We start from the raw sequence: 53,191 nt of genomic DNA on the forward strand, positions 1-53,191 counted from the left end.
CGTCTCTGCGCCCGCTGTGCGCGCCAGCTCTGCCAGCTCCTGCAGGGACTCTTCCGTATCTTCCCCATTGTTTTCCTGGACTCCCACCAGGATAACTCGCTCTTCTATCTCTTTCAGCTCAAATGCTTCCATCTGCGCCTCCTTCCTGTTAACGGTTCAAAAGAAACTCATACTCTTTCCGTCCCGCCTCGTCCGCAGGATATTTTTCCATATAAATCTCAGCCTTCATCTTCGCTGCCGTAAATTCTCCTTTGTGTTCATAGGCCACAATCTCATTATAGAGCAAAGATTGTTTTCCCTGTTCCGTATCCATCGCCAATCCCTTTGCCACAGCGGCAAGCGCTGCGTCATAGTCCTGCTGCGCCATTTTTGCCAGGACAATCCCATTGTACGCTTCGATACTCTCGCCGATTTCCGCAAGATACTGCTCATACATCTTGACCGAACGCGCAGGGTCTTCTACTGCCAGATAAATCTTCCCCATCAGGAGCAGCGCCTCCCCATTCTTTTCTTCCAAAAGCCCGGCAAGCTGCGCGCCCGCCTCCTCATAGTTTTCCAGATTGTAATAAATCCTGGCTTTATAATAAGCATCCTCCTGCTTTCCGCTCTCAGCCTGAAGCGCCTGCTGAAGATACTCCGCCCCCTTCGCCGACTGCTTCTTTTCTTTATAACTCTCGTAAATATTCAGATATATATCATAATCTTCAGGCGCGGCCTGCACCGCCAGATCAAAGTTCATCTGCGCCGCCTCTTCATCGCCCTTCTCCAGATAGCATGTTCCTGTCAGATAAAGCGCATCCCCCTCCTGGGCAATGTCCAGAATTTCCTTGCACACCCCAATCGTCCCGTCATAATCCTGCTGCCGGTACAGCGCCGCCGCCTTATAATACAAAATATCCTTTCTGTTGTCCTCCTGCTTCTCATCCGTCTCATGGAGCGCCGCGTCAAAGCTCCGGACTGCCTGTTCATATTCGCCCATCCCCATATACGCCATACCCGCACCCCTGTACGCCCGGAGCAAATCTCCTTCTTCGGCAATCTCCGCTTCAAAAGACGCCAGCGCGCCCTTATAATCACCTTTTTCAACAGCCTCCATCCCAATTTCCACCTCGGTAAGCTCTCTCTCGCCTTTCTGGCATCCTGCCAGCAAAAAAGCCATAAGGAATACTGCCGCTGTCTTTCTGTATCTTCTTCTATTCCCATATCCATTCCTGATACTGCTTTCCATGTCATCCCCCCTTTTCATACCGCGGGCTTAGCCCATTTAGGCTTAGTATAGCGAATCCCCGCAGAAAATACAATCTTTACATTCGTCAAACAGAATCTCCTTTTCCTTCTACTGAAACTCCGCCCGGCATCTTTTTAAAAATCCGCGCAAGCGCCAAAACTGCCACGGCAGCTAAAATTAACTCTGCCGTAAACTGGGCATACGTAAGCCCGTAGAGCGGAAACAGCATGTCCAGAATATACAGCGCCGGGATTTCAAAAACGATTTTCCGCAAAATGGCAAAAACAAACGCCCAGCTCCCCATACCGCACGCCTGGAAAACTCCCACTGCCAGAAAATCAATAGCCAGGAACGGAAGCGATAAAGAAAGACCCTGCAGGAAGCGTCCCCCATATGCGACAATCTCTTCATTTTTCATAAACAGCGACGTCCAAAAGTCCGCCCCCATATAATAAACTAGCGTGGTAGCCGCCATAAAAACGGCCGATATCTTCACTGAAAACAGCACCGCCTCTTTCATCCGCCTGCCATTTCCGCTGGCGTAATTGTAACTCACCAGAGGCATGATTCCCTGTGACAGACCCAGTGCAATATAAAGCGGCACCATGTTGATTTTCTGTGCGATTCCCATCGCCGCCACCACGTCCGAGCCATAGCCGGAAGTAAAATTATTCAGAATCGTCATTCCCGTTACATTCAGGATATTCTGTATCGCCGCGGGGATACCCACGCCGCACACCCCCAGCAGAATTTTCTTCCGGAACCCGAACATAGACGGACGGATACAGACGCTGGTACTTTTCTTCTTTACAAACAAAAACACAAAGAAATAGAGGCAGGCGAAACAGTTCGAAAGGAACGTCGCAAATCCCGCTCCCGCCGCTCCCATATCCAGTCCCCACGGAAGGATAAAAATGGGATCCAGCACAATATTCAGCAGACACCCGCTCATCGTGCCGATGCTGGCATGAAGAGTAGCCCCCTCAGAACGCACCAGATACGCCATCACTACATTTAAGATTGCCGGGACTGCCCCGAAGCTGACCGTCCACTTTAAGTATTCCACAGTCGCGGCTACTGTCTCCGCATCTGTACCCAGCAGTTTTAGGAACAGGCTGCTGCCCCCCGTATAAACTGCCGAAAACAAAATCCCGCACAGCAGGGCGCAGTAGAACCCGAACGCCGAGCTGCGTGCAACCGTATCATAATCTTTCTTTCCCAGAGCGCGGCTCATCATACTTGAGCTTCCCACCCCGAACAGATTGTTTACCGCATTAAATGCCAGCAGTACGGGAGCCGCGAGCGTGACTGCTGCATTTTGTATCGGGTCGTTTACCATCCCCACAAAAAAAGTGTCCGAAAGATTGTAAATCACCATCACCAGGGAGCTGATAACCGTAGGAACCGCCAGTTTCACAACCGCCGCCGGGACAGGTTTCTGCTCAAAAAGCTGTATTTTCGTCTCATCTGCCATATGCTGCATACATCCTTCCTTTATATTGAAAATCTCAAATTTTTTTAAGTATAGCATATCTGCATACTATTTTATATACTTTTCTTGGATACGCGTAACAGTTCAGCCTTCGGCTTTACTGTTACGGATACGCACATAGATTAAATTTAAATATTGACAAAGCAAACCGAAACGTGTAGATTAGATATAGATATCGTAAACAATATCGTTGATTCGGTAGGTGAGGCTACCGCAGGGATATGGACTGCTGCCGCGAAGCTGTGGAGACACAACGAGAAGGTCAGCAGGTGACGTCGTAGAAGGCGTTACCTAATGCAGTTTCACGCCCTGTGATGCTAAAGCTTGAACGGTCTGCGGATTTTTTTATGCGCACCACTGTTCAGGCAGTGGTTTTTTATTTGACTTTTTAAAAATTCTTTGAAAGGAGGCAGTTTTATGGACGCAGACAGTTGCAGTAGCGGCACGGCAAAGGTTCCTTTATGCGGCAGATGTACACCTATGTGTCCGTTTGGCTGCTGATTTCTCTATACGGTTCTTTTGTTGTGTCTTTACTCACTATCTGTACTTTTCCGTTTTTCCGGTAAAGTATATACAGAAAATATAAATAGGAGGAAAGACCAATGACCGATGCTTTTGAAACCCTCAAAAAAAGTATCAAATCGCTGGCAGAGGAGAAGAAGTATGCAACGCTCCGTGATATCCTCACTACAATGAACGCCGCTGATGTGGCTTCTCTGTTTGAAGATATTCCCGAGGAAACAGTTCCTCTTCTATACCGCCTGCTCCCTAAGGAGCTTGCTGCCGATACTTTTGTTGAAATGGAACCCGACACACAGCATATGCTGATTAAAGGGTTCTCCGATAACGAACTGAAAGAAGTCGTAGATGAGCTCTACGTCGATGATGCCGTTGACCTCGTAGAAGAAATGCCTGCCAATGTAGTAAAGCGCATTCTTATCCAGGCAGACGCAGAAAAGCGCAAGATGATTAATACCATCCTGCAGTACCCTGACGACTCTGCCGGCAGCATCATGACTACAGAGTTTGTAGAACTGCGCCCAAAAATGACCGCGGAAGAAGCCATCCTGCATCTCCGCCGCAGCGGCATTAATAAGGAGACGATTAACAACTGCTATATCTGCGCAAAAGGCAGGCAGCTTATGGGCGTCGTGACTATCCGCGACTTGATTATGGCAAGTTCTGAAGAAACGATGGAAGATTTGATGGAAGAAAATATCATTTCCGTATCTACCCTGGAGGATCAGGAGACCGTTGCCCGGCAGTTCTCCAAGTATGGATTCCTGGCTATGCCCGTGGTTGACCGTGAAGAACGTCTGGTGGGCATTGTCACTATTGACGATGTGCTGGACGTCATGGAAGAGGAAACCACCGAAGATATTGAAAAGATGGCGGCTATCGTCCCGGCAGATAAACCATACCTGAAACAGACCACCTTCGACCTCTGGAAAAGCCGTATGCCCTGGCTGCTGCTCCTGATGATTTCCGCGACTTTTACCGGATTTATCATTACCAGCTTCGAAGACGCCCTGTCAAAATATGTTGTCCTGACTGCCTACATCCCCATGCTGATGGATACCGGGGGAAACTCAGGAAGCCAGGCATCCGTAACCGTAATCCGCGGAATTTCTTTGAAAGAAGTAGAGTTCCGTGATATTTTCCGCGTCATCTGGAAGGAAGTCCGTGTAGCCTTACTCTGTGGGCTTACCCTCGCTGTGTGCAATTTCGGAAAACTGCTGCTGGTCGACCACCTGACGATACTGGTGGCATTCACCATCTGCCTGACGCTGTTTGTCACAATCTTCTGTGCAAAGGTTGTAGGCTGTACCCTGCCGCTGATTGCATCCCGGCTCGGATTCGACCCGGCTGTTATGGCAAGCCCGTTTATCACCACGATTGTAGATGCGATCTCACTGCTGGTTTACTTCCAGTTTGCCACACGCCTGCTGGGATTGGGGTAAATGCCTCTGGACAGCAGACCTCCAAAGTGTTATGATAGGCTGACCCTGGACACTCTCTTAAAAGGAGGTACAAATTTATGATTCGAAGTTTATTAAAGCCGTTGTCGTTTCTTCCGGCGCTGCTGCTTATGTATATGATTTTCTCCTTTTCCGCCCAGCCGGGGGAGGTTTCCTCACAGATAAGCTACAAAGCCAGCTACAAAATCATCGAGGCTGCCGACTACATTTTCGATGCGAACCTAGAAGAATGGCAGATTGCAGAATGGGCAGATAAAATCCATTTCATCACACGGAAACTGGCACATATGGCTGAATACTTTGCCCTTGCCGTGGCTGTGGCTTTCCCACTTTATGTATACGGCCTGCATGGCTTTCTGCTGATGCTGACGGCAGGTTTCATCTGCGTAGCTTTTGCCTGCGGAGACGAATATCATCAGTCCCTGGTAGCAGGGCGCAGCCCTTCCGCAAAAGATGTATGCATCGACAGCATAGGAATCTTCTTTGGAATCCTTCTGGTGCGCATCGTCGGATGGACAGGACGGAAAACCATTTTCCGCCCGAAAAAGAATCAGAAAATGCGCGGAAAGAAAAAGCGGTTTAAAGATACTCCCGGATACGATGACGAATATCCTGACGCACCATATCCACCCCGGCCTTACAGACAGGGTGGATATCCAGCGCCTCCTTACCGGGAACCGGAAGGATATCGGCAGCCGCCTTATGCCCCGGATGGTTATGCGGACACTCCCTGGCGGCAGCCAGAGACTTATCGCGAACCGCCTTATCAGCCGCATGATAGCTGCCGTAAGCCTTCTTCTTACCGACAGCAGGAGAGCTATCATGAATCGCCCTATTCGCCGCAGAATGACTATCATGACTTACCCCGCCGGCAGCAAAACGGCTACTCATCATCACATGGTACACAGGATGATTACTGGCAGCGTCCGGAACGGACTTATCAGGAATCAGAAGAGGAATGGCTTGACGAAGAAGCCATCGATATCGACAGCCCCCGGGATGAAACCTATTCCCCAAACTGGCAGGACCCTACACGGGCAAATGACTGGGGAATCGACGAGCAGCCGCCCCGTTCTCCACAGCCGCCGCAGACAGCGCCCCCCAAAAGGCGCAGGCGGGTTAAGAGAGAAAAGGACTGGTTTTTTGATATGTAGAGAAAATCCCCTGCATTTTCGCCTTAAACAACGAAAATGCAGGGGATTATTTATGAAAACACCTGCTCTAACCCCATTTTGCGGACATAATCTATCCATTCATAAATATCCTCAATATCATACAGCAGTTTACCGCCCTTATCTTTTGCTTTTCTCAATGCCAGAGTCATAAGCGCATATTCATTTTCCAGTGAAGTATCAAATACTCCCTGGTCGTCTGTATTAATTGATACGTTCAAGGACTCATTCGGCTGAACTGGCTTCAGCTTTCTTGAATTAAACCGCAGGATTGGATGTTCCTCATATTTTGTGATAGTTCCTATCAAATAGTTTGATGAAGGGTTTGTTTCAATTCCAATCCCTCTGTGTACCAATTGCTGAATCATTTTATCCTGGATCTGACATATAAGCGCCTCATACCGCTGGTCTACCTTTAATTCTATCCTCTCATCTCCAATCTCCCGCACCTTCTGATGGTAATGATAGGCAAAATACAGTTCCCTGCAGGATTCTATTTTTCTGATATGGTTACTGACCCTGTCATTGAACTCATATCTGTCAAACCTGAGCAGCGGCGTTTGTTCTAGCCTTTTTAAAAACTCCTGTTTCTCCAGACGATATACCTGCGGATTGTCCCCTCTAAGTTTCCAGCTCTGATAATATTCTGCCACAGACGCCTTAAACTTACCCCTCACATGTTCCCGGTAAATCTCATCGTACAAACTGCAATACTTTTCTTTAAGCTCTGCCTTCAGACGGTTCTCTATGATGCAGCCCGTCTCTTCCGCTTTGCTTAACAGCCAGGCAATGTCATCCAGCAAAAGCTGTTTCGGCATTACCAGCTTATGCCCTTTATCTTTATAGTACTCGCCGGGATTTATCCCCATGGCAAGGCCGTGCCCAATCCTGCTTCCCCTTTTTAAGCCACAAAACAAAAGGGTTTCATCTATTGCCCGCAGTCCATCTACAATATCAAAAAAATCCTCTCCCGCATGATACGTAGCATGCAGCTTCGTTCTCACTTCCTCCCTGTCATGCCGCCGGCGCGTTCCTTTCCCGCGCGAAAATTCCAAATCCAATAGATACCGGAATGCCTGGGCAAATACCTCTGGCCTGCAATGGATTTCACTGGAACACGTATCAATTCCCCTGATTTTTCCATTCACATCTGTTTCTTTTTCCAACAGTGATGCAATACTCCTGGCTTTTTTTCTGGTATCCGCCCTCACATTATGGTTTCTAGGCAAACCTGCACAGAATTCTTTGTCTCTTTGTTTGGGAAAATGCAATACATAGATAACCTTTTCTGCCTGCTTTTCATCTAATCGTTTTTCCTTCTCTTTACTTCTGTCAGAATTCCCGTTCACAATTCCCTGATTCTTCTTAATAGCATCATACAGCTTTAAAGCGCTCTTTTTGGGACATATACGCGCCTCCAGGGAAACTATATTCTGGCTTCCCAGCGTTCCATTTAAAGCCAGCCGGATCAGCTCATCCTCATATTCCTTCTGCCCTTCAATAAAAATCTCCTTTCTGTCCTGATATCTGCTGAAATTCTCAAATCCCACCTGCCTGTTTACCTGAATCAATTCCCCCCGAAAATGGGTACGAATAGAGAGATACACATAAAACAGATTTTTTTCATAAGCACAAAAATCCCCGGAAACACACGCCTTGTAACATTCATACAAAAATCGGCGTTCGCCTGCCAACAAATAATTCTCTCTCTGATTGCAGTCTATCATATCCTTTTCAAACGCATAGTCCAAAATATATTTGTCCTCCACCCGCGCGCCATAAGCATGTTTTGCCAGGACTATAGCATCCTGGATCTCTCCCACCAACAGCTCTGTCGGGATATTGCCATTTGTCTTTTCTATAATTTTTAAAACTATCTTTTTTAATCCTTCATTCCCTTTTACGACTGCAAACAGATATACCCTGTAAAGCGCTGCTCTCTGGCACTCCGCATAAAAGTTCTCCTGTTTCCCTTCCTTCCTGACCCTGTCCGCCTGATGAATCTGCAGAGCGCCGGGAATCTTCCTGAAATCATGCCATCTCCCATCAATCAGATTCATCACACATATCCAATTCAGCTCAAACACCTTTGTAGAACCCGTTAGATGAAAATGGTTTTCTGCCATCCCCTGTTCCAAAATATTATGTAACCGGCTGTTATCGCTGCGTATAATTGGCTGCCATGAAAAACTTTTGCAACGATATCCCCACTCTAAATCATGCGCTGCCAAAAATGCACAGGTAAAAAAGTCCTGCCCCAATTGAAAGGATATCTCCCTCCACCGCAGCATCTCGTCAAATTTACATGCAATCTCACTCCCGTCATATGTGAGCACCCTCTTTGCAATTCCCATAATAAACCAGAAAACATTCGGCTTCCCTTCTGGATTTTGCTTCATATCCTGGACTAATTTCAGATAATGATTCCGTCTTTCGTCTTCCGAATAGTTCGAAAAGACACTTTGGGCATACTGCATGTACAGTTCTTCCGAAACTTTGCCATAATCGTGCCGTCCCCCGCCTATGGATTGCCTGGCTGAAATTTTATTATATGGAATTTTCAAAAATAATATCTCCAAGCTCCCTTTTTCGATATCCATATATGCTCCTCTTTTCGTGCGCTGTTTTAATTCTCATCTGCCTCTGTTTTCATGTTATCCAAAACTGCCGCAAGCCTTTCATACTCTTCTTTCACTTCTTCCGGCAATTGTCTCCTTTTACCTTTCAGATAACCCTCCATAACCCTTTCATATAATTGGCATAGTCCTTCTACTTCCAAGCCTTCTGGCTGCTTTTTATTTTCCCACATATAATTCCTCACGGCAGTAGCCAGATTATCCATGTTTCTCTTAACCGATTCTGCTCCTGTGCTAGTTATCCTCCTGACTACCCTAACTGATTTCGGGCTCCAAATCTCCGGGATTTCTTCCAGATTCCTTCTGAACTCTGCCAGAGCTTTTTCCATTTGCTCACTTTCTTCCTGCTGGTTCTTTAACTCCCTATCTTGTATACTCAAATCCAAAAGCTCCGCATACAATTCGCTGATATAAATTCCATTCTCCGTTGCGCCTACTGAAAAAGTATCCAAATCATACGACTTATACTTCATTCCCTGCTGCTCCATATAGTCCGCCACATTTTTAAAGAAAAGTTCTGCCAGCCTCCGGCTGCGCTCTGTTTCATCTTTTGTCCTTTCCTTGTAATTCCGGTTTTTCATGCAGTAGCCCCTGACTCCCAGCGCCACGTCCACATTTGAAGCAATTGTTCTTGCGCATTGAATACCCGCCTGATTTTTATCCGCCAAAACCGCAGTTACCTCTTGAAATTCTTCATCCTCTATACCAAGCAGACTCATCCCCATCTTTTCATACATGAAATCCAGGCTGCATAAGCCTGCCAGATAATTTTCCAGGCTAATTTGAATATGATTAGATGGCTGCCTGTTTCCCGATATAAGTGCGCCATCCGTCAAAGATTGGGGTTCCCCTTTATCATTTTGCGGGTTTGAAAGCAGTCCCAAAAGCGTCCACGCTTTTATATAAGACTCCCGGTTCTGCCCTGGAATATTAGACAGCGTATACCGTTTCACATCCTCAGGAATCTCCAAGCCTTCTGCATTTTTATCTACTTTTTCCAAGATTTTATTAAAAGCTTTGACCATCCCTATAGAAAATCGGGAGCGGTCGATCTTCGTGTTCCCATACGCCGGAATCAAACCTGAAAACCCTTTTCCCCAGATATATCCGCCCAGAAACTTTACTATTTCATCACTCTGGCTATTTCTCAAAAATTTATTCAGCTTTATCGTATACAACGTGCGCAGCTGACAAATACTTGCCCCTTTATGCATATCCATCAGCCTGTTTTTTAAATTCTCAAGACAACTCATGATCTGGGAAAAACCAGCCGGCTGATTCGTTATAAATGTTTCGGATTGTTCCGCAAATTTCCTGTCAATATCCTGCCGCATTTCTTCCAATATACACCGCGCCGCCCTATGCAAATGAAACGCTTTCATATTTCCTATATCCTGCAAAGTCAATCCATTATATAGCTCCAGGCTATCTTCTGTCCATTCGTGAAAATATTTTTCAAACCTTTTTATATTCTGGAGATAAACAGCATCCTTGCCTTCCGGATTTTCCATTTCCGCGATTACCGCCATCCAGCTAATCATATCCCTCAGGTTATTTGGCAGCAGATAGCTGCTCCCACCCTCTTCCGGCAAAAAGCGCATTCCTGTCCTGTCATAAATCAAATCCAGCACTGCACAAATAAAGCCCTTCTTTTCATTAGAATCCCATAGCTTTTCCCCTTCCTGCGTTTCTTTGTAGACAATATGTACTTCCTCAAAATTCTGTACTTTAGGAAGATAAATCCTCCTTTTTTTGGGAATCAGCTTTGCCACATACCGCTCAGCCATCACCTCTACTTCCCTGTTTAACTGCCCATATATATTCTCTTCTTTATTTTTATAAATTTCCTGAAAATCTTTCAGGTTCTTCTCCCGGATACACAGCTCCAACTGCTCAATCTTCACACTTATAACAATAAATACGTGGGGAATAATTAAATACTTCCGAATCTGTTCCGTCATCCTGTAAGCGTTTGCACTGCACAAGTCCAAGTCATCAATTGCAAGCAGAAGCTGACTCTCTTTTTCATATCCGCCCATAACTTTCAGATACTCTTCCACCAATTTCCCCAATTCCTCTTTCAGTGCAGAGCTTTCTCCCAGCTTCTTCAATTTGGTGATATTTCCTTCATAATCAAATTCATCGTCCAGCATTTGTTTCTGGTTATTAATCAGCGAAACATAACGGTAAACTGTCTGAAACCGATTGAGCAAACGCTCCCTTGCCTGTTCGCCCATACTCTGGTTATCTTTTTCATAATATGCACAAAAGCGCCTAAAAAGCTTTGCCAATACAATATCCAGCACATTATGTACATCATCAAACAAAGACGGATCTATCAAAATCGGCTCTGCAAATTTCAGATTCTTTAAGTTTTTACATTCTTCAAAAATAATATTTTTTTTGTTTTTATCCTCATACACCGCATTGGCAAAGCTCATCATCACACTGCTTTTTCCTTCTCCCCGCTCCCCGCAAAATGCAATAATATTATTTTCAAAATCACTCTCCTTCCATGAACAAACTTCTTTTTCTTTTTCGGTCTCCTTCAAGGCCCCAGCAATCTCATCCAACATAACTGCCGCCCGCCTGTATTCGCTTATAAAAATATCATCCCGCTTAATTTCTTTTTTTACCGCTATCTTAAATTCTTCACCCTTTATAATTGTAATCTCCGACATTTTATCATCCTCCCCTCTCATTTATAGCGTCAAAAAACTTTTTCTTTGTTTACAATCAAAACTTAAAGTCATTTTATCATATATTTTGTCTATAATCCATTATAATCTTATTCAATAAACCAGTAACCGTCTTACTGTTCTATATCCTTTTAAGAATTAAATAGCACCTCATTTCCTATATACTTTATAAAACAAATAAGAGCAGAAGAATTTAAAGCTCCTCTGCTCTTAACTGCAAATCTACTTCATATTTATCAGTCTTGTATTATCCTTGTTCTCAGCATTTCATTTTTACAGCTATGTTTTAAACAAAACTCTCTATAATTCTCTCTGCTCATAGAACTTCACAGACAGCATCCACGAAATCCCAAAAAGCAGCAGCATCCCTGCAATCGCTATGGGTACTATCAGGCTTCCAAAATACGCAAGCCACCGTGCAAGTTCCGCCTGGAACTCTGAAAAAATACCAAAAATCAAGGCTATTGCAAAAATCTCGACATAGTAAACAATACGTCCCTTCTCAGCGCCCATTTTAAACACTGGGGGCAGCATAATACTTGGTATAAAAAGACCAGCTAACGGAACCGTACTAACAACGAAAAGATATTCTTTTATGCTCATTTCTCCGCCTGGAAACAGAACACTTTTTATCACTCCTGCCGCTGCAAGTATAACAACTGCTGCCAACAGATAGAACAGCGTAATTAAATATTTTGCCGAAACAATCTGCTTCCGGCTATAAGGAAACGCTTCTGCATATACGTACCATTTGCTTCTTTCGTCATAGGAAATCAGGCTCATTGGTATGATTCCCGTAAGCACCACCGGGTAAAACATCATAAATTCATTTCCCGATATTACAAAAACCGCTCCAAATATACATACCAGCACCAAGTACATACGGCAATATTTATTTATCATATAAGACTCTTTCAAAAGCAGCCCTTTCATAATTATTTCCCCTCCTTTACCATAAACACAAACAATTCTTCTATGCCTATCGGACTAACATCCATTCCCACAGGAACCGCATTACGCTTCACAATCGCCTCTGCCCCATATGCCGTCTCTTTCTTTCCTTTCACCGCAGATGCGTCCAGCTCCCTCAAAGTCTCCGGAGCACAATGGATAATCCCGAATTCTTCTAAAAGAGCATCCTTTTCTTCACAGAGCAGCAGCTTCCCCTTATGTAAAAATGCAATGTAGTCGCAAAGCTTCTCCAAATCACTTACAATATGGGAAGAAATCAAAATAGAATGTCCCTCATCCCTGGTGAATTCATTCAACATCTCCACCACCTCGTCGCGCACTACCGGGTCGAGTCCGCTGGTCGCCTCATCCAAAATCAGCAGCTTCGGATCATGGGACATAGCCACTGCTATCCCAAGTTTCATCTTCATTCCCCTCGAAAAATCCTTAAACTCTTTATCCATCGGAACAGAAAATTTCCTAAGATAATCTTCATATGCCTTATTGTCCCAGTTCCTATAAGTATTCCGCATGATTTTTCCCACCTGTTTCCCGGTCAGGCACTCAGGAAATCCCACGTCATCCAATACAATGCCCACATCTTCTTTCATCAATTGTACATTTTTCCTATTGTCCTTTCCCATAATGGTAATCGTACCCGCATCTCTTCGGATTATATTTAAAATCAATTTAATCGTCGTACTCTTTCCTGCCCCATTTTCCCCAATAAGCCCCATAATGCACCCGCTCGGCAATACTAAATCCAAAGAATCCAGGCGAAAATCCCTGTACGCTTTCGTCAGTCCCTTGATTTCTAATGCATTCATCCTTTATTCCTCCCAGTTCATCATAAACATTTCAACAACTTCTTCTTTGCTCAGACCGCAGGATACCGCAAGCTGCGCAATCTTCTGCATATATTCCTCTATCTTTTTCAGGCTCTCCTCACGAAGCAATTCCACATTTTTCGGTGCTACAAAACACCCTTTCGCCGGAAGCGTATAGATAAATCCTTCTCTTTCCAGCTCATCATACGCCCGCTTCGTAGTAATCACGCTGATGCGCAAATCTTTCGCCAGATTTCGAATAGATGGCAGCGCCTCATCTTCCTTAAGTTCCCCATTTATTATCTGTGCTTTAATCTGGGAATAAATCTGATCATAAATCGGCGCGCCCCGCTTATTATCAATAAAAACGTTCATCTACTCTCTCCTTTTCTATCTGTATATTAACAATATATACAGCAGATACAGTTTTGTCAATTACTTTTTGAAAATTCTTTACACACACCTGTATGAATGCCTTTTTTCTATAAGCAGCTGATATTCGATTGACACATTTGGCTCTATTTCGTATATTAAATTTGACATCATATGATAAACATAATACTACACGACGTCGGACGTTATGCCGGAGTGAGTTCAGAAAAACATCTGATAGACGGTTATCGTTATTGCATAGAGCGAGGATGGGAAAAAGCAGCGCAGATATGTATTTCTCATGCGTTTATGATTCAGGGTATTAACACTTCTATTGGTGAATTTGACATAAGCGACGATGCTTACCTGTTTATGGAGGAATTTATTGCAAATGCCGTTTATGACGATTATGACCGCTTAGTACAGCTGTGTGACGCTCTGGCTATGCCAACAGGCTTTTGCCTTTTAGAAAAAAGATTTGTAGACGTAACTATCCGGTATGGCATCCATCCTGCTACGGTAGAGAGAAGGGAGACAGTTTCCTTGCGGACTGTCTCCCCCGTTTAATTTTTATAATCTCTTTAACAGCTCTTCTCTCTCTGCTTCGTAGCCCGGCTTTCCAAGCAGGGCAAACATATTTTTCTTATAACTCTCAACTCCCGGCTGATTGAACGGATTCACACCCAGGAGATAGCCGCTGACGCCGCAGGCAAACTCGAAGAAATAGAACAGCTCACCTAAATAGTACTCATTCTGTTCCGGGATGTTTACGACCAGGTTCGGCACGTTTCCATCCGTATGTGCAAGAATGGTTCCGTTCATAGCACTCTTGTTTACAAAATCAACCGTTTTTCCTGCCAGATAATTCAGGCCATCCAAATCTGACGGCTCCTCACCGATAACCAGCTCACACCGTGGTTTTTCCACGTTCATTACGGTCTCAAACATGATACGGCTTCCGTCCTGAATGAACTGTCCCATAGAATGAAGGTCTGTAGTAAGGTCTACAGATGCAGGGAAAATACCCTTCTGATCTTTTCCTTCGGACTCACCGTATAACTGTTTCCACCACTCGGATACATAGTGCAGGCTCGGCTCATAGTTCGCCAATATCTCAACTAATTTGCCTTTTCTGAGCAGGATATTACGGACTGCCGCATATTTTAATGCGTCGTTTTCTGCAAAGTCAGCTTCCATAGCACGTTTTCTTCCGGCTGCCGCGCCTTCCATAAGCTTCGTGATGTCAGCCCCGCTGACTGCGATTGGAAGAAGCCCCACTGCGGTCAGTACAGAAAATCTTCCGCCTACATCGTCCGGCACTACAAAACTTTCATAGCCTTCCTCTGTCGCCAGATTCTTTAAGGCTCCCCTTGCCTTGTCGGTAGTCGCATAGATTCTCTTTGCTGCCTCTTCTTTTCCATATTTCTTCTCCAGCATGTCCTTGAAGATACGGAAAGCAATCGCCGGTTCCGTGGTAGTTCCCGACTTTGATATGATATTAACAGAATAATCCCTGTCCCCGATGACATCGATTAACTGCGCTAAATAAGTGCTGCTGATGCTGTTTCCTACAAAGTATATTTCCGGCGTCTTGCGGATTTCTTTCGAAACCATATTGTAAAAGCCGTGACGCAGGAATTCAATCGCTGCCCTCGCTCCCAGATAGGAGCCGCCAATGCCGATTACCACCAGCACCTCGCTGTCCGATTTAATTTTTTCAGCAGCTTTCTGAATCCTGCCAAACTCTTCTTTATCATAATCTACAGGCAAATCAATCCATCCCAGGAAATCATTTCCTGCCCCTGTCCTGCTTACCAGGACTTCTCTGGCATCCTGTACCAGTTTTTCCATCGGCGCTATCTCGTTCTCACCGATAAAACCTATTGCCTTTGAATAGTCAAATGTAATTTTCTCTGCCATTTCAAACACTCCTCTTTCTTGTTCTTTTTACCGGCATCTTAAAAACTGCCTGTATTCATCCCTCATTCTAGCAAACTTACATCATATTATCAAGACATAATCACAGAAATTCTTTCAGCACCTCGCGGATAACTCTTTCCTGTTCTGCGGGATCCATCTGTTGTAAAATTTCTGTATTCCTCTTGCGGCTGCCCTCAGCCGCTGCCGTCTCTGCGGCGCCTTCCTTAAGCTTCGCCAGATTTTCTTTTAGTTCACGCTTGTCCCTCTGGGCTTTCGTCTCCATAGATTTTCCCCGTTTCTTTTTCTCCGCAGAAGCTCTTATTGGGAAAGGTTTTCTTTCCGGTTTCACTTCCTCTTTTACAGCCTCTGTACGCTGTTCAGGCAAGTCTGCCGCCTGTATTGTCTGCGCGCTGCTGCCGGAAAACAAGCTTCGGAGCCCAGTCTCCAGATACTTTCTCCGATATCCCGTATCCGTAACCCCATATGCCCCCGCAATCAAAAGCGCGGATGCCAGTACCGCCCACAAATAATTCTGTCTTATCTCCTCTGCCAGCTGCAGAGTTCCGGCAAAATACCATCCCACGGCTCCCACAACTGCACACAGCACAAATACTGCGCCTCCCATCCGCCTCCAGGTATGCAGGTTCATACCTAAAAATTTATATTCCATTAAACTCTTCTGAATAAAAATGTTCACATTATCTGTTCCTGATTGTATCCGTTTATAAACATTATATTTTTGTTTCAGGTGCTTTACATATTTTCCCTTGGCAAACGCCGGTTTTTCCATATCGTGGATAAGCTTATCATATACGATCCGCAGGATAATCTGGCTGGCCACCCCCCAGATACCCAGAACCGCTATTCCGTAGAGTAAAACGTTTTGCTGCATAATTTCTAACATAGATCTTCCCCCTTTTTTGCCGCTGCCTGTAACCCCAGGCCGCTTCGCTTTTTTCACCGCCATTATAGCCTCAGATTTTCCATTTGCAAAGTAAAATCGTCCGACAAAAACAGCCTGAAAACCTCGGTTTTTCGGGTATTTTCTCCCATGAACCCCATCGAAACAGGAAGATTCATGTTCTACTTTAAGAGGGTAAGAAACCTCTGCTTCTTATGAAGCCGCATGGTTTGCGGACAAAAATCGTTCTTCAAACTCTGCCGCCTGAACAGGTCCGCGCACTGTCTGTCGAAATTTCTTATGTTCATAAATATTCTTAAGTCCGCCTGCAAAGATATAAAATAAGATAGAGACGGGTAAATCTGCACGATTTTACCCGCCTCCGTAAATTATACTACTTTGAATTTAAATTTCTGAATTTCTTTCTCGCTGGTTACTTTTTCAATCTCCGCCCCAAGCCCTCGCAGCTTGGCATCAAAATTCTCATATCCCCGCTGAATATACACGATATCGTCTACAATCGTAATCCCTTCTGCCGCCAGACCTGCAATCACAAGCGCGGCTCCTGCTCTCAAATCCGGCGCACTTACCTGTGCCCCTGTGAGCTTATCTACTCCTGTAATAATTGCTGTATTCCCCTCAACCTTTACCATACCTCCCATCCGGACAAGTTCGGCAACATATTTAAAACGGTTTTCGAAAATACTCTCCGTCACAATACTTGTTCCCGATGCCAGAGAAAGCGCCACGCCAATCTGCGGCTGCATATCCGTGGGATATCCGGGGTAAGGCTGCGTCTTTACATGTGTATTCAGCAAACGTTTCGACGCCACTACCCGGACTGCATCATCAAATTCCTCTACTTCACACCCAATCTCTTCCAACTTCGCCGTAGTGGCTTCTAAATGCTTTGGTATCACGTTCTTCACCATCACATCACCCTTTGTTGCTGCCGCTGCAAACATAAAGGTTCCTGCTTCTATCTGATCTGGAATAATCGAATATTCCGTCTTGTGAAGCTTCTCAACGCCCCGGATACGGATGACATCTGTTCCCGCACCTTTGATATTCGCTCCCATGCTGTTCAGGAAGTTTGCCACATCTACCACGTGAGGCTCCCTTGCCGCATTTTCAATAATCGTACGTCCTTCCGCCATAGACGCCGCCATCATGATATTGATGGTTGCCCCTACGGAAACAGTATCCAGGAATATATGGCTGCCTTGCAGCTTCTCAGCCTGCGCCACAATCGAACCATTCTGAATACGTACTTCCGCTCCAAGAGCCTTAAATCCTTTCAGATGCAGGTCAATCGGCCTGCTGCCAATATTGCACCCGCCCGGAAGCGGAACTTCTGCCTTTTTATATTTTCCCAAAAGCGCTCCCAGCAGATAATAAGAAGCCCTGATTTTCTTTATATATTCATACTCAACGCTTACATCGCCAATCATCGAACCGTTGATAGCCACTTTTCCTTTTTCAATCTTATCTACCCGTGCACCAATTCCGCTGATAGCTTCCAGCAGAACCTTAATATCCTGCACCTCCGGAAGATTCTCCAGTATTACCGTCTCGTCTGTCATAATGGCTGCTGCCAAAATCCCCAGCGCTGCATTCTTAGCACCGCCAATCTCCACTTCACCGACTAATGGGTTTCCACCCCTTATTATATACTGTTCCATAGTACACCTCAAATTCATACTCGCAACAGCCCTGCCCATATGATGCCTCTCCCTCCATGCCAATGCAGAAAACCGCTGTCCTTATTTTATACTACCCAAACTTCCCGGAGATTGTTTCCCATATTTATAGTGTCTCCCCTTACACTTTTTCAGCCATTCCAAATGCCTGCCCTGCAGGTGTCTGATTCATTGCATCCGCCTATATTATATCACATTCTTTACTTTTGTAAATAAAAATTAAGAATTTGGTAATGCTCTATAATTTTTTCCAATCAAACCAGGGCTTTTTTGGCGTTTCTCCTACCTCTGTCCCCTCGCCGCCTGTGATAATATCAGTACGCAGCAGTTTGTTTTCAGAGAAAAACACATTTCTTTCAACTGCCCGGCATACCTATAGAACAACAAATATTATAGTTGGTAGCCTATGCTTAAAGACAAACGTTCTCTTATCCTCAGGCTCCTGCTGATTCCTGCTGCTCTGCTGCTTGTGCTCTCCATCCGTTTTTACAGAGATAACAAGGAGTTCACAGACTTTACCGGCGAAATGTTCCGCAGTGAAATCACAGGCAATACCCTGAACCTTCATTACACCCTATCAAACCCGAAATCTTTCGGTATTGAAGATTATCCCATTACTTTGGGAGACGCTGCGCCGGATTCTCTTGCCCAGGGAATTTCCACATTGGAAAATTACCGAAATTCCCTGTCCCAAATATCCCGCAAGAGCCTTTCAGACAAAAACAAACTGACCTACGACATTCTGTCTTCTTATCTGGATATCCAACATCAGGGCAAGGATTACGCACTCTACTCTGAGCCTCTCGGTCCTACGATTGGCACACAGGCACAGCTTCCGGTTCTTCTTGCCGAGTACGGTTTCCGAAGCGCGGAAGATGTCAAAGAATATCTAACGCTGATATCCCAGATGGACACCTACTATGCTTCTATCCTGGATTTCGAAAAAGCAAAATCAGAAGCCGGGCTTTTTATGAGCGACCGCGCCGCTGATAATATTATTTCACAATGCAGGGCTTTTATTGACGCAGATGAAAATTTCCTGCTTCCAATTTTTGATGAAAATATTGAAGCTATGGAATGTTTCTCTAAACCGCAAAAAGACAGTTTAAAAGCAAAACACAAAAAACTTGTAAAAAACCATGTAATTCCCGCCTACCAGCTCCTGATTAACGGGCTAACCGCGCTGAAAGGTACCGGAAAGAATTCTGGAGGACTGGCATATTTTGAACATGGAAAAGAATATTACGAATACCTTGTAAAAGACACTACCGGATGTTATGACTCCATTGCCGAAATCGAAAACCGTATTAAGGAGCAGCTTTTGGCAGACTTCCGGGAGCTTCAAGAACTTATTGCCGCACACCCTGAAATATTCAGTTCTTCCGCTGCCGGCAATACCGCCGAGCCGACGGATATCCTGAAAGAACTTCAGCAAAAATGTATCGAGGACTTTCCGGCTCCTCCTTCCGTATCCTGTGATGTAAAATACGTACATAAATCACTGGAGGATTTTTTAAGCCCGGCATTTTACCTCACGCCTCCCGTGGATAACCTTTCTTCTAATGTTATATACATCAACAACATTTCCGGCTATTCTCCGCTGGAACTATACACCACCCTCGCCCATGAGGGGTATCCGGGACACCTTTACCAGACCGTTTACTCTGGCAGCGTTCCTTCTAACGAAGTCCGCAGTATCCTGAATTTTGGAGGCTATGTGGAAGGGTGGGCCACTTATGTAGAAATGTATTCTTACTCAACTGCAAATGTAGACTCTGTCACCGCAGATTTGAACCGTCTCAACCGCTCTATTATCCTTGGAATTTCCAGCGCCCTTGATATTGCCATCCACTATCGCGGCTGTACACGTGAACAGGCGGAAGCATATCTTTCAAAAGTAGGTTTTCAGAGCGCCGCTGCCGCAGATTCTCTCTATGACATGATTATTGAGGCTCCTGCCAATTATCTCAAATATTATGTAGGCTATCTCTGTTTCATGGACTTGCGGGATGCAGTGAAAGAACAGCAGGGCGAAGATTTCACCCTCAAAGAATTTCATAAAGATGTGCTCGAAATCGGACCTGCGCCTTTTTCCGTCCTGGAACAATATCTCCTCCAGACATCGGAGACAGAAACTGCTTCTACACAGGAGCCAGTTTCCTGATTCTCAGCCGCCTCCCCCTTCTTTCCACAGAAGAGGGAGGCGGCTGCCTGTTTATGCTTCTACAAAGACTTCTTTTCCCATTCCGCAGATTGGGCATACCCAATCCTCCGGAATGTCCTCAAAAGCCGTTCCCGGAGCGATTCCGTTATCCGGATCGCCTGCCTCCGGATCATACTCATAGCCGCATGGTTCACAAACATACTTTTTCATTTCACTTTACCTTTCCTTTCTTTTTTTCTATAGCTTAACGATCCCATTTATCGCAAAGCGCATTAATTTGGTCGGCAAATTTTGCCAAATCTTTATTTGCTCCGCCTTCATTATGGCGGATAACTGTAAGCAGACGCTGACCGGCTGCCCACAGCCTTGTAAATATTGTGTTTCCTCTGGTTTCCTTAGGAAGCTTCGTCAATACTTTCTTCTTTGCTTTTACCGGCTGTCCTTCTTCTATGCATTTATTCGCCGCAAGGTCATAGACTGCGCCGCTGTAAGGCGCTTCTGCCTTCATTCCCAGCTCATTTCTAAGACGCTGTGCAAAATGCTCACACACTTTATCTTCGCCATGAACCACAAAAACTTTATCAGGCTTTGTTTTAAATGCCTGAATCCACTCCAATAGACCCTCATTGTCCGCATGTCCGCTTACACCGGCAAGCCTGCGTATCTGTGCGCATACCTCGATTTCCTCTCCAAAGAGCTTTACCCTGGACGCGCCCTCTAAAAGCGCCCTCCCCAATGAACCATGAGCCTGATATCCTACAAACAGCACCGTACATTCCGGCCTCCACAGGTTATGCTTCAAATGATGTTTAATCCGGCCTGCCTCGCACATGCCGCTGGCGGATATAATCACCTTTGGCTTCATATCAAAATTAATCATTTTTGACTCATCGCTTGTAACAGAAGTCCTCAGCCCCGTAAATCCAATTGGATTAATGCCTTTCTCCACAAGCTCCATCGCCTCTTCATCAAAATCATCATACATATGCTCCATGAAAATACGGGTAGCCTCAATTGCCAGCGGACTGTCCACATACACCTCAAAATCCCCATGATTCCTAATCAGATGTCTCTCCTTAATCTCCCGGATAAAGTAAAGCATTTCCTGCGTCCTGCCTACAGCAAACGAAGGAATCACCAGATTTCCTCCCCTGTCGAAAGTTTCCTGGATAATCTTGCTTAATTCCCCCACATAATCCGGCGCGATTCCATGACTTCTGTCGCCATAGGTAGATTCCATTACTACATAATCAGCTTCCCGGATATACTGTGGATCACAGATTAGCGGCTGGTTCTTATTTCCGATATCTCCGGAAAATACGATTTTCTTCTCTACCCCTTCTTCCTTCACCCATACTTCTATGGAAGAAGACCCCAGCAGATGCCCGGCGTCCACAAAGCGGATGCGCAGACCTTCTCCCAGCAGGATTTCTTTATCATATGCGCATCCCACAAAGCATTTAATCGCCCCCTCTGCATCTTCCATATCATAAAGAGGGATAAATTCTTCCTTCCCGGCACGCCTGCCTTTCCTGTTTCTCCACTCCGCTTCAAACATCTGAATATGCGCACTATCCCTAAGCATAATCTCGCATAAATCCCTTGTCGCCATAGTTGCAAAAATCTGTCCCCGGAACCCCCTCTGGTACAACAGTGGAAGCAGTCCGGAGTGGTCAATATGGGCATGTGTCAGGAGTACCATATCAATTTCACTGCATGACACTGGAATTTCATGATTCTCATAGGTATCTTCCCCCTGTTCCATGCCGCAATCCACCAACAGCTTCTTTCCACACGCCTCCAAGTACAGGCAGCTCCCTGTAACCTCATGCGCCGCCCCTAAAAACATTAGTCTCATCTTAAGTATCCCCCCTTTTGGCTATTCATTTAATACAGATTCCCTTAACACATTTTCTCTTTTTTTCTTTTTTATATACATATGTTCAGTCCGGTTTCCGGTTCCAGTTCCCTTTTTTCTTCTGTTTCTCTATAAAATACGCCAACTCTCTTCTTGACTTTTTCTTATAACAGTATAAGATTATCATAGGATTATTGAATTGGAGGATTATTATGAAACGTATCATACTTACCGGCGGCGGTACTGCCGGGCATGTTACACCAAATATTGCGCTGCTCCCAACACTCAGAGAATTAAATTATGATATTCACTACATTGGTTCTTATAATGGTATCGAAAGGAAACTCATTGAGGAAATGGATATTCCTTACTATGGTATCGATTCCGGCAAACTCCGCCGCTACTTTGATCCGAAAAACTTTACGGATCCATTCAAAGTTCTGCATGGATACAAACAGGCCAGAAAACTAATCAAACACTTAAAGCCTGATGTGATATTTTCTAAAGGCGGATTTGTTACCGTTCCGGTAGTCATCTCTGCGCACCGGAAACATATACCCGTGATTATCCATGAATCCGATATGACTCCGGGACTTGCCAACAAACTCTGTATCCCATCTGCGGATAAAGTATGCTGCAATTTTCCGGAAACCATGAGACATCTCCCGGAAAATAAAGCCGTGCTGACCGGTTCTCCGATACGCCAGGAACTTCTGTCCGGAAATAAGTTAAACGCCCTGAACTTCTGCGGCTTTACGGCAAATAAACCCGTTTTAATGATTATTGGCGGAAGCCAGGGTTCCGCAGTAGTAAATGACGCCATGCGCGGTATTCTTCCTGAACTTCTGAAAACATTTCAGGTTATTCATCTCTGCGGAAAAGGCAAGCTGGACTCCTCTCTTGACCATCTGGAAGGATATATTCAGTTTGAGTATGTCAAAAAAGAACTGGCGGATCTTTTTGCACTGACAGACGTTTGCGTCTCGCGCGCCGGAGCCAATGCTATCTGCGAAATCCTGGCTCTTAGAAAACCGAACCTGCTGATTCCGCTTTCTGCAAATGCCAGCCGGGGCGATCAGATACTAAACGCAGATTCCTTTGAAAACCAGGGATTTAGTGAAGTTCTTACCGAAGATCAGCTTGCTCCTACTATTCTAATTTCAAGAATTATGAAACTATACAATAACCGTGCCGATTATATCGCTGCTATGGAAACCAGTGAACAGAGCGATGCCATTTCAAAAATCATCTCTCTGATTGAGGATCTGTCCCACTGATTTTCCGCCCTTATACCTGAATTTTCTATCGCCCCTTAAAGAATCAGATAGGATGTATCAGTTTTGATGATATTCTCTCTGATATTTATCGCGGATATACTTTTTTGCCCGATAAAGCTTTGCGCTCAGCACCTGCGGTGTCATCTGCAGGTGCTTTGCAGCATCTCCCAGCCGCATTCCATAAACGCAGATTGCCATAACTATCTCATACCATTCCTGATTCTTTTTCCGAAGATCTTGCAGAATTTGAAAAGACAGCTGACTTTGCATTACCCGTTCCACTACATGTTCCGCGTTATCCTCGGTCGTAAGCGATTCCTCAACTCCATACAGCCAGAATACTTTTCCACTTCTGCTCTTTTGCTTTCTGACATAATCAATCAGCGCATTTTTCGCGGCAACAATCAGCCATCCTTTCATGTGTTCTTCTGAAATCTTCTCCATATTCTCATAAAAACTCACAAACACCTGCTGGCAGATTTCCTCTGCGGCAAATCCATCTTTCAAGCTATCATACGCTATCTTTATAATCAGTCTGTTGTATCTCTTATAGACTTCCGTAAACCTCTCATTCTTCATTTGTGCCCGAAATTCCTTCTCTAGAATGTTCGCAGCCCTTCGAATCCGTCTCAGAATGCTATTTAATTTTTAATACCCAGCTCCAAACAGCTGCAAATGCTTTTACTGAAAGCTTTTCAGAATCTCTGTTTTCTCTTCTTCTGTCAACGTTCCCTGCGGCCAATTGATGCCCGCACCATCATGTTCATACCTTGGAATCAGATGAATGTGGAAATGAAATACCGTCTGACCGGCTGCTGCACCATTGTTCTGTACAATATTAAAACCATCGCATCCCAAAACTTCTTTCATCTTTCCTGACATCCGTTTTGCCAGCGCAAATGCCTTCGCCGCCCACTCCTCCGGCATCTCAAAAATGTTCATAAAATGCTCTTTGGGCAAAATCAAGGCATGTCCTCTTGTAGCCGGATTTAAATCCAAAAGCACGCGAAACTCCTGATCCTCATAGATTGTTGCAGAAGGAATCTCTCCGGCTGCCAGTTTACAAAAAATACAAGTGTCGTCTTTCATTTTTCCTCCTTCTGACGCATTTTCTGCGCCCTCTTAATAGATTTAGAAGCTTACTTCCAAATTTTTCCTTTCTCTTGTACCTGCCGCAGATACTTGTAAAACATCTCATTTTCCAGTCTGTGGTCATTTCATGGTAATTCTTTTGCAAAATAATGTCAACAACAAGTATTTGCTATTTTCTTTATACAGTGGTACACTAAATCGAACACAAACGGTAATGCCGGGATATTCTATATTTTCGTCAAAGGAGATTTTCTAAAATGACACAAGAACATCAGCTAAAGGCATTGAAAAAAACAATCGAAGAGCAGCGAATAGCCATCTCTCAAATCTCACACGAAATACGCAATCCTGTAACCTTGATTAATGGTTCCTTAAATCTTATAGAGAAGCAGCATCCGGAAGTCCGGGATTTCGCGTTCTGGAACGACGTCAGAAGAGACATGACACATTTGCTGAATCTGCTGGAAGATGTCTCGCACTACAACAACAGTATGCTTCTCCATCTGGAGCTGTTAAATACCTCCCACTGGCTAAAAGAGGTGACCGCATCTTTAAATTTCCTGCTTCCGAAACCTTTCCATTTCTCTTCTCATATACCACAGGATCTTCCTGAAATTCACGCCGATTCTACCAAACTGCGTCAGGCGCTTCACAATCTAATCCGAAATGGTTTTGAGTCACTCGAAGGAGACGGTACGGTTTCTCTGGCTGCCTCCGCAGACGGGCGATACCTATCCATCCGAATTTCAGATACAGGCTGCGGAATCCCTGCTGAATACATAGATTCTCTGTTTCAGCCTTTTACTACCCACAAACCAAACGGCACCGGACTGGGGCTTGCCATTACGAAACGCATTATCGAAGCCCACCACGGGCAGCTGTTACTTGAAACAGAACCGGGCACCGGAACCTGCTTCACCATCCTTCTGCCACTTACATAATCAGTAATACCAAGAACTCTCCCTTCTTGATTGACGTGGCTTTTTATAAAGCAAAACTGCAAAAAGCAGCCCGAACACAAAACCGCCCACATGGGCTGCATTGTCCACCCCGGTAGAAGTAAAACCTTCAAAAAGCGTCAACGCTGCCATCAGAACCAAACGCTTTCCCGTGAATTCATCCACTCTTCCTCTGTTTACTACAACAATATAAACCAATGCGCCTATCACAGCGAAAACAGCTCCGGAAGCTCCCGCGCTTACACTAAAATCCATCGTCCGGTATTCCAACGCGCAGGATACTACATTCGCCAGAATTCCTCCGCCCAAATATATCATGAGGTAACGCACTTTCCCCACCGCACGCTCCAGCCCATCTCCTAAAAACATCAAGGCAAACATGTTATTAAATAGATGATCCAGACCAAAATGAAGAAATATGCAGGTCACCAGCCGATAATACTCTTTATATCCTACAATCCACGGTGTGTAAGACGCACCATGACGCAGCATGAACTCCACATCCTCTGTATCTCCTATTATCTCCATTATCAGAAAAACTGCAATATTCACGAAAATAATAAAAAGGTTGCAGAATGTCCTGGATTTCAAAAAGTCTTTTACCTCATCCATCTGGATTCTCCTTTTCCACAAACCATATATTTTTTATGCTTACCCATATTTTAACAGAAAGATTTTTGTTTGCAAGCCTTTTGTGGCTATTCTTTAAAATAATAACCGGCTCCTGCGAAGTAAATTTCATCTCCTGAACGAAGCTGCCTGTACTCATTTGCTTCCAGCCGTTCTCCATTTAAAAACGTGCCATTTGTGGAATTTAAATCCGTCAGAAAGTATTTTCCATCCCGCCGCTCAATTCCGGCATGGATACGGCTGACCGGAGGCAAATCAAGAACAAGATTCACCTTCCCTTTTAGCTTTCCTATAATAAATTTCTCCTCATCCACCACTGCGTTTCCCCTCTGCTCTGCATGAATGCTAAGCAGCACCGGAGCATCCCCCGGCATCCCTTCCCGAAATAAGGTTGTCTGTCCATAGATTTCCTCACCGGCTTCCTCATAAAAGTCGCAAATCTTTTCCTTTTGCTCCTTCCACTGCTGTACGCCACCCTGTGCTTCTTGTTCTGCCGGTCTTTCTTCCTGCCTTTTCTGCCCCTGTTTCGGTGGCCGCTGTCGTTTCTTTCCCTTTCCACCCGCCGCGTAAAACACCGCCGCTGCCAGCAAAAACACTGCCCCGCCTGCCTGTGTCAGTGTCAACATCCCACAAAAAACAAGTCCTGCCATGCTTGCCGCAAGCAACACGCCTCCTGAAATCATCTCCAGAATATATCTGTACTGCCTGCGCTTTTTCAAATGTTCCTGCCCTGTCAGGCTCTGGCATACTGGTGATTTTAAGCTTTCAGGATTCGGAAGAGACTGTCTCGGTACTTCCGCCTCTTTGCTGCTCTCTGCCTCTTCCCGCTCCAAAACTTCTATTTCTCTCTTTACTGTTTTATCTTTTCCGCTGCCGTCTGTTCGGTACAGTTTCCTTACCACCGCAGACACATGATAGTTTTCTTCCACTGTCCCGCTGTAAAGCTGATATCCCCACAATACCGCCTGGTCATCTTCATGATTTAAGCTTTTCAAAAGATATTCTGCCAACTCACGAAATGCCTCTGAAAAATTTTTTTGAAAAAATGGCAGATAGCAAAAACTTATCTCTTTTGTTTCTACATCCATATAAAGAAAGTCCGGCTCTAAGAGAAGCCCCTCCTCTGCCAACAGATATCTCTCTATCCCATCCAGTGCTTTGACAAGACCCGACGCAATTGCCCGGATATCTTCACTGCTTGCCGGGTGCTGTCCTAAAATTCTGGACAGAGGCTGGCGGGACGTAATATCATAATAAAAATACGCTTCTCCGTCTATCATACGCAGCTTGCATCGCAAAAGCCCGGGAATTTCGTTCCCCAAAAGCATCCTGACCTGATATTCGTTTCCGTGAAGTTTCTCATCTGATTTCAATATCATATAATTATGCTCACTGTCGCGGCGATACGTTGCTTCCATCTTTAACCTCCCCAATTTTTTTCAGCAAATGGATGCGCATAACTGTCTTTTGAGGCTGCGGCGATATCAATTCTGCATGCCCTCGGACTTCCAGCCTGTTTCCGCAGAAAATCCGCATAACCAGTCCCGGCACTTGCAAATTTCCCTGAAAGTCGGCAGTAATTTTTTTCTTACCTATATGTATTTCTGCCTCTATCCCTTGAATCCCCAGGAACAGCTGCGAACCAATCTCCCGTTTTCTCTCTTTTATAATTTCCTCCCTTTCTTTTTCACCATAATGAAGGCTCCCTAATGCTGCCAGCTCATAGGCAGCATTCTGCATTGCCGCCCCATTGTGCAAATAAAATCCCATATAGATAATTCCGGCGAGAAGCGGAATCACCAGAGCCATTAATAAAGCCGCCTCCACAGTGTAGCTTCCTTTCAGTTTCATCCGCTTTTCCCCTCCCCTGCCAACAATAACCAGATCAAATATCCTGCCGCCAAAAACGGCAGAAATGCAATTTTGTACTTCCTTCCCGTGCTCTTTACAAAAATCAGCCATGCAGAATATACTGCTGACAAAAGAAGCGCAAGAAATAAAATTTCTATCAACGCCGGGAAGCCCAGCCAAACGCCAAGTACAGCCGCCGTCAATGCATCTCCATAACCTATCGCCTCCCGCGTGAGTTTCGCCGCACCTGCAAGTACAGCCCCCGCCGCGCACCCGGCAATCCAGCTCACTACAGGGCTTATCCCATTTCCAAAAATTAGTTCTATAGAACGTACTGCCAAACCGGAAAGAAAAAATATTCCCAGATATATACCCGAAATTTCCTTCTTTCTTATATCCTCCACACTGCCTATTATCAAAAATATCCCCATTATCCATTTTTCCATCCTGTACTCCTCTTACCCGCATCTTGAACATGCCTTCCATCCCTCCGCCTGTGACAGCGGTATCTCTATTACTTCTCGTTTTAAACCGCTGCATGCTGCCGAACTGTGGTATCTATCTCCCGTATCTGTCACATATATCCGTGAACCACTGCCGCCACATTTTTCACAAGGATGATATTTTCCTCCATCTACATTCCGAAGTCCGGACACCCTGCTTTCCGGTTCCTGACGAACTGACAAACGGATATGGGTACAGTCCCGGCTCTTGTGGTACACATTTCCATTTGTCGTCACATATACCTTGCCCCCAGAGTCCCCATTCTCATTCCCACCGTTATCCACACTGCTTCTGCCTGTCCACGCACGGATTCTGGCTCTCTGCAGAATCGGGAAATCAGAAAATGAGAAAAACGGCATCTTCCACCGAAACTTATACTCTGCAACCAAATCTATTATTCCATCCTTCTTCAAAACTGAAGAACGCATGAGGCTGACAGATGGGGCATCTGCCTCCAATGTCCGATTAATTCTGTTTTTTGCATAAATCAAGCTTACAATTTTAGATGCTGAAATCTCTTCTTTACCCAACGCCTGCTCTTTTACATAGGCATACACCGCCATTTGCTTTCCCGCATCCTGCAATGCTTCCGCTACTTTCCCAGCCATAGTCACCGCCTGAAAGAAATAGAGAAATGCCAGGATTCCACAAAGAAATATAGGGAGCACACACGCCGCCTCTACAGTAAGGCTTCCTCTGCAGGAGGCAGACAGGGATATCCTTTCCCTGCCCTCTTTTCTAAAACCATATTGTCTCGGGAGAGAGCTTATTTCCTTTCTTTTATATTTATTTGAGCAGAGAAAGAACATCCCTGTCCACCTCCTAACAAAACGGCTCAATAGCCAAAACTTCCTTTTACTTCATATCCCGGCGTCTGCTTCGGCAGCCCCATAAATACTTGAGGAATTCTCAGAAATATAGCAGGAAATTTCCAGGAAACCGCCGCTTCTGCTTTCACTATCCAGCTATCCGCCTGTCCTCCAAGCGTCTGTTCCATCATATCCAGCGCTCGTAAAGGATACTTCCGCTTTTCTCCGGTAAGCATCAAAATCCTCAAATAATCTTCATAATCCTGCCCGCTTCCCCCACCGCTGTCACATTCTTCCAGAAGCTCTGTGACCTGTGCAAGCTTTTCAAGAGAAAGCTTCCAGGTAGATGCATCTTTTATAGACGGAACTTTCCCGCCTGACATCAGCGTACGTACATCCAGCAGGCTCTCCCCATAGGCCCACGCGAGAAGCAGCACCGCCTCCAACGCCTGTACCAGCCCCGGAACAGGAACTGCTCCGGCAATAGACACTGCAAGGCTCCCTGCCTGACTTCTCATCTTTGTATCCGATGCCGCATAGAGAAGGTTTACCCCCTCCCGCATAAGAAGCAGCCGGTTAACCACAGCTTTCAGGTTCGCCTCATCACTGTCTTTGCCCATCAGTATATATTCTGCCTGGTATTCCAGCGCTCCTTCCTTACACGGTTTTCTCCATGTTCCAAAGCGCCCCAGCAGATAATCCTGGAATATAACGTCAGATGCCGCTCCTGAATACTTCTTTTCCACTGGAAGATTCCCTTCTCTACGTGTTCTTCCCGAAACCATCTCCTGCTTTTCGGCGCTCTTCCCTGATACACTGGAAGCATCCTTTATCACCAGTCCCAAAATCCCCAGCTTCTTTATTTTCTTAATTGTATCCAACGGATTTTCCACTGGTTTATCCTGTCGGATATCTTCTGTTACTTCCTCCCCGCCTTTTTCTTTTATCTCTTCCTCTTTTAACTCCTCTTGCTGCCGCTCTAAGCCTTCCAGGTTATCCCAGTCAATCCCATCTTTTTTCTCATAAATATCTGCCGCTTCCTGCTGCCGTTCGGCTTCCTTTCTTGCTTCCTGGTATTTGAGCAGCAGCTCCGTCCCCAAATTTTCCTTCACATTCCGCACTGCCTGCTGATAAAAAGCTTCTCCGTTTTCATCCGTAGCCAATGTATATCCGGAAACCTCACATTTCTCTATTTCCATAGGAAAAAGATTCCGTCCTTTTATCAACTTCATTTCCTCCGCAGGATTCGCATTATACCTCATAAACTCCCGCATTTGCAGCGCTATTCTTTCCTCCTCAAACTCCCCGTTCCCATAAGAACCGTCAAGGAACAACACATCATATTTCTCTAAAATCTCTGTGCTATATTCCCCAAATACAGAAAAAATCCCCATATCTGTTACTGCCGCCGCCCAGGCTCTGGCTCCCTGAAGTCTCGCTGATTCTACCATAGTACAGACCAGGGATAAAAACAGTACGCTGACCAGGCTTAAAAATACTGTAATCGTTCCCCGGCATCTGTACCTTTTCATTGCTTCCTCCTTTACATCTGCTGCATAATTTTAAATTCCATTGCTCTGGCTTGTAATTTTCTTAAAAATGCTATTCACCAGATTCGTCAGCTGGCTCTTAAAAATAATAACCAGCCCAATCAGAACGACCAAAATTAAAATCACTTCCACAACGCCTACTCCATCTTCTTCTGCCAAAAAGTCTTTCACATGCTCCATATAGATCACCTCCTTTCAAACTCTATCTGCGTATCTCAAAATTTTCCGGCGAAACCATGATCAAAAGCTCATTACTGCCGGAACGGTTAATACCACAAGTACAATTGCCAGCATCAGCATCATCGGAAACAGCAGTTTCGTTCCCGCTTCCTCCCCAAGCTTTCTCGCCGCATGTTTTCTATCCTCAAACCCCGTCTCTGCCTCCTGTTCCAAGAGTTCCTGAAGACCTTTTGCCCCTTTCTTCAGATTCTGCGACAAAATAGAGCCAAGCTTTATGTATCCGGGTTCCCCACACCGTTTCCCAAATTTTTCATAAGCAGCCGCTTCTCCTACACCATTTTCCATTTCTTTGCAGGCAGCCCACATTTCTTCATAAGCATAGCGGAGCTTTTCCGGCTTTTGTTCCCGGTATTCTTCGGCAATCTTCCGAAATGTTCCTTTTAATGTCAGTCCTGCTCCAAGAAGCATGGCCATTTTAAAAAGAATTTCCGGGTAATCACGAATAAGCTGCATTTTTCTCTGCTGTTCCAGCTTTTGTATGCTTTTTTTCTGCTGAATCCATACCAGTGCAGCTCCTATCACCACCAGAACACCCAGGTATGCGCCCATATGCAGGGATGGTTTCTTCCAGATTACCTTTCGTCCATCTACAGCCTCCGGCAAAATTAATTTATTTTCGTATTTCCCCTTTTCGTCGGCACGCACAACCTCTTCTTTCAGATGTTTTCCCAACATCTCTCCTTCCGTCCTGGCTGGCGGATATATACACGCATAACATGTATACTCTGCCTGATACTCCCGATACTTCAGCAGTACCCGAATCTCCGCCAATTCCCCTGTTTCCTCCGGTTCCCTCAAAATTTGGCCTTTCGTATCCAGCAAATCTGCGGGAGAAACCATCCACTCCGCTTCTACCGCCCCTCCGTACAAAGATGCCGGAAATACAAGGTCATTTCTTACTTTCTCCAAGCTCGGATTTTCTCCCGTAATCTGCTGCTCCAGTTCCCCGGTGATTTCTTTAAAAATCTCCTGAATCTCCTCCGCAGTGTATTCCTGCTCACTAATCTGTATCGGAAGCACCATATTCCCGGATTCCCCTTCGATAGAAACCTCCAGCTCTGTCTCCCTGTAGCCTTCTCCATAGGCCGGCCGTAAAAGATGCATACTCAGCATACTTTCTTCTGCTCTGCCCATCATTATTTCTACGAAAACTGCCAATCCCATTCCCCAGAACAAAATCGCCATCACTGCCGCCAGACGCCAGGCATAATATTTCTCCGGTTCCGGCTTCTTTCCCGGGTTCAGGATACTCTGCCGCTCTGCTGTCTCCCTCTTTTTTTCTTTCCATATGCTATCCGGTATCCTGCCTATTATCCACAGGCTTATCCTGTAAAATGGAAACAACAATCTTTTCATCTTTACACCTCAATTTCCACAATACGTTTTCCAAGCATCCATGCCAAAAAATACACAAACAAACAACCGCTCATCACTGTAATTCCTGCAACACTATGGTACATGACATCCAGGAATCCCGGAGACGCTGTCCCTACATACGCCAAAATAAACAACGGTACGGCGCTCATTACATTCTGCTCCAGCTTCTTCGAGGCAATGCACACCCTGATCTCCTTTCGCGTTTCTTCTTTCCGGCTGATAGATTTCACCGTATTTCGAATAATAGCAACCAAATCTCCGCCGCTTCGTTTTGCCACCCCGAAAACTTCCGCAAAGTTACGGATATCTTCTTCCCCGCTCCGTTTCGCCAAATCAGAGAGCAGCTCTTCCAGCGTCCTGTTAAAAGACAGCTGCACTGTTATCAAAGAAAACTCTTTTTCCACCAAATCATTCCCCGGAACCTTCTGCAGTTCTTTTAGCGCCTCCCCAAAAGCATTCTCCACGGAATACCCTGCCGCCAGCCCATTTGATACTGCCTGCATTCCTGACAAAAACTGCTTTCCCAGCTCCCGTATCCGCGCTTTCTGCCGTTCCTTTCTCTTCACACGCAAAAACCACAAAACTCCCGGAAAAAATAACAAAAACGGAATCCACGAGCGGTAAAACAGAACACTCACTACACCATCCAGCAGGATATATTCCAAACCGTACCGTACCTTCTCTGCCCATGTAAACCTGTAATTTCCATAATCCATATCCTTCTCCTGCTTACCATTCGTAAATTCCTGCCTGCAAAAACTTCCCCGTATTCACCATATCCCCGCATTTTTCCAGCCTCCCCTGTACTTTCTGCTCTTCTTTGCATCCGCTCTCCCGGAATTCGTAGAGAGTACGGAGGAGGATTTCCTCTGTCTCATACTGATACCCGGATACCTCGGCAATCTCCAGCACTTTCCGGCTCTTGTCCCGCAGCCTTCCCAAATGCACCAGAATATCAATTCCTGATGCAATCTGTCTTCGGACCGCCGAAACCGGAAGCTCCATCCCCATAAAAACCATCGTCTCCAGCCTTGAAAGCATATCCCGCGGGCTGTTTCCATGTCCGGTACTTAAAGAGCCGTCGTGCCCGGTATTTAATGACTGCAGCATATCTATCGCTTCTTCCCCACGTACTTCCCCTACAATAATCCTGTCCGGCCGCATGCGCAGGCTGGATTTTATCAGCTCACGGATAGAAACCTCATGCGCTCCCTCCGTGTTCGCCCTTCTCGCTTCCATTTTTACCAGATTTTCTACTCCCTGGATCTGAAGCTCTGCATTATCCTCAATCGTGATAATCCTCTCATCCTTTGGAATATAATCAGAAAGGGCATTCAGGAACGTCGTCTTTCCCGACCCTGTCCCTCCGCTGATAAAAATGTTATACCCTGCTTTTACCAGCTTTTTCAGAAAACTCACTGCCTCCTCTGTCACCGCCCCCCATTCGATAAGCTGTGCCATTGTTATCGGACGGTTTGGAAATCTCCGTATGGTAATAATCGGCCCATTTAGCGCCACCGGAGCCAATACAATATTAACCCGGGCGCCATCTTTCAGCCTGGCATCAGCGATAGGCACCGACTCGTTTACAATCCGATTGCATCCCGCTACAATCTGCTGCACCAGTTCTTGCAATTTCTCCTCGGAGAAAAAATGCTTTTCCCATTTTGAAATCCGTCCCTGCCGTTCTACAAAAATTCCCCCTGTTCCGTTCACCATAATCTCTGTTACGTCATCATCATCCAAAAGTTCCTGAAGAATATCCAGCCCTCTTATACTGTTAAACAGCTCTATACGAACCTGCTGCTTCTGCGGCAGGCTTATATAAGCTTCCCTGCCCTCCTCCATGATTAATTCATCAATAATATCCTGAACCCTATCATCGCGTACTTCTGTTTCCTCCCCTATCCTTTTTATCAGCTTTTCCCTAAGCGACTGTATGCGAATCCCTATTTCATCCATTCCCAAACTCCTCTCTTATCAAATTCCTGGCAAAGTCCCCCAGCTCCCCCCATATAAGCTGCTCTACATATTGTGTGCCTTGTCCAAAATTCCCATGAAAAGGAAGTTTTAGTTTGCGTGTCTTTTCCTCTAAGTCACCATATCCCGCGAACTCCAGTAATTTCTCATACTGCCGAATCTTTGCCACTGAAATGTTATCCTCCCGCACAGGCATATAAACCATTTGACAACGGCGCAGAATTTCCAGAAATCCGTCTACTGACTCATCAAAGTCCAGGATAATCATCTCATACGTGCTGTATGACTCCACCTCTTCCAAAAGAGACAGCCACTCTTTACATTCCACGCTCCGGATATCCATCGGCGACAGCGCCGGAGGTACATAATCCAGATTTCCCAGACTCTGCACAATTCCCTGCAGTTTGTACACCAAACTGCCGCCGTCCCGTTTTATGAAATACATCAAGTCTGAAATGTCCGCCATAAATTCCTTTTCCATAAGACGCGAAAATCCGGAACAACTCTCCATATTCAGATACAGTACCTTCCTGTCCTTTGCCAGAAGCTGTCCTAACGTAAGGGCAAAAGATGTTTTTAACACCCTTTTTATCGGAGAATATATTGCAATGCAACACATATCTTTCTTTAGCAGCGCCTGGGGCGTCCGTCTTTCCGCAGCATAGTCTTCCATAACTTCAGCTACCAGGCTGTCAGAAGCCTGATATTTATAAATACAGGAATACTCACTCAACTCTTCCAGTATTTCCCCCTCTGATAAAATTACAATTTTCTCAATCGGCAGTTCTCTGACTTCCCTGCACATGGCGCGCGTGGAAATCAAAAGCAAAGAAACCTCATGTCCGGCTGCAAATTCACAGAGGCTCTTTACATTTGTAAATGCATGGATTTCAAATGCCGTACCCTGCCTCTCCTGGATAAACTCTGTCAGCCGAAGCGCGTAAGCCGCCTCCGGGTCACAAATCGCAAAAATATCTTTCTTCAATAAACCCCTCCTACACAAAGCAATACACTAAAAAACACTGGTAGAGTAAAACAAAACTCTGCTTCACGAGCCTTTCCCCTGTAAGGACTATATTTTCCTGTCTGATAAAGTTTGCCGATATAGGCAAAGAAGTATAGAACACGCGCTTTAAAAATGCGCCGTTTGATTAGTAACACGAGGGAGATAACTGCTCCCATCAGAAATGATAATGCCATACAGATGAATACCCGCTCTGTGCCAAGAAAACCTCCTATTACACAAAAGAGCTTAATGTCACCTGCGCCAAGCATACGAAAATAAAATAATACCGCCAGTAAAAGCAACGGCAGGGCACTTCCTCCCAAAAACCTCCAAAATCCAAAAATTCCAAGCTCTGTAAGCCGGAACCATGATGCAGTTCCCAGCCCCGCCGCAATCAGGAAATTTGGAACCTTCCCGGTTCGTATATCCCACAAAACTGCCGCTCCTGTGACGGCTAGTAAAAATAAAGAGCTCACTTTTCACCGCCTTCCCTTGATTTACCAGAATTATAACCTATAAGTTTTATTATGTCAATAGTATGTGATAAATATTTTGTTTTTTGTTGTGTATTCGCAAAATGTTCACAAATTATTTCTGTTCTGATTTGACAGATAGACTCTAATTGTTTATACTAAACGTAAACTTTGAAGAGCCTGCGGGCTTTTTTAACCATGCAGCTATAAGGCAGAGAGATAGGATGTGATAATATGAAAATAGAAAAAATCAGTGATACGCAAATACGCTGTACTCTCACAAAAGAAGACCTCGCAAGCCGCCATTTAAAATTAAATGAGCTTGCCTATGGAACTGAAAATGCAAAGTCTTTTTTCCGGGATATGATGCAGCAGGCTGCTTACGAATTTGGTTTTGAGGCAAATGATATTCCGCTGATGATTGAAGCTATTCCGCTGCCCTCAGAATCTATTATCCTGATTATTACGAAAGTAGAAGATCCGGAAGAACTGGACACAAGATTTGCCAAGTTTGCACCCTCCAATGCCGGAGGCGTTATGGATTCCGAAGATTCCCCTATTGCTTCCCACCTGGAAGGAGCCGACGATATCCTTGGTCTGTTTAACAAAATCCGGGCGGCACAGAAAAAGCTTGCAGAAAAGCAGGATTCCAAACAGGCGCTTGCAGAAGAAACGTGTGAAATGCCGTTAAATCTTACACGGCTTTATAAATTTAAAGACTTAGATACCGTAATCCATGCGGCAGGTATATTAAATTCCATTTATACAGGATACAACACACTGTATAAAAATATCTGTACAAAGGAATACCACCTGCTAATCAGCAAATCTGAGCACAGTCCTGAAGAATTTAACAAAATTTGCAACATTCTTTCAGAATACGGAAAAGGACATAAATTTGCGCCGGGCATGGATGCCTTTTACTCTGAACATCAAGAATGCCTTGTGAAAGGAAATGCCCTGCAGCAGCTGGCGCAGATTTCTTAAAAACTACGCAACATCTGCCAACGCCGCATAGTGCGGTAATTTCAAAATACTAAACTAAGGAAAAAAGACACCGGGAAAAGCAGAAATGCTTCTCTCGGTGTCTTTCTTTATATCGTAATCCGTATGGATTCCTTTATTTCATCAGGAATTCTGCTTTGCTTCCACAAATGCATTCACCCTCGCCACCAATACATCAGGCTCAATGCCGTGTACCAGCGCGGCCTCTTCCAAAGTCTCTGCCTGCGCAGACGGGCATCCTACGCAATGCATACCGCCTGCAACCAGAACGCCTGCCATCTCAGGATCCATACTAAGAAGCTCGCCAATTATCATATCCTTTGTTACCTTTGTCATGAATTTTTCCTCCTGAATATTTTCACCCGGCCCATACCGGGAATTATAAGTTGCTGCTTTTATATGGGTCTGTGCATTCCTGCACAGACCCGTGCCAACAGTAACAATTATAATACTTTTTTTTACTTCCCGCAAGGCATGAAATGGACGCCTATTTCACTTTCACCACTTTTTTTGCCGCTTTTGCAGGACTGTATTTCTTTGCAGATGCTACAATCACTTTATACGAGTAGCTCTTTTTCTTCTTCACCTTTTTGTCAGTGTAAGAATTCTTCTTTTTCACCGTGGCAATCCTCTTCCATTTCCCTTTCTTGCCTTCCGAACGGTAAATCATGTAAGAAGATGCTCTCTTCACTTTCGTCCATTTAATGGAAACCGCCTTTTTACCCTTTGCCTGTTTTGCGGTCACCTTTCCGGTGGCTTTGGGAAGCATAATGCTCTTTGCGCTGCCCGCCGCACTGTCTGTATAAGCCTTCGGATTCCCGGAAATCGCTACTACATAATAAGACATATTCTTTCCGCCCAGAGGAGCAGTATCTATCGCAGATGTCCCTTTCACTGCACCGCCCACTTTTGTAACCTTGCTGCCTGTTTTGCGGTAAAGCTGATAAGAAAACGCATTTGCTGCAGCTCCCCAGGATACTTTTACGCCCTCCGCCGTACTTTTGACTGCCGTTACAGCCGGGGCCGCCAGCCGGGTAACTGTCACCTGCGGCCCTGGTCCGGGCGCCGGAGCCGGTTTATCTGGTTTACCTGGCTTGTCTGGTTCATTCGGTTTCTTTACAAGCCCTTTCTGCGCCGTCTTCATTGCGTCAATTAATACCTGCAACTGCTCCATTGGTATATCTATGGGCGCATTCTTTACTGCATCATATGCTTCTTTAAACACATTCCAGCTCACTATTTCATAAAGGCTTTCCTGTTCAAGCAGTGTTTTTATTTCCGGATCCTTTAACGCTTCATCTTTCTTCCCTGCTGCCTGCAGGATTTCCAGCGCGCGCTCCACTTCCTCCTGCCCCGCCAGCACATCGCCCAAAACAGCTTTTGCCAACACATATCCTTCAAACTGCACGTTGGCATTTTCCCAGCTTACATCCTTCTGTTTCAGTTCAGATGCTTTCGTATCACAAGCTGCTTTTAACGCGCCCTTATCCACAGAACCATAAACCTTCATTTCATATACCGCATACTCAGCAGCGCCTGATTTCCTCTGAACTCCCTGCATCTTCACATAGCGCGCTTTTTTTGCTGTAAAAGTATCTGTAGTCAAAGCATTCGTATTGCCTGTTACAGATTTAGCATCTTCCCAATTCTTCCCATCGGCAGATACTTGAATCTTATAAGAAGCGGCATACCTATTTGCTTCCCAGTCAATCACTACTTTGTTTACCGTCCGGACTTCTCCCAAATCAACCATCAGATAGTCTGTATCGTTATTCGAAGAATTCCACCTTGATTCACTGGATGTCGAAACTCCGGCGGCGCCTGTCACATGACCGTCGCCATCGGTTGCTTTCCATGCCGGATAAAGTTTCATGCTATCTGAACCTGCCAGATTTTCGCCTGATTTCAAATATGCCGTATTCCCGCTTTCTGTATATGCATGACGGTTTCTGGCCACATCTGCTTCGCCCGTTCCCGTAAACCCTTCTGCCGCCAGCTCTTCCGTTGACAGTGATTTGTTATATGCCTTAATATTTCCTAAGTATCCTGAAAACCCTTGTCCTATAGTATTCAGAGGAAAGACAAATGTAGATGTATAATTATTATCGCTGTCTGTCCAGTTCTGATTTCCCAGGCTGCCGCCATTATCAATATCTCTCGCCGCTGCATAAAGAATCTTCACAAACCGGCCGTCTACATACAGTTTTGTTACCTGATAAGTCCCCACAATTGTAATTCTATGCTTTACTCTTTGTTCTATCTGATAATCAAAGGATTGGGTAAAATAATCACGGTTCAGGCTCAGGCTGCCATTCATTCCCGCTGCCTGCAGTCTTCCGTCATACCCCGAAAACAGGGAAGACTCCTTTGTATTATTCTCCGAGCCGTCCAGATAAACGTCAAAGCTCATTGTATATGGATAGCCCAGGCTTGTAAGAGGCGTCTCTATCTTTGTATTTCCGTCAAATTTCAGCATGGCTTCTCCCGCCTGCTGTACCACTGTTCCATTTGTAATCGTTCCGTTATAACCATTTCCGCTGGCATCGTAGATGGTTGCTCCATCTTTTGATACATTCTCAAAATTATAGTCCAGCACAACATTTGTCTTACTGTCAATTTGATTGGCAATCTTTGTCCCCGGGCCTTCCCTTAACCGGTCAAATGTCTGCTCATATTCCAGAAACGTATCGTCTGCTTTCTGGCCGCCCCAGGTTTTCTCACTAACCATTGCACAGCTCCTGAGATATCTTTCATTCAAGTCTGCTTCTGTGGTTCCGGAACGATTGGCATCGCCCCAAAGAGCCGCTTTCGCTCCAAGCACAGACGGTTCGCCTTTATCCACGCGGGCGCCTCCATTCCCACCGTCAAATAATGTAGGATCCCAGTTATTATAAATATATTCTTCCCTGATGATATCTTTATGGTAACGTCCGGGAGTCACATACAGAAACATCTGTGGGACATTGATCACACGATATCCTTCACGAATCCTGTTATGGACATTGTCTTCCCCCCGCCCATTCCAGATTTCCAGGATAATATTCTTATTAGGCTCTGTTGTACCCGGAATCGCCTCCAAAGCTCCCCACATGCGGACTTCTTTTCCGTATTTATCTCCAAGAAGATCATACATATCGTTCATATAGTTACGGAATGCCTCTTTGTTATTCCCTGTGTTTTTATCCCAATACTCATCAACTCCTGCGCTAACTGTATCAGAAGTAAACACCGGATCATCACCTTCCAGATATTCGTCAAACAATGCCGTCATAAAAATTTTTGCATGAACTGCATTCTGCCGCGTTTCCGTATCTGTACTATTCTCATCAATTGCCAAAAGCTCAAAATTATTTGGATTATGGATATAGAACGAAACGCCTTCTTTTATATTCCCCTCAGACTCAAGATAATCTGCCCTGTTCAGATAATTTTTATCTACAAGAGCTTTTATCACTTCTTCCTGATTCTCGTACACATACTTTGTGTACGCTGCAGAGTGCCCCGGCGTATCAAGCTCGGCAACTACACGGATCCCCCTGGATTCCGCCTGATTTTGGAACTCCTTAAATTCCTTTTTCGTGTAGTATAACTCACCCGCTTCCCCCGTTTTTTCCTTTGTTCCCGTATGGACATTATAATAATAATCATAACGTCCCTCATTGTCCCCTGATTTCATATATTTAGACTCCTGAGTTGCCAGAGAAGGAAACGTGTCTGAATAAAGCCTGTGGGAAGCTTCCACCTGCGCCCATTTTTCATAATTCGGAGAATATGCCGGTTCTGACCATTGATTATCATTCAGGTGAATCTGCATCTCATTCAGTTTATACCACTTAACAATCTTCGTATAGTCCTCTAAAAACTGCATTCTGGTCGGAATCCTGGCAACATCCATCATGATGCCGCGCACTGCATACAAGGGATAATCACGGATAACACCCTTAGGCACTGCCTGATGCTCCCTGTCCTGATAAAGAATCTGCTCTACGGTAACCGTTCCATAAAGCACGCCTGTCCTTCCGGCAGATGAAATATGGATTCCATTTTCATCTGTTACCATGAGATATCCCTCATCGCCTGTACCGTAGGTATCGCTTGTCAGGGACTCCAGATAGATATCATCAGAATCATGAGCTGTCCCTTCTTTCACATTTGGTACAAATCCGCAGATTTCTGTCAGATCCGCCTGCATCTCCCGCGCCACTTCCGCAAGCCCAAGATTAGCCGCATCATGATACACAATCTCCGTATTTTTGCTGATTGTAAAATCTCCCTCATAACCATACCACTCCTGCAGGGAAGGCAGTACCTTCGGCTCCGGGTTCGGGTTCGCCACCTCCGGGAATAAAGCCGGATACTGGCTCGTGTTATCCCGTACAGTTACGGAAACGTTCTTTTTCGCTGTATCGTTTGCGTTTGTTTTATTTGCCGCCTTTACAATGACATTTATGGTACGGTCACCGATACGCAGCGGAGAAAGAGTTCCATCATCGCCAATCAGCCTGTCTGCTTCACTTCCATACACCTCCACGTCATACCCTGGCACCTCAGAAATCCCGAATGCAGTATCTGTCTCAGACACCTCCACAGGCACCGCGGAATTGATTGCCTCCTGAGCGTTCGAAACCGTATGGATAACGCCTGTCTGAGTCCCTAAAATTTCAATTTCCCTTACCGATACGGAAAGCCCCCCCGCGTTGTTATTCACCCGTTCAAAATAAAATCTCACATAACGCTTCAGGCTCGTATTTGCCATAGACGCTGCAGAAATGGTATCTACTACTGCATTATTGTCCCCGCTGTCCCTGAGAGGCTGTGTGTATACATCCTCCCATGTTCCGTCAGTTCCTGTTTCGCTGGTCTGAATCTTATACTGCGTGCTCCAGACTTTTAAATGGTACGTAATTTTAATCGTTTCTACTTCCGTTCCGGCAGCTTTCAAATCAAGCATCAGCCATTGAGGTGTATGTGTCTCATTGTCCGTAATACTATTCCTCATCTCCGGCGCCGCCCAGCGGCTGCTCTCTGTAGTATCACCGTCCACCGCCTTGTCCGGTGTACAATTTTCAACGCCGCTTTCTACCCCGGATGCCGTAGCCGGTTTATTCAAAGCCACATTTGCCGCAGCCGCCTTCACAGTCTCTATACCGAACCCACCCGGCACATACAAACTTTGGCAAATCATTGCTGCTGTAAGGACGCCTCCGGCAATACATTTCCCTACCTTCATCTTTCTTCCCCCCTGTTTACTGTCAATTTTTCAGTTTCTTTTCTCTATTATTGTATCTGAATCCTACAGATTTGTACAGCGAAACTTCTTTCTATATACTGCAAAACACTTTATAAAAATTTTTTTGCCAATTGACAAAGCCATTCCAGACTCCTATAATAAACATAACAATATTGCACAATTTTATTAAATATTTTACGCAATATTTGTAATAATTATATAAAGGAGGGCAGCAATGAAAAGAAAAGCAAAAAAACTTTTCAGTCTTCTGCTGGCGGCGGCAATATTTATTACAGGAATTCCGGCAGCAGAATTGAAAACACAAGCAGCAGAAACAGAAGCCAGCACACAAGAGTATGAAATTTACCCTATGCCCCACGAAGGTATTTCTTATGGGGCAGATGTACTGGAACTGGGAAACACAGCGAACCTGGTGATTGAAAACACAATAGATACGGCGACAATTACCCGTCTCAACGATATCCTGGAGCTCAAAAGCATTACGGGGACACGTACAGACAATGTAGCAAGCGGCACGCTAAATGTCCTGGCAGGCACAAAGGGATCCGGCGGAGCTGTAGAACAATGGTTTGACAATAATATAACTTATAATTCAGAATTATTCGACAAACAAGATGCATATGTATTAAGCATTAAAGATAATGTGATTGCTGTTCTGGGAAAAGATACGGATGCAGCTTTTTATGGCTTAAGCACCCTGAAACTGATTATAAACCAGGCGGAAGGCGCCACAGTACGGGAACTTCAGATAGAGGATTATGCCGACGGGCAGTATCGGGGCTTTATCGAAGGATATTACGGAATACCCTGGAGCGTAGAGGACCGTATCAGCCTGATGGAATTCGGCGGCGACTTCAAGATGAATATTTACATTTTCGCGCCCAAGGACGACGAATACCATAACAGTAACTGGAGAACTTTATATCCCGATGACAAGTTAGAAGATATCCGAGAAATGGTAGCGGCAGGAACAGCGTCAAAATGCCGTTTTGCCTGGGCTATTCATCCATTTATGCATGATAAGATTACTTCTGCAAACTATAACGAAAGCCTGCAAATCGTAAAGAATAAGTTCCAGCAGCTCTACGATGCCGGCGTGCGCCAGTTCGTCATCTCCGCAGATGATGCCGTAAGCGACGCCCAAGTACAGGCAAACCTCTGCCGGGATATGTCCGCATGGGTCAAGGAGCATGACGGCACGTATAACCTGGTCTTTGTCCCTCAGGTATACTGCACTGCAGCAGCAAGCTGGGGCGGCGGCTATACAGTATCTACTTATTTCAACTATTTTAAAAATCTTACAGATGTAGAGCTGATGTGGACAGGCGAATGGGTATGCCATCCGGCGTCACAGAACACTTTTACAAACTTTAAAAGCAAAGCCGGAAAGGAAGCTTTTATGTGGCTGAACTGGCCTGTAAACGACGTAAACCATAAGCGTCTTGTCATGGGACCGGCAGAAGAGGGAATTTTGAGTCCCGGCCTGACAGACTTCCGCGGTATCGTTACCAATCCTTTACAGCAGGCAGAAGCATCTAAAACATCCTTGTTTGCAATTGCAGACTTTGCATGGAATACTTCTGATTTTTCCTGCTTTACCAGCTGGGAAGACGGATTTAAATATATTGATGCTGGAGCGCCCGAAGCATTAACGGAACTCTGCCGGCATCTGACGAATCCAAGCCCGGGAGGTATCACATCTATGGGCGAGTCAACCGCGCTTGAACCGTACATTACTGCGTTTACAAATGACTACAACGCTGACCGGGACATCACCGCAAGCGGCACGGCTTTGATAGAACAGTTCCAAAAAATTATTACTGCCGCCGATGAATTCCAGCAAAACGGCACAAACGAAAATCTCAAAGTTGAAATGAAGCCCTGGGTTGACTCCCTCCGTTATATTTCAAAAGCATGTGTCGGCTATGTCGAAACAGCATTGGCGCTGAAAAAGAATGATGCGGACACAGTCTGCGGAAGCTATCTCACTGCAATTAATAACTACAAAGCCTCTAAAAATTGCGAATCTCCTCTTCTGACAAAAGACGGAGACACTCAATATATCACGACGCACATGGTAGAAGCCGGAGCCATGAAAATCATGCCTTTTGCCCGGGAAATGGACACTTCCTTAAAAGAGGCGGCACTGGAAGTCCTGAACGGCAATTTCAGCGATACCATCACATCAGCAGAAAGCAGCCTGTTTTATCAGGGCCTTGGCGGTTTCTATGAAGGCGATGCCGAAAAAGTCATTGACGGTATGGATAACACTTACGCCTGGTTTAATACTACTGTGTCTGCAAATGCCTATATTGGGCTGGATTTAGGGGACGCTTATAAATTAGACACTATCCGTATCCTGCAGGGACGGACAAATAGCGATGGAGATATCTTTACTTCCGGCGTACTGGAGTATTCCCTGGATAATGAACATTGGACATCTATTGGCACTTACGGCACAAATGTGATTGAAGAAAACGTACTCTCTCAGTCTATAAACGCACGTTACGTCCGTCTGAGGACAACTGCCGCCACCGGAAAATGGTATTCTATCCGAGAATTCTCGGTTACCACGCGGCCGCTGGCAACTTTCGTCTACACCAATGTAGATGCTTTTGAAGAATACCCGACAGATATAGATAAAACGACTGCAGGGATTCCTGAAATCGAAGGAAACCTTACTTTGAAATCAGGAGAATACATTGGAATGGCATTTACAGAAGCCAGAGAGATTACATCTCTGACTGCTGATTATACGAACAAGGACAAACTGGCGCTTGAATACAGTTATAATGGATTTGACTGGTATCCGGTAGAAAACTCTTTTGAATCCATAGATGCAAAATATATCCGCCTGATAAACAAGAACAGTCAGGACATATCTTTCCACCTGGCAGGCATCTCCCTGCAGAACAATGCCGGAACCAGAAGCATCTTTGCCACACCGGAAGGCAAAGAAGGCCATGAAGCATCAAAGGCTGCGGATGGTTCTATCCTAACCTCCTTCGTCTCCTCAGAAGGAAACGGGGAACTGACCTGGCGCATCGACGCAGGCTCTGCTGATTCCTTATACGTCTTACAGGATGCATCCGTAATCTCTGATGCAAAAGTGTTTGTCCGCACGAACGCCGGGAAATGGAATTATATAGGAACTCTTTCTAACAGTCTGAATACATTTGAAAATCTGCTGTTCTACGGTCCGGTAAATGAAGTAAAGATTGAGTGGAAAGAAAAAGGTCCCGTCATCTACGAAACCTACACGAAAAAAACAGAGAGAACCGATACTGAACAGCTGCAGGCAATCATAGCCGCTGCCGAAGAAGAAACAAAGCAAGAATTGTATACACCGGAATCTTACAACAATTTTGCACAAGCAATAACCGCGGCAAAAGAACTCCTTGAGCAGTCGGCTTCCGCCGAGGATAAAGCCGAAGCGCTCAAATCTATATACGAAGCTGCCGGAAGCCTGGTTCTCCAAAAAGAAGCGGAGGAAGAAAACAAACAGGCAAAAAAAGATTTGGCTGACGCCGTAACCAGTGCAAAGACTCTCATTGATGCAGGAGGAAGCAAATACACAGAAACCAGCTGGAACACTTTCGTACTTGCATACCACGCAGCAGCAGAAGTTTCAGAAAATGCCGACACCGCTACAGTAAAAAGGCTGCTCCTGGCGCTGCAGAAAGCAGAAAAAGAGCTTATATTGGCAGACGGAAATAATACGGAAAACCCTCCTGGCCAAACGCCCGGAGACCCATCCGTAAAACCTCCCGTACAAACACCCGGAGACCCATCCGTAAAGCCTCCCGTACAAACACCTGGAGGCCCATCCGTAAAGCCTCCTGCCCCGACAGAAGACACGATAAAGAAAGGGGATACCGATATCTGGAAAAATCTGCGTTACCGGGTAACAGACGCTGCAAAGAAACAAGTAGAAGTTTACGGTGTTAAGACAAAAAGCATGACAAAAGTAACCATTCCGGCAACAGCAAAAGTAAAAGGCATAGTATGCACGGTAACAAGTGTGTCAAAAAAAGCATTTGCGGGCATGAAAAAACTGAAATCCGTTACCATTGGAAAAAATATCACCACCATTGGAACGAAAGCATTTTACAATGACAAAAAGCTGAAAACAATCATCGTCAAAAGTAAAGTGCTGAAAAAAGTCGCTAAGGACGCTCTGCTAAAAACTTATAAAAAAGGAACCATTAAAGTTCCAAAAAGCAAGAAAAAATCATATACAAAACTCTTCAAAAAGCGGGGACAAAAAAAGATTAAATAGTATAACCGGCAGAAATTATCGGATTGGCAGCATTCCGCTGCCGACCCAATAATTTCATAAAGATTTTTCTTGTATAATAGCATGAAATGTATTAAAATGAATCATGAGCTTGACAAACAAGTTTAAACCGAAAACATAAGGAGGATACTATTATGGCATATGTAATTTCTGACGAGTGCGTAGCATGTGGAACATGCGCAGGTGTTTGTCCTGCAGACGCTATCAGCGAAGGCGATGGAAAATATGTAATTGATGCTGACGCATGTTTAGACTGCGGTACTTGCGAAGCTGAATGCCCGACAAGTGCTATCTCCGCTGAATAGTCAACATCCAGGCACACGACAAAAACATAAAGAGGCTGGTATACAGTGCGAAGCGCCCTCCTTACTATATGGGCAAAGCACACTGCACACCAGTCTCTTTTTCACAGCCTAAAAAAGTGACGCCATTTTTTCTTATTAACAATAGGTTCTTTTGCTGCCGCCACCAGCTGGCGGTTTTTCTGATATGTCCGAATCGTCTCATCCAGCCTGCGGAACCGCTCTTCTTCCCGTTCCTCCCGAATCTGCATGAGTACGTTCATCTCCTTAACCACGCTGTCTGTAATCCGTCCTTCCAGTTCCACATTATTATCCTGGACAACCTGGCGGAAAATTCCTGTAACGATACTCTCAAACTGTTTAAGCTTGTCCGGATCCGGCCCGATTGCCGGAAGCGTTTCTGCCTGCTCCTTTTCACTCTTCTTTTTCTCCAGGACAATTATCTTTTCACCTGCAGTGTCTTCTTTTTCTAAAGACTCCGCCTCTTTCTTTTTCAGTTCAGGAACCAGTACCTTAATTGCCTTCAGCTGAAGCCCCCTTTCCTTTAGTTCTTTGATTTTCCGAAATAATCTGATATCCTCCTCTGTGTAATAACGGTGCCCCAGCTCGGTTCTTGAAACTCCTATGTCCAGCTCTTCCTCCCAGTACCGAAGAACATGGGCCTCCACATCCACCTTTTTTGCCATGTCAGAAATCATATACCTGGTTTCGCTCATTGACTCCCCTCCTTACCCCAAAAGTATACCATATTTTTCCTCATGGGGAATGGATAACATATCGCAAGTTCTGACATGTTTCCCTTTGTTTCCACAAATCAAAGAAACGCCCTGCGGCACAACCGCAAGGCGTTTCTTACATACTCGAAATCCTTTACATGCTTAGTCCTGAACATATGGCATCAGGGCGATATGACGTGCTCTTTTGATAGCTACAGTCAAAGCTCTCTGGTGCTTTGCACAGTTTCCTGTAATTCTTCTGGGAAGGATTTTTCCTCTCTCAGATACATATCTTTTTAATTTATTTACATCCTTGTAATCAATCTCGTTATTCTCTTTACCACAGAACACGCATACTTTTTTCCTTCTGCGGCCGCCTCTTCTCTTCATCGGAGAATCGCCTCTATCATTTCTGTTAAAAGCCATCTGTGTTTCCCTCCTTTATTTTTGTTTCCAGAACGTTTTATACTCTTAATTAAACGGCAGCTCCTCGTCGATACCGTCCGGGATATTCATAAATCCATCCCCTGACGCCGCACTGGGAGCCGGCCTTGCCGGCGCCGGGGCTGACGGTTCATATCCGCCGCCTCCGCCATTTGACATGGAAGCAGCTTTGCTCTCTGCAAACTCCTGATCTTCCACAACCACATCTGTGGTGTAGACCTTCTGACCATCTTTGTTTGTATAGCTCCCGGTCTGAATACGCCCGGTTACTACAATTTTCAAACCCTGACGGAAATATCTCTCTGCAAATTCCGCGCTCTTTCCGAAAGCCACGCAGCCGATAAAGTCTGCGGTCTGCTCCCCGTCTCCATTACGCCTGAACCTGCGGTCTACTGCCAATGTGTATCTGGCGATTGCCATAGAACTGTCTCCGGAAGAATAGCGTACTTCCGGATCCCTGGTCAAACGCCCCATCAATATAACTTTGTTCATTTTTCTCCTCTTCTCTATCTATGCATCCTGTCTAACGCACAAATAACGGATGACATTTTCCATAATGCGGACATGTCTTTCAATCTCTGCCGGAGCAGATGACTCTGCCTCGAAATGGATGAAGTAGTAAAATCCTTCTCTCATCTTCTGGATTTCATAAGCGAGCCTTTTCTTTCCCCACTCATCAACATCCGTAATGACTCCGCCGTAACGAGTAATGTACTCTTTCACTTTCTCGACGGCAGCTGTCCTTGCATCATCCTCGATTTTTGCGTTGACAACAACGGCTAATTCATATTTGTTCATGCTCTTCGCACCTCCTTATGGTCTCTGGCCCCCCGCCATAACAGGGAACAAGGAATTTAGTAATATATCACATCTGTCGATTTTATCATAAAAGTACAGGCTTTTCAAGTATTTTTCTGCAGTCCTCTGGTGTTTTTTTCCACCAGTTTCCGGGCAATCATAATCTGATGCCCACAGCCCATACATTTCAGCCGGAAGTCCGCCCCTACCCGCAGGATTTCCCATTCCTGGCTCCCGCAGGGATGCTTCTTTTTCAGCTTGACCACATCGCCCACTTCATATTCATACCCTGCCATCTGTCCCCTTTCCGCTCTGTCCGGTTTACCGGACAACAGCCAGCGTCTTCTCCTCTGCCCGCCACGCCAGGCAGCTATACTTCCGCCGCCTTACTTTATCGTCTTATACTCTTCAATCAGTTTCCCCTGCACGATAAACCGGGTCGTCTCATTCCCTGTGCAGGTAGAAAGCGTTACTACTTTATCTTCCGTACTCACAGACGCCTTGCTCTTTATCACCGAATGGTCAAAGGCTTCTTTTATATACTCCATGAAATCATCATCATCTTTAAAGGTAAGCTGGTATGTCTTGCTGGTATATCCCACCTCATGGCAGGCAAAAATTTCATATTTATAGATTCTTTCCGGCGTGTAAACCCAGAAGTACCGGCTCTTATCTATGGTTCCTTCCTCACGAAACTGCTTCAGCTTCCCAAACATTGAGAGATTCCGCATATTGTGCCCATACAGGACAGAATTCCTGTCGGTAAAATCCTTTTTATTTTCACAGTCCAGAAAAATACACCCTGCGATATTCGGCGTCCCCTGGAATGTATGATGCAGGTAAAAATCATTGTCCTCGCCCTGCGCCACCGGATAACTGATGTCCAGCGCTTCCACTTTCAGCCATCCGATAATCTCACGGTTAATTTCTAACAGGCTGTCAAAATCCACCGGGCTTTTCATGACCAGCTCACCATTGAGCTCTTCAGGCTCCGGCTCGGCTGTTTCTTCTTTGACATAATGATCCGCCAAAGCGTCATATTCGTCTTCTCCCTCTTTATACACGGCATAAATCGTATAAAGCTGATATCCCGAATAGCAGAACACCCCCAGCGCCACTATAAGAATCAGTGTGCGGATGATATCTCCCACTGTGCGCTTCCTTTTTTTCTTCTCCTTTGCCATCGTTTACCTCCTGTCTGTGCGAATCGCCGCACCGTCATTTCCCTCTGCTTTCGCGCTTCTCTTCCGCTTTAATACAGGCTCCTCATGATATCTGGGCAGACGCACAGTAAACTTTGTGCTGGCATAGGTACTGGACGCCTCGATCGTTCCTCCATGCACCTCCAGAATTTCCCTTGCTATGGAAAGCCCCAGCCCTGTGCCCCCCGTCTGGCTGGAGCGGGCATTGTCCACCCGGTAAAACTTTTCAAAAATCGAGGTCAGCTTCTGCTGAGGAATCTGCTCTCCCTGATTCGTAAACGTAATCACCACCGTATTCAGGTCACAATACGCCTGAATATCAATATTTGTCCCCGGATAACTGTAGGCAATCGCATTCCTCAGCAAATTGTCAAACACCCGCGCCAGCTTGTCCGGGTCTCCGAACACAATCAGCCCGTCGTCGGTGTGAATCGAGCAGGTGAGCTTCTTCTCTGTAAGCACCGCATAGCTTTCATCTGCCAGCTGCTCAAGCATAATCGATAAATTCACATTCCCTTTTTCTAATACGATATCCTGAAGGTTAAACCTGGTAATCTCAAAAAATTCACTAATCAGTTCTCCGAGCCGCATAGACTTCTCCAACGCGATATGAATATATTTCGCCCGCTCCTCCGGCTGCATTTCCGGCTGCTCGTCCAGCATCGTCAGATACGCAATCGTAGAAGTAAGCGGTGTCTTTAAATCATGAGCCAGATAAACCACTAAATCATTTTTGCGCTGCTCACTCTCCATCGCCGCATTGTCTTTACGCTTTAGCGTCATTTTCAACGTATTCAGCTTCTCTGCAATCGGACGCAGTTCCGGCTCCAGCGTCACCGGCGCATCCGAATCGCTCAGGATATTGTCTATCTCCTCGCCAATATGATCCAGGTAATGCGTGACCTTAGAAATTGCCACGTAAAAGAAAATCAGAAAGAGCATCATGAACCCGGCTACCAGAAACAAATCTTTGTGCTCCATGAAGATCCTTCCGTACAAGGTATTTGCTTCCGCATTGCTCAAATCAAAGAACATAAGCAAACGGATGACCAGCTCCGGAAACCGCTGCTGGAAAATACCATCCACCAGAAGCTCCACAATCATATATCCGATACACAATGCCAGCACAGTCACCAGGCCTGTGCGCAGCATCAGGCGCCATTTCAGTTTTCGGTAATTATTTTTCAACGCGATATCCCACTCCCCAGACTGTCTTGATAAAGTCAGATTTTCCTGTCGGCCCGCTCATCTTCTCCCTGAGATGCCTGATATGAACCATCACCGTATTGTTGCTGTTCTTGTAATATTTCTCTTTCCAGACCTGTTCAAAGAGCTGCTCTGAACTGATCACCTGTCCTCTGTTCTCGCAGAGAATCCACAGAATATCGAACTCTATCGGCGTCAGCGTCAGCTCTCTTTCATTATAAGTGCATTCATGGGTGCTCCGGTTCAGCACCAGTCCCGCGAAGTCGAGCACATCCTCCTGCGGCCTTCCATTTTCATTGTATTTCGTAAACCGTCTCAGCTGCGCCTTCACCCGCGCAATCAGCTCCAGCGGGTTAAACGGTTTCGCGATATAATCATCCGCCCCCAGCGTCAGGCCGTTAATCTTATCCATATACTCCGTCTTTGCCGTAAGCATAATTACCGGAAACGTGTGCCTCTCCCTTACCTTCTGCAAAATTGTAAAACCATCGATATCCGGCAGCATCACGTCCAGCAATGCCATATCCGGCGTATTTTCTTCAATACAGCGGAGTGCATCTGTTCCATTATAGCATTTCTCTACCTCATAGTTCTCATTTTTCAGGTACAGTTCCACAACATCCGCGATTTCCCTCTCGTCATCTACAATCAGTATCCTGCTCCCCATGGTGTTCCTCCCTGTGCTCCTTATTTATATGTCTGCGTATCTGTTCAAAGCCATCCCGAAAATGTTTTCAAGATGGCTTTCCTGCTTATAATTCACAATTTCCTACTGTACGCGGGAATGGAACAACATCCCTGATATTCGCGATTCCGGTCAGGTACATCACGCACCTCTCAAAGCCCAGCCCAAATCCTGCATGGCGGGTAGAACCATATTTCCTCAAGTCCAGATAGAAACCGTAGTCTTCTTTCTTCAATCCCAGCTCGTCCATCCTCTGAGTCAGTTTCTCGTAATCATCCTCCCTCTGGCTTCCTCCGATAATCTCACCGATTCCCGGAACCAGGCAATCCATAGCCGCCACGGTTTTTCCGTCCTCATTCAGCTTCATATAGAACGCCTTGATTTCCTTCGGATAGTCTGTCACAAATACCGGGCGCTTAAATACCTGCTCTGTCAGATAGCGCTCATGCTCTGTCTGCAAATCGCATCCCCAGGAAACTTTATAATCAAAGTTTTTATTATTTTTCTCAAGAATTTCAATCGCTTCTGTGTAAGTCACATGTGCAAACTCCGAATCCACCACATGGTTCAGCCTCTCCAGAAGCCCTTTATCCACAAAAGAATTAAAGAAATTCATCTCTTCCGGCGCATGCTCCAGCACATAGCGGATAACGTATTTCAGCATAGCTTCCGCCAGCATCATATCATCCTTCAAATCCGCAAACGCAATCTCCGGCTCAATCATCCAAAACTCTGCCGCATGGCGGGTCGTATTTGAATTTTCCGCCCGAAACGTAGGTCCGAACGTATAAATATTCCGGAACGCCTGCGCATAAGTCTCACCGTTGAGCTGGCCGCTCACCGTAAGATTCGTCTCCTTGCCAAAAAAGTCTTTACCAGTGTCCACTTTCCCGTCTGCCGTCCTCGGCAAATCCTCCAAATCCAGAGTCGTCACCCGGAACATCTCGCCCGCGCCCTCACAATCGCTGCCTGTAATCAACGGCGTGTGGACATACACAAAATCCCTCTCCTGGAAAAACTGATGAATCGCATACGCAATCAGCGAGCGCACACGGAATACTGCCTGGAACGTATTCGTCCTCGGCCTTAAATGCGAAATCGTCCGCAGGTACTCCAGGCTGTGGCGTTTCTTCTGCAGCGGATAATCCGGCGCAGACGCGCCCTCCACCGTCACTTCCTCCGCCTGGATTTCAAAAGGCTGCTTTGCCTGCGGCGTCGGCGTCAGGATTCCCTTCACAATCACTGCGGCGCCTACATTCAGCTTCGATACCTCCGCAAAATTTTCCATCTTATCATGATATACAACCTGCAGCGGCTCGAAAAACGTGCCGTCATGCAGTACCAAAAATCCAAACGTCTTTGAATCACGGACGCTGCGCACCCAGCCGCCCACCGTGACTTCCTTCCCCAGATACTCTTCCCTGTTCCTGAAAATCTCTCTAACCGTCGTCAATTCCATAATCGAGCTCCTTTGTTCCATAGCTATTTTCTATTTAGTATATCCCATAAAAGGAATGTATGCAAGACTTTGTGTGGGCGTTGGCTGACAGCTTTATCAATATGAATTATTCATGAGCATATAAAAATGCTCGATACTACAAATCCTTGAACCAGTTCCCGTGAAATCAATCGATTTAT

46 protein-coding genes, 1 pseudogene and 1 riboswitch (1 of these 48 only partly in view) are annotated in these 53,191 nt (G+C 45.4%); of the genes and pseudogenes, 9 read left to right on the forward strand and 38 right to left on the reverse strand.

What is annotated here, in order from left to right; genetic code table 11:
• From hflX to NFR99_RS01650, 3 genes are all read right to left on the reverse strand, one after another.
• Nucleotides 1-132: the 5' portion of a GTPase HflX gene (gene hflX, locus NFR99_RS01640; protein WP_120480895.1), read on the reverse strand. Its footprint begins 1,116 nt before the window's first position; the window shows 132 of its 1,248 coding nt (coding positions 1-132); it begins with the start codon at nucleotides 130-132; its stop codon lies off the left edge, out of view.
• Nucleotides 133-148: 16 nt separating this feature from the next.
• On the reverse strand, nucleotides 149-1,228 hold the full coding sequence (locus tag NFR99_RS01645) for a tetratricopeptide repeat protein (RefSeq protein ID WP_251352394.1): 1,080 nt from the start codon (nucleotides 1,226-1,228) through the stop codon (nucleotides 149-151).
• An 85-nt stretch (nucleotides 1,229-1,313) separates the two neighbouring features.
• Nucleotides 1,314-2,702 carry an MATE family efflux transporter gene (locus NFR99_RS01650; protein WP_120480897.1) on the reverse strand — a complete coding sequence of 463 codons (1,389 nt, stop codon included), beginning with the start codon at nucleotides 2,700-2,702 and terminating at the stop codon, nucleotides 1,314-1,316.
• A 205-nt stretch (nucleotides 2,703-2,907) separates the two neighbouring features.
• Nucleotides 2,908-3,067: riboswitch (M-box (ykoK) riboswitch) on the forward strand.
• Between the two features lie 255 nt (nucleotides 3,068-3,322).
• Between NFR99_RS01650 and mgtE the strand changes: the two genes are divergently transcribed.
• Both mgtE and NFR99_RS15335 read left to right on the forward strand, forming a co-directional pair.
• On the forward strand, nucleotides 3,323-4,681 hold the full coding sequence (mgtE, locus tag NFR99_RS01655) for a magnesium transporter (RefSeq protein ID WP_120480898.1): 1,359 nt from the start codon (nucleotides 3,323-3,325) through the stop codon (nucleotides 4,679-4,681).
• Nucleotides 4,682-4,758: 77 nt separating this feature from the next.
• Nucleotides 4,759-5,853: a VanZ family protein gene (locus NFR99_RS15335; RefSeq protein ID WP_135975499.1), complete on the forward strand. Its 1,095-nt coding sequence runs from the start codon at nucleotides 4,759-4,761 to the stop codon at nucleotides 5,851-5,853.
• Between the two features lie 50 nt (nucleotides 5,854-5,903).
• Here NFR99_RS15335 and NFR99_RS01665 read toward each other — a convergent pair whose 3' ends face one another.
• The 5 genes from NFR99_RS01665 to NFR99_RS01685 all read right to left on the reverse strand — a co-directional run bounded on the left by NFR99_RS01665 (nucleotide 5,904) and on the right by NFR99_RS01685 (nucleotide 13,359).
• Complete coding sequence (locus NFR99_RS01665) at nucleotides 5,904-8,471, reverse strand: amidohydrolase family protein (RefSeq protein ID WP_251352396.1); 2,568 nt, start codon at nucleotides 8,469-8,471, stop codon at nucleotides 5,904-5,906.
• Between the two features lie 26 nt (nucleotides 8,472-8,497).
• Nucleotides 8,498-11,188, reverse strand: a complete 2,691-nt coding sequence (locus NFR99_RS01670) for a hypothetical protein (protein ID WP_251352397.1) — start codon at nucleotides 11,186-11,188, stop codon at nucleotides 8,498-8,500.
• A 318-nt stretch (nucleotides 11,189-11,506) separates the two neighbouring features.
• Nucleotides 11,507-12,139, reverse strand: a complete 633-nt coding sequence (locus NFR99_RS01675) for an ABC-2 transporter permease (protein ID WP_135975503.1) — start codon at nucleotides 12,137-12,139, stop codon at nucleotides 11,507-11,509.
• Between the two features lie 2 nt (nucleotides 12,140-12,141).
• A complete protein-coding gene (locus tag NFR99_RS01680) occupies nucleotides 12,142-12,984 on the reverse strand; it encodes an ABC transporter ATP-binding protein (protein ID WP_251352399.1) in 843 nt (280 codons plus the stop codon).
• Nucleotides 12,985-12,987: 3 nt separating this feature from the next.
• On the reverse strand, nucleotides 12,988-13,359 hold the full coding sequence (locus tag NFR99_RS01685; RefSeq protein ID WP_120480904.1) for a GntR family transcriptional regulator: 372 nt from the start codon (nucleotides 13,357-13,359) through the stop codon (nucleotides 12,988-12,990).
• Between the two features lie 183 nt (nucleotides 13,360-13,542).
• Between NFR99_RS01685 and NFR99_RS01690 the strand changes: the two are divergent.
• A pseudogene (locus NFR99_RS01690) lies at nucleotides 13,543-13,884 on the forward strand (phosphohydrolase); the annotation flags it as partial.
• A gap of 42 nt (nucleotides 13,885-13,926) precedes the next feature.
• On the opposite strand, the gene NFR99_RS01695 reads toward NFR99_RS01690, so the two are convergent.
• The 3 genes from NFR99_RS01695 to NFR99_RS01705 form a co-directional block, all read right to left on the reverse strand.
• Nucleotides 13,927-15,276: a glucose-6-phosphate isomerase gene (locus NFR99_RS01695; protein WP_120480905.1), complete on the reverse strand. Its 1,350-nt coding sequence runs from the start codon at nucleotides 15,274-15,276 to the stop codon at nucleotides 13,927-13,929.
• 100 nt (nucleotides 15,277-15,376) lie between these two features.
• Nucleotides 15,377-16,180: a hypothetical protein gene (locus NFR99_RS01700; RefSeq protein WP_251352401.1), complete on the reverse strand. Its 804-nt coding sequence runs from the start codon at nucleotides 16,178-16,180 to the stop codon at nucleotides 15,377-15,379.
• Between the two features lie 386 nt (nucleotides 16,181-16,566).
• On the reverse strand, nucleotides 16,567-17,859 hold the full coding sequence (locus NFR99_RS01705; protein ID WP_120480949.1) for a UDP-N-acetylglucosamine 1-carboxyvinyltransferase: 1,293 nt from the start codon (nucleotides 17,857-17,859) through the stop codon (nucleotides 16,567-16,569).
• A 424-nt stretch (nucleotides 17,860-18,283) separates the two neighbouring features.
• On the opposite strand from NFR99_RS01705, the gene NFR99_RS01710 reads away from it, so the two are divergent.
• On the forward strand, nucleotides 18,284-20,041 hold the full coding sequence (locus tag NFR99_RS01710; protein ID WP_251352403.1) for a DUF885 domain-containing protein: 1,758 nt from the start codon (nucleotides 18,284-18,286) through the stop codon (nucleotides 20,039-20,041).
• 51 nt (nucleotides 20,042-20,092) lie between these two features.
• Here the strand turns inward: NFR99_RS01710 and rd are convergent, their stop codons facing one another.
• Both rd and NFR99_RS01720 read right to left on the reverse strand, forming a co-directional pair.
• The gene (rd, locus tag NFR99_RS01715) at nucleotides 20,093-20,251 is read right to left on the reverse strand and encodes a rubredoxin (protein WP_120480908.1); all 159 of its coding nucleotides are present in this window, start codon (nucleotides 20,249-20,251) and stop codon (nucleotides 20,093-20,095) included.
• A 34-nt stretch (nucleotides 20,252-20,285) separates the two neighbouring features.
• A complete protein-coding gene (locus NFR99_RS01720; RefSeq protein WP_135975512.1) occupies nucleotides 20,286-21,899 on the reverse strand; it encodes an MBL fold metallo-hydrolase RNA specificity domain-containing protein in 1,614 nt (537 codons plus the stop codon).
• Nucleotides 21,900-22,111: 212 nt separating this feature from the next.
• On the opposite strand from NFR99_RS01720, the gene NFR99_RS01725 reads away from it, so the two are divergent.
• Nucleotides 22,112-23,176 carry an undecaprenyldiphospho-muramoylpentapeptide beta-N-acetylglucosaminyltransferase gene (locus NFR99_RS01725; protein WP_251352405.1) on the forward strand — a complete coding sequence of 355 codons (1,065 nt, stop codon included), beginning with the start codon at nucleotides 22,112-22,114 and terminating at the stop codon, nucleotides 23,174-23,176.
• Nucleotides 23,177-23,233: 57 nt separating this feature from the next.
• On the opposite strand, the gene NFR99_RS01730 is transcribed toward NFR99_RS01725, so the two are convergent.
• Both NFR99_RS01730 and NFR99_RS01735 read right to left on the reverse strand, forming a co-directional pair.
• Nucleotides 23,234-23,755, reverse strand: coding sequence for an RNA polymerase sigma factor (locus NFR99_RS01730; protein ID WP_120480911.1), 522 nt, complete (start codon nucleotides 23,753-23,755; stop codon nucleotides 23,234-23,236).
• Nucleotides 23,756-23,857: 102 nt separating this feature from the next.
• Complete coding sequence (locus NFR99_RS01735) at nucleotides 23,858-24,265, reverse strand: HIT family protein (protein ID WP_120480912.1); 408 nt, start codon at nucleotides 24,263-24,265, stop codon at nucleotides 23,858-23,860.
• A 260-nt stretch (nucleotides 24,266-24,525) separates the two neighbouring features.
• On the opposite strand from NFR99_RS01735, the gene NFR99_RS01740 reads away from it, so the two are divergent.
• Nucleotides 24,526-25,209 (forward strand): sensor histidine kinase, encoded by a 684-nt coding sequence (locus NFR99_RS01740; protein ID WP_135975519.1) that lies wholly within the window; start codon nucleotides 24,526-24,528, stop codon nucleotides 25,207-25,209.
• Here NFR99_RS01740 and NFR99_RS01745 read toward each other — a convergent pair whose 3' ends face one another.
• The 12 genes from NFR99_RS01745 to NFR99_RS01800 all read right to left on the reverse strand — a co-directional run bounded on the left by NFR99_RS01745 (nucleotide 25,210) and on the right by NFR99_RS01800 (nucleotide 35,650).
• Nucleotides 25,210-25,839 carry a rhomboid family intramembrane serine protease gene (locus NFR99_RS01745; protein WP_120480914.1) on the reverse strand — a complete coding sequence of 210 codons (630 nt, stop codon included), beginning with the start codon at nucleotides 25,837-25,839 and terminating at the stop codon, nucleotides 25,210-25,212.
• An 86-nt stretch (nucleotides 25,840-25,925) separates the two neighbouring features.
• On the reverse strand, nucleotides 25,926-27,275 hold the full coding sequence (locus NFR99_RS01750; RefSeq protein WP_251352407.1) for a DUF6382 domain-containing protein: 1,350 nt from the start codon (nucleotides 27,273-27,275) through the stop codon (nucleotides 25,926-25,928).
• Nucleotides 27,247-27,708, reverse strand: coding sequence for a TadE family protein (locus NFR99_RS01755; protein ID WP_158604760.1), 462 nt, complete (start codon nucleotides 27,706-27,708; stop codon nucleotides 27,247-27,249). The genes NFR99_RS01750 and NFR99_RS01755 overlap by 29 nt, the downstream gene beginning before the upstream one ends.
• A complete protein-coding gene (locus NFR99_RS01760; protein ID WP_120480917.1) occupies nucleotides 27,705-28,154 on the reverse strand; it encodes a prepilin peptidase in 450 nt (149 codons plus the stop codon). Before NFR99_RS01760 ends, NFR99_RS01755 begins: the two co-directional genes overlap by 4 nt.
• Before the next feature lie 12 nt (nucleotides 28,155-28,166).
• Nucleotides 28,167-28,820: a pilus assembly protein gene (locus NFR99_RS01765; protein WP_251352409.1), complete on the reverse strand. Its 654-nt coding sequence runs from the start codon at nucleotides 28,818-28,820 to the stop codon at nucleotides 28,167-28,169.
• A gap of 227 nt (nucleotides 28,821-29,047) precedes the next feature.
• Nucleotides 29,048-30,553 carry a DUF5702 domain-containing protein gene (locus tag NFR99_RS01770; protein WP_135975529.1) on the reverse strand — a complete coding sequence of 502 codons (1,506 nt, stop codon included), beginning with the start codon at nucleotides 30,551-30,553 and terminating at the stop codon, nucleotides 29,048-29,050.
• Nucleotides 30,554-30,583: 30 nt separating this feature from the next.
• On the reverse strand, nucleotides 30,584-30,751 hold the full coding sequence (locus NFR99_RS01775; RefSeq protein WP_120480920.1) for a Flp1 family type IVb pilin: 168 nt from the start codon (nucleotides 30,749-30,751) through the stop codon (nucleotides 30,584-30,586).
• A gap of 60 nt (nucleotides 30,752-30,811) precedes the next feature.
• The gene (locus tag NFR99_RS01780; RefSeq protein ID WP_251352411.1) at nucleotides 30,812-32,167 is read right to left on the reverse strand and encodes a type II secretion system F family protein; all 1,356 of its coding nucleotides are present in this window, start codon (nucleotides 32,165-32,167) and stop codon (nucleotides 30,812-30,814) included.
• A 2-nt stretch (nucleotides 32,168-32,169) separates the two neighbouring features.
• Complete coding sequence (locus NFR99_RS01785) at nucleotides 32,170-32,904, reverse strand: type II secretion system F family protein (RefSeq protein ID WP_135975531.1); 735 nt, start codon at nucleotides 32,902-32,904, stop codon at nucleotides 32,170-32,172.
• A gap of 13 nt (nucleotides 32,905-32,917) precedes the next feature.
• A complete protein-coding gene (locus tag NFR99_RS01790; protein WP_120480923.1) occupies nucleotides 32,918-34,150 on the reverse strand; it encodes a CpaF family protein in 1,233 nt (410 codons plus the stop codon).
• Nucleotides 34,143-35,153 carry a P-loop NTPase family protein gene (locus NFR99_RS01795; RefSeq protein ID WP_251352413.1) on the reverse strand — a complete coding sequence of 337 codons (1,011 nt, stop codon included), beginning with the start codon at nucleotides 35,151-35,153 and terminating at the stop codon, nucleotides 34,143-34,145. The genes NFR99_RS01790 and NFR99_RS01795 overlap by 8 nt, the downstream gene beginning before the upstream one ends.
• A complete protein-coding gene (locus tag NFR99_RS01800; RefSeq protein ID WP_120480925.1) occupies nucleotides 35,150-35,650 on the reverse strand; it encodes a prepilin peptidase in 501 nt (166 codons plus the stop codon). The genes NFR99_RS01795 and NFR99_RS01800 overlap by 4 nt, the downstream gene beginning before the upstream one ends.
• 231 nt (nucleotides 35,651-35,881) lie before the next feature.
• On the opposite strand from NFR99_RS01800, the gene NFR99_RS01805 reads away from it, so the two are divergent.
• Nucleotides 35,882-36,634 carry an adaptor protein MecA gene (locus NFR99_RS01805; RefSeq protein ID WP_120480926.1) on the forward strand — a complete coding sequence of 251 codons (753 nt, stop codon included), beginning with the start codon at nucleotides 35,882-35,884 and terminating at the stop codon, nucleotides 36,632-36,634.
• A gap of 141 nt (nucleotides 36,635-36,775) precedes the next feature.
• On the opposite strand, the gene NFR99_RS01810 is transcribed toward NFR99_RS01805, so the two are convergent.
• Both NFR99_RS01810 and NFR99_RS01815 read right to left on the reverse strand, forming a co-directional pair.
• Nucleotides 36,776-36,988, reverse strand: coding sequence for a DUF1858 domain-containing protein (locus NFR99_RS01810; protein WP_120480950.1), 213 nt, complete (start codon nucleotides 36,986-36,988; stop codon nucleotides 36,776-36,778).
• A gap of 151 nt (nucleotides 36,989-37,139) precedes the next feature.
• Nucleotides 37,140-41,882, reverse strand: coding sequence for a discoidin domain-containing protein (locus tag NFR99_RS01815; RefSeq protein ID WP_251352416.1), 4,743 nt, complete (start codon nucleotides 41,880-41,882; stop codon nucleotides 37,140-37,142).
• A 235-nt stretch (nucleotides 41,883-42,117) separates the two neighbouring features.
• Between NFR99_RS01815 and NFR99_RS01820 the strand changes: the two genes are divergently transcribed.
• Both NFR99_RS01820 and NFR99_RS01825 read left to right on the forward strand, forming a co-directional pair.
• Nucleotides 42,118-46,182, forward strand: coding sequence for a beta-N-acetylglucosaminidase domain-containing protein (locus NFR99_RS01820; protein ID WP_251352418.1), 4,065 nt, complete (start codon nucleotides 42,118-42,120; stop codon nucleotides 46,180-46,182).
• 152 nt (nucleotides 46,183-46,334) lie between these two features.
• The gene (locus NFR99_RS01825) at nucleotides 46,335-46,505 is read left to right on the forward strand and encodes a DUF362 domain-containing protein (RefSeq protein ID WP_120480929.1); all 171 of its coding nucleotides are present in this window, start codon (nucleotides 46,335-46,337) and stop codon (nucleotides 46,503-46,505) included.
• A gap of 101 nt (nucleotides 46,506-46,606) precedes the next feature.
• Here NFR99_RS01825 and NFR99_RS01830 read toward each other — a convergent pair whose 3' ends face one another.
• The 9 genes from NFR99_RS01830 to asnS form a co-directional block, all read right to left on the reverse strand.
• Entirely contained in the window at nucleotides 46,607-47,218 is a 612-nt protein-coding gene (locus tag NFR99_RS01830) for a helix-turn-helix domain-containing protein (RefSeq protein WP_120480930.1), read from the reverse strand.
• Between the two features lie 162 nt (nucleotides 47,219-47,380).
• Nucleotides 47,381-47,644, reverse strand: a complete 264-nt coding sequence (rpsR, locus tag NFR99_RS01835) for a 30S ribosomal protein S18 (protein ID WP_120480931.1) — start codon at nucleotides 47,642-47,644, stop codon at nucleotides 47,381-47,383.
• Nucleotides 47,645-47,689: 45 nt separating this feature from the next.
• Entirely contained in the window at nucleotides 47,690-48,154 is a 465-nt protein-coding gene (locus NFR99_RS01840) for a single-stranded DNA-binding protein (protein ID WP_120480932.1), read from the reverse strand.
• A gap of 18 nt (nucleotides 48,155-48,172) precedes the next feature.
• Nucleotides 48,173-48,460, reverse strand: coding sequence for a 30S ribosomal protein S6 (rpsF, locus tag NFR99_RS01845; protein WP_120480933.1), 288 nt, complete (start codon nucleotides 48,458-48,460; stop codon nucleotides 48,173-48,175).
• Between the two features lie 104 nt (nucleotides 48,461-48,564).
• The gene (locus tag NFR99_RS01850) at nucleotides 48,565-48,756 is read right to left on the reverse strand and encodes a DUF951 domain-containing protein (RefSeq protein WP_120480951.1); all 192 of its coding nucleotides are present in this window, start codon (nucleotides 48,754-48,756) and stop codon (nucleotides 48,565-48,567) included.
• A gap of 90 nt (nucleotides 48,757-48,846) precedes the next feature.
• Nucleotides 48,847-49,644, reverse strand: a complete 798-nt coding sequence (gene srtB / locus NFR99_RS01855; RefSeq protein WP_251352420.1) for a class B sortase — start codon at nucleotides 49,642-49,644, stop codon at nucleotides 48,847-48,849.
• 3 nt (nucleotides 49,645-49,647) lie between these two features.
• Nucleotides 49,648-50,850, reverse strand: a complete 1,203-nt coding sequence (locus NFR99_RS01860) for a sensor histidine kinase (protein WP_120480935.1) — start codon at nucleotides 50,848-50,850, stop codon at nucleotides 49,648-49,650.
• Nucleotides 50,840-51,535 carry a VanR-ABDEGLN family response regulator transcription factor gene (vanR, locus tag NFR99_RS01865; RefSeq protein WP_120480936.1) on the reverse strand — a complete coding sequence of 232 codons (696 nt, stop codon included), beginning with the start codon at nucleotides 51,533-51,535 and terminating at the stop codon, nucleotides 50,840-50,842. Before vanR ends, NFR99_RS01860 begins: the two co-directional genes overlap by 11 nt.
• Before the next feature lie 85 nt (nucleotides 51,536-51,620).
• Entirely contained in the window at nucleotides 51,621-53,012 is a 1,392-nt protein-coding gene (gene asnS / locus NFR99_RS01870) for an asparagine--tRNA ligase (RefSeq protein WP_251352422.1), read from the reverse strand.
• Between the last annotated feature and the right edge of the window lie 179 nt (nucleotides 53,013-53,191).

The sequence above is a fragment of the Hominisplanchenecus murintestinalis genome (assembly GCF_943193015.1).
Taxonomy (GTDB): domain Bacteria; phylum Bacillota; class Clostridia; order Lachnospirales; family Lachnospiraceae; genus Hominisplanchenecus_A; species Hominisplanchenecus_A murintestinalis.

Coding starts and splice junctions, on each gene's coding strand:
- NFR99_RS01760 (WP_120480917.1), bottom strand. CDS start 28,154: ATGGAAAAATGGATAATGGGGATATTTTTGATAATAGGCAGTGTGGAG.
- NFR99_RS01815 (WP_251352416.1), bottom strand. CDS start 41,882: ATGAAGGTAGGGAAATGTATTGCCGGAGGCGTCCTTACAGCAGCAATG.
- NFR99_RS01840 (WP_120480932.1), bottom strand. CDS start 48,154: ATGAACAAAGTTATATTGATGGGGCGTTTGACCAGGGATCCGGAAGTA.
- NFR99_RS01665 (WP_251352396.1), bottom strand. CDS start 8,471: ATGGATATCGAAAAAGGGAGCTTGGAGATATTATTTTTGAAAATTCCA.
- rd (WP_120480908.1), bottom strand. CDS start 20,251: ATGAAAAAGTATGTTTGTGAACCATGCGGCTATGAGTATGATCCGGAG.
- NFR99_RS01810 (WP_120480950.1), bottom strand. CDS start 36,988: ATGACAAAGGTAACAAAGGATATGATAATTGGCGAGCTTCTTAGTATG.
- rpsR (WP_120480931.1), bottom strand. CDS start 47,644: ATGGCTTTTAACAGAAATGATAGAGGCGATTCTCCGATGAAGAGAAGA.
- NFR99_RS01710 (WP_251352403.1), top strand. CDS start 18,284: ATGCTTAAAGACAAACGTTCTCTTATCCTCAGGCTCCTGCTGATTCCT.
- NFR99_RS01680 (WP_251352399.1), bottom strand. CDS start 12,984: ATGAATGCATTAGAAATCAAGGGACTGACGAAAGCGTACAGGGATTTT.
- NFR99_RS01745 (WP_120480914.1), bottom strand. CDS start 25,839: ATGGATGAGGTAAAAGACTTTTTGAAATCCAGGACATTCTGCAACCTT.
- NFR99_RS01695 (WP_120480905.1), bottom strand. CDS start 15,276: ATGGCAGAGAAAATTACATTTGACTATTCAAAGGCAATAGGTTTTATC.
- NFR99_RS01770 (WP_135975529.1), bottom strand. CDS start 30,553: ATGAAAAGGTACAGATGCCGGGGAACGATTACAGTATTTTTAAGCCTG.
- NFR99_RS01775 (WP_120480920.1), bottom strand. CDS start 30,751: ATGGAGCATGTGAAAGACTTTTTGGCAGAAGAAGATGGAGTAGGCGTT.
- NFR99_RS01740 (WP_135975519.1), top strand. CDS start 24,526: ATGACACAAGAACATCAGCTAAAGGCATTGAAAAAAACAATCGAAGAG.
- NFR99_RS01670 (WP_251352397.1), bottom strand. CDS start 11,188: ATGTCGGAGATTACAATTATAAAGGGTGAAGAATTTAAGATAGCGGTA.
- NFR99_RS01785 (WP_135975531.1), bottom strand. CDS start 32,904: ATGGATTATGGAAATTACAGGTTTACATGGGCAGAGAAGGTACGGTAC.
- NFR99_RS01685 (WP_120480904.1), bottom strand. CDS start 13,359: ATGAACGTTTTTATTGATAATAAGCGGGGCGCGCCGATTTATGATCAG.
- NFR99_RS01830 (WP_120480930.1), bottom strand. CDS start 47,218: ATGAGCGAAACCAGGTATATGATTTCTGACATGGCAAAAAAGGTGGAT.
- NFR99_RS01705 (WP_120480949.1), bottom strand. CDS start 17,859: ATGGAACAGTATATAATAAGGGGTGGAAACCCATTAGTCGGTGAAGTG.
- mgtE (WP_120480898.1), top strand. CDS start 3,323: ATGACCGATGCTTTTGAAACCCTCAAAAAAAGTATCAAATCGCTGGCA.
- NFR99_RS01750 (WP_251352407.1), bottom strand. CDS start 27,275: ATGGAAGCAACGTATCGCCGCGACAGTGAGCATAATTATATGATATTG.
- srtB (WP_251352420.1), bottom strand. CDS start 49,644: ATGGCAAAGGAGAAGAAAAAAAGGAAGCGCACAGTGGGAGATATCATC.
- NFR99_RS01700 (WP_251352401.1), bottom strand. CDS start 16,180: ATGTTAGAAATTATGCAGCAAAACGTTTTACTCTACGGAATAGCGGTT.
- NFR99_RS01645 (WP_251352394.1), bottom strand. CDS start 1,228: ATGGAAAGCAGTATCAGGAATGGATATGGGAATAGAAGAAGATACAGA.
- NFR99_RS01780 (WP_251352411.1), bottom strand. CDS start 32,167: ATGAAAAGATTGTTGTTTCCATTTTACAGGATAAGCCTGTGGATAATA.
- NFR99_RS01720 (WP_135975512.1), bottom strand. CDS start 21,899: ATGAGACTAATGTTTTTAGGGGCGGCGCATGAGGTTACAGGGAGCTGC.
- NFR99_RS01735 (WP_120480912.1), bottom strand. CDS start 24,265: ATGAAAGACGACACTTGTATTTTTTGTAAACTGGCAGCCGGAGAGATT.
- rpsF (WP_120480933.1), bottom strand. CDS start 48,460: ATGAACAAATATGAATTAGCCGTTGTTGTCAACGCAAAAATCGAGGAT.
- NFR99_RS15335 (WP_135975499.1), top strand. CDS start 4,759: ATGATTCGAAGTTTATTAAAGCCGTTGTCGTTTCTTCCGGCGCTGCTG.
- NFR99_RS01805 (WP_120480926.1), top strand. CDS start 35,882: ATGAAAATAGAAAAAATCAGTGATACGCAAATACGCTGTACTCTCACA.
- NFR99_RS01850 (WP_120480951.1), bottom strand. CDS start 48,756: ATGGCAGGGTATGAATATGAAGTGGGCGATGTGGTCAAGCTGAAAAAG.
- NFR99_RS01765 (WP_251352409.1), bottom strand. CDS start 28,820: ATGGCTGGGAAAGTAGCGGAAGCATTGCAGGATGCGGGAAAGCAAATG.
- NFR99_RS01650 (WP_120480897.1), bottom strand. CDS start 2,702: ATGGCAGATGAGACGAAAATACAGCTTTTTGAGCAGAAACCTGTCCCG.
- NFR99_RS01790 (WP_120480923.1), bottom strand. CDS start 34,150: ATGGATGAAATAGGGATTCGCATACAGTCGCTTAGGGAAAAGCTGATA.
- NFR99_RS01820 (WP_251352418.1), top strand. CDS start 42,118: ATGAAAAGAAAAGCAAAAAAACTTTTCAGTCTTCTGCTGGCGGCGGCA.
- asnS (WP_251352422.1), bottom strand. CDS start 53,012: ATGGAATTGACGACGGTTAGAGAGATTTTCAGGAACAGGGAAGAGTAT.
- NFR99_RS01730 (WP_120480911.1), bottom strand. CDS start 23,755: ATGAAGAATGAGAGGTTTACGGAAGTCTATAAGAGATACAACAGACTG.
- vanR (WP_120480936.1), bottom strand. CDS start 51,535: ATGGGGAGCAGGATACTGATTGTAGATGACGAGAGGGAAATCGCGGAT.
- NFR99_RS01755 (WP_158604760.1), bottom strand. CDS start 27,708: ATGAAACTGAAAGGAAGCTACACTGTGGAGGCGGCTTTATTAATGGCT.
- NFR99_RS01825 (WP_120480929.1), top strand. CDS start 46,335: ATGGCATATGTAATTTCTGACGAGTGCGTAGCATGTGGAACATGCGCA.
- NFR99_RS01725 (WP_251352405.1), top strand. CDS start 22,112: ATGAAACGTATCATACTTACCGGCGGCGGTACTGCCGGGCATGTTACA.
- NFR99_RS01675 (WP_135975503.1), bottom strand. CDS start 12,139: ATGAAAGGGCTGCTTTTGAAAGAGTCTTATATGATAAATAAATATTGC.